At 54.7% G+C, this 49465-nt stretch carries 42 protein-coding genes (1 of these 42 running past the window's edge); 13 read left to right on the top strand and 29 right to left on the bottom strand.

Features of this window, described 5'->3' with window-relative positions; all coding sequences use genetic code 11:
- The 3 genes from ABLV75_RS15155 to pdhR all read right to left on the bottom strand — a co-directional run.
- On the bottom strand, window positions 1–448 hold a 448-nt coding region (locus tag ABLV75_RS15155), incomplete at its 3' end, for a biotin/lipoyl-containing protein (protein ID WP_348855011.1).
- Between the two features lie 14 nt (window positions 449–462).
- Window positions 463–3126, bottom strand: coding sequence for a pyruvate dehydrogenase (acetyl-transferring), homodimeric type (gene aceE, locus ABLV75_RS15150; RefSeq protein WP_004108078.1), 2664 nt, complete (start codon window positions 3124–3126; stop codon window positions 463–465).
- A 241-nt stretch (window positions 3127–3367) separates the two neighbouring features.
- Window positions 3368–4147 (bottom strand): pyruvate dehydrogenase complex transcriptional repressor PdhR, encoded by a 780-nt coding sequence (pdhR, locus tag ABLV75_RS15145; RefSeq protein ID WP_004098632.1) that lies wholly within the window; start codon window positions 4145–4147, stop codon window positions 3368–3370.
- A 653-nt stretch (window positions 4148–4800) separates the two neighbouring features.
- Between pdhR and aroP the strand changes: the two genes are divergently transcribed.
- From aroP to ABLV75_RS15130, 3 genes are all read left to right on the top strand, one after another.
- Window positions 4801–6171 (top strand): aromatic amino acid transporter AroP, encoded by a 1371-nt coding sequence (gene aroP, locus ABLV75_RS15140; RefSeq protein WP_160886621.1) that lies wholly within the window; start codon window positions 4801–4803, stop codon window positions 6169–6171.
- 176 nt (window positions 6172–6347) lie between these two features.
- Window positions 6348–7754 (top strand): MFS transporter, encoded by a 1407-nt coding sequence (locus ABLV75_RS15135; RefSeq protein ID WP_004108084.1) that lies wholly within the window; start codon window positions 6348–6350, stop codon window positions 7752–7754.
- On the top strand, window positions 7754–8704 hold the full coding sequence (locus ABLV75_RS15130; RefSeq protein WP_016807529.1) for a family 43 glycosylhydrolase: 951 nt from the start codon (window positions 7754–7756) through the stop codon (window positions 8702–8704). The genes ABLV75_RS15135 and ABLV75_RS15130 overlap by 1 nt, the downstream gene beginning before the upstream one ends.
- A gap of 31 nt (window positions 8705–8735) precedes the next feature.
- On the opposite strand, the gene ampE is transcribed toward ABLV75_RS15130, so the two are convergent.
- Both ampE and ampD read right to left on the bottom strand, forming a co-directional pair.
- Complete coding sequence (gene ampE, locus ABLV75_RS15125) at window positions 8736–9590, bottom strand: beta-lactamase regulator AmpE (protein ID WP_004108089.1); 855 nt, start codon at window positions 9588–9590, stop codon at window positions 8736–8738.
- Between the two features lie 9 nt (window positions 9591–9599).
- Entirely contained in the window at window positions 9600–10151 is a 552-nt protein-coding gene (gene ampD, locus ABLV75_RS15120) for a 1,6-anhydro-N-acetylmuramyl-L-alanine amidase AmpD (protein WP_004108091.1), read from the bottom strand.
- Between the two features lie 202 nt (window positions 10152–10353).
- Between ampD and nadC the strand changes: the two genes are divergently transcribed.
- The 4 genes from nadC (at window position 10354) to hofC (ending at window position 14453) form a co-directional block, all read left to right on the top strand.
- Complete coding sequence (nadC, locus tag ABLV75_RS15115) at window positions 10354–11247, top strand: carboxylating nicotinate-nucleotide diphosphorylase (RefSeq protein WP_004108093.1); 894 nt, start codon at window positions 10354–10356, stop codon at window positions 11245–11247.
- Window positions 11248–11430: 183 nt separating this feature from the next.
- Window positions 11431–11862, top strand: coding sequence for a prepilin peptidase-dependent pilin (gene ppdD, locus ABLV75_RS15110; protein WP_004108095.1), 432 nt, complete (start codon window positions 11431–11433; stop codon window positions 11860–11862).
- Between the two features lie 10 nt (window positions 11863–11872).
- Entirely contained in the window at window positions 11873–13258 is a 1386-nt protein-coding gene (gspE, locus tag ABLV75_RS15105; protein WP_348855010.1) for a type II secretion system protein GspE, read from the top strand.
- A complete protein-coding gene (gene hofC, locus ABLV75_RS15100; RefSeq protein ID WP_004108099.1) occupies window positions 13248–14453 on the top strand; it encodes a protein transport protein HofC in 1206 nt (401 codons plus the stop codon). The genes gspE and hofC overlap by 11 nt, the downstream gene beginning before the upstream one ends.
- A 29-nt stretch (window positions 14454–14482) precedes the next feature.
- Here hofC and ABLV75_RS15095 read toward each other — a convergent pair whose 3' ends face one another.
- Window positions 14483–15526, bottom strand: coding sequence for a GMP reductase (locus ABLV75_RS15095; RefSeq protein WP_004108101.1), 1044 nt, complete (start codon window positions 15524–15526; stop codon window positions 14483–14485).
- Between the two features lie 346 nt (window positions 15527–15872).
- On the opposite strand from ABLV75_RS15095, the gene coaE reads away from it, so the two are divergent.
- Genes coaE through yacG form a run of 3 tightly spaced genes read left to right on the top strand, consistent with a single transcriptional unit; the run spans window position 15873 to window position 17440 of the window.
- Window positions 15873–16493, top strand: coding sequence for a dephospho-CoA kinase (gene coaE, locus ABLV75_RS15090; RefSeq protein ID WP_004108103.1), 621 nt, complete (start codon window positions 15873–15875; stop codon window positions 16491–16493).
- Complete coding sequence (zapD, locus tag ABLV75_RS15085) at window positions 16493–17236, top strand: cell division protein ZapD (protein WP_004108104.1); 744 nt, start codon at window positions 16493–16495, stop codon at window positions 17234–17236. Before coaE ends, zapD begins: the two co-directional genes overlap by 1 nt.
- A gap of 9 nt (window positions 17237–17245) precedes the next feature.
- Window positions 17246–17440 carry a DNA gyrase inhibitor YacG gene (gene yacG, locus ABLV75_RS15080; protein ID WP_004108106.1) on the top strand — a complete coding sequence of 65 codons (195 nt, stop codon included), beginning with the start codon at window positions 17246–17248 and terminating at the stop codon, window positions 17438–17440.
- A gap of 53 nt (window positions 17441–17493) precedes the next feature.
- On the opposite strand, the gene mutT is transcribed toward yacG, so the two are convergent.
- The 23 genes from mutT to leuO all read right to left on the bottom strand — a co-directional run bounded on the left by mutT (window position 17494) and on the right by leuO (window position 44711).
- Window positions 17494–17886, bottom strand: coding sequence for an 8-oxo-dGTP diphosphatase MutT (gene mutT, locus ABLV75_RS15075; protein WP_004108107.1), 393 nt, complete (start codon window positions 17884–17886; stop codon window positions 17494–17496).
- A gap of 60 nt (window positions 17887–17946) precedes the next feature.
- The gene (gene secA, locus ABLV75_RS15070; protein ID WP_004108109.1) at window positions 17947–20652 is read right to left on the bottom strand and encodes a preprotein translocase subunit SecA; all 2706 of its coding nucleotides are present in this window, start codon (window positions 20650–20652) and stop codon (window positions 17947–17949) included.
- A 61-nt stretch (window positions 20653–20713) separates the two neighbouring features.
- A complete protein-coding gene (secM, locus tag ABLV75_RS15065; RefSeq protein WP_004108110.1) occupies window positions 20714–21223 on the bottom strand; it encodes a secA translation cis-regulator SecM in 510 nt (169 codons plus the stop codon).
- Window positions 21224–21469: 246 nt separating this feature from the next.
- Window positions 21470–22387 carry a UDP-3-O-acyl-N-acetylglucosamine deacetylase gene (lpxC, locus tag ABLV75_RS15060; RefSeq protein WP_004098599.1) on the bottom strand — a complete coding sequence of 306 codons (918 nt, stop codon included), beginning with the start codon at window positions 22385–22387 and terminating at the stop codon, window positions 21470–21472.
- Window positions 22388–22487: 100 nt separating this feature from the next.
- Window positions 22488–23639, bottom strand: a complete 1152-nt coding sequence (gene ftsZ / locus ABLV75_RS15055) for a cell division protein FtsZ (protein WP_004108111.1) — start codon at window positions 23637–23639, stop codon at window positions 22488–22490.
- Window positions 23640–23701: 62 nt separating this feature from the next.
- Complete coding sequence (ftsA, locus tag ABLV75_RS15050) at window positions 23702–24958, bottom strand: cell division protein FtsA (RefSeq protein ID WP_004098594.1); 1257 nt, start codon at window positions 24956–24958, stop codon at window positions 23702–23704.
- On the bottom strand, window positions 24955–25788 hold the full coding sequence (gene ftsQ / locus ABLV75_RS15045; RefSeq protein WP_004108112.1) for a cell division protein FtsQ: 834 nt from the start codon (window positions 25786–25788) through the stop codon (window positions 24955–24957). The genes ftsA and ftsQ overlap by 4 nt, the downstream gene beginning before the upstream one ends.
- 1 nt (window position 25789) lies before the next feature.
- Entirely contained in the window at window positions 25790–26710 is a 921-nt protein-coding gene (locus tag ABLV75_RS15040) for a D-alanine--D-alanine ligase (protein WP_004108113.1), read from the bottom strand.
- A complete protein-coding gene (gene murC, locus ABLV75_RS15035; protein ID WP_004108115.1) occupies window positions 26703–28178 on the bottom strand; it encodes a UDP-N-acetylmuramate--L-alanine ligase in 1476 nt (491 codons plus the stop codon). The genes ABLV75_RS15040 and murC overlap by 8 nt, the downstream gene beginning before the upstream one ends.
- Before the next feature lie 47 nt (window positions 28179–28225).
- A complete protein-coding gene (gene murG / locus ABLV75_RS15030) occupies window positions 28226–29296 on the bottom strand; it encodes an undecaprenyldiphospho-muramoylpentapeptide beta-N-acetylglucosaminyltransferase (RefSeq protein WP_016807523.1) in 1071 nt (356 codons plus the stop codon).
- The gene (gene ftsW, locus ABLV75_RS15025) at window positions 29293–30552 is read right to left on the bottom strand and encodes a cell division protein FtsW (RefSeq protein ID WP_004098587.1); all 1260 of its coding nucleotides are present in this window, start codon (window positions 30550–30552) and stop codon (window positions 29293–29295) included. Before ftsW ends, murG begins: the two co-directional genes overlap by 4 nt.
- On the bottom strand, window positions 30552–31868 hold the full coding sequence (gene murD / locus ABLV75_RS15020; protein WP_004108118.1) for a UDP-N-acetylmuramoyl-L-alanine--D-glutamate ligase: 1317 nt from the start codon (window positions 31866–31868) through the stop codon (window positions 30552–30554). Before murD ends, ftsW begins: the two co-directional genes overlap by 1 nt.
- A gap of 2 nt (window positions 31869–31870) precedes the next feature.
- Entirely contained in the window at window positions 31871–32953 is a 1083-nt protein-coding gene (gene mraY / locus ABLV75_RS15015; protein ID WP_004098585.1) for a phospho-N-acetylmuramoyl-pentapeptide-transferase, read from the bottom strand.
- Entirely contained in the window at window positions 32947–34305 is a 1359-nt protein-coding gene (murF, locus tag ABLV75_RS15010; protein WP_004108119.1) for a UDP-N-acetylmuramoyl-tripeptide--D-alanyl-D-alanine ligase, read from the bottom strand. The genes mraY and murF overlap by 7 nt, the downstream gene beginning before the upstream one ends.
- Complete coding sequence (gene murE / locus ABLV75_RS15005) at window positions 34302–35789, bottom strand: UDP-N-acetylmuramoyl-L-alanyl-D-glutamate--2,6-diaminopimelate ligase (protein WP_004108120.1); 1488 nt, start codon at window positions 35787–35789, stop codon at window positions 34302–34304. Before murE ends, murF begins: the two co-directional genes overlap by 4 nt.
- Window positions 35776–37542, bottom strand: a complete 1767-nt coding sequence (locus tag ABLV75_RS15000) for a peptidoglycan glycosyltransferase FtsI (RefSeq protein ID WP_004098582.1) — start codon at window positions 37540–37542, stop codon at window positions 35776–35778. Before ABLV75_RS15000 ends, murE begins: the two co-directional genes overlap by 14 nt.
- A gap of 15 nt (window positions 37543–37557) precedes the next feature.
- A complete protein-coding gene (ftsL, locus tag ABLV75_RS14995) occupies window positions 37558–37923 on the bottom strand; it encodes a cell division protein FtsL (RefSeq protein WP_002888550.1) in 366 nt (121 codons plus the stop codon).
- The gene (gene rsmH, locus ABLV75_RS14990; protein WP_004108121.1) at window positions 37920–38861 is read right to left on the bottom strand and encodes a 16S rRNA (cytosine(1402)-N(4))-methyltransferase RsmH; all 942 of its coding nucleotides are present in this window, start codon (window positions 38859–38861) and stop codon (window positions 37920–37922) included. The genes ftsL and rsmH overlap by 4 nt, the downstream gene beginning before the upstream one ends.
- A 1-nt stretch (window position 38862) precedes the next feature.
- A complete protein-coding gene (gene mraZ / locus ABLV75_RS14985) occupies window positions 38863–39321 on the bottom strand; it encodes a division/cell wall cluster transcriptional repressor MraZ (RefSeq protein ID WP_004108122.1) in 459 nt (152 codons plus the stop codon).
- Between the two features lie 627 nt (window positions 39322–39948).
- On the bottom strand, window positions 39949–40953 hold the full coding sequence (gene cra, locus ABLV75_RS14980) for a catabolite repressor/activator (protein WP_004098577.1): 1005 nt from the start codon (window positions 40951–40953) through the stop codon (window positions 39949–39951).
- A 179-nt stretch (window positions 40954–41132) separates the two neighbouring features.
- Window positions 41133–41624, bottom strand: a complete 492-nt coding sequence (gene ilvN, locus ABLV75_RS14975) for an acetolactate synthase small subunit (RefSeq protein WP_004098573.1) — start codon at window positions 41622–41624, stop codon at window positions 41133–41135.
- A gap of 2 nt (window positions 41625–41626) precedes the next feature.
- Complete coding sequence (gene ilvI / locus ABLV75_RS14970) at window positions 41627–43351, bottom strand: acetolactate synthase 3 large subunit (protein WP_004108124.1); 1725 nt, start codon at window positions 43349–43351, stop codon at window positions 41627–41629.
- Between the two features lie 391 nt (window positions 43352–43742).
- On the bottom strand, window positions 43743–44711 hold the full coding sequence (gene leuO / locus ABLV75_RS14965) for a transcriptional regulator LeuO (protein WP_097365569.1): 969 nt from the start codon (window positions 44709–44711) through the stop codon (window positions 43743–43745).
- Between the two features lie 786 nt (window positions 44712–45497).
- Here leuO and leuA point away from each other — a divergent pair.
- The 3 genes in view from leuA to leuC are tightly spaced (at most 2 nt apart) and all read left to right on the top strand, a layout consistent with a single transcriptional unit that may run on beyond the window.
- Window positions 45498–47069 carry a 2-isopropylmalate synthase gene (leuA, locus tag ABLV75_RS14960; protein ID WP_004108142.1) on the top strand — a complete coding sequence of 524 codons (1572 nt, stop codon included), beginning with the start codon at window positions 45498–45500 and terminating at the stop codon, window positions 47067–47069.
- Complete coding sequence (gene leuB / locus ABLV75_RS14955; protein ID WP_004108145.1) at window positions 47069–48160, top strand: 3-isopropylmalate dehydrogenase; 1092 nt, start codon at window positions 47069–47071, stop codon at window positions 48158–48160. The genes leuA and leuB overlap by 1 nt, the downstream gene beginning before the upstream one ends.
- A gap of 2 nt (window positions 48161–48162) precedes the next feature.
- On the top strand, window positions 48163–49465 hold the 5' portion of the coding sequence (gene leuC / locus ABLV75_RS14950) for a 3-isopropylmalate dehydratase large subunit (protein WP_004108147.1). Its footprint extends 98 nt past the window's final position; the window shows 1303 of its 1401 coding nt (coding positions 1–1303); its start codon is at window positions 48163–48165; the stop codon falls past the right edge of the window.

The raw sequence follows: 49465 nt of genomic DNA, 5'->3' as shown, positions 1-49465 counted from the left end.
GAACTTCCATAGAGGCTTTATCGCCTTCTACGGTGATCAGCGACTGTTCAGCGGCGATGGTGTCGCCCACTTTAACCATGATTTCAGTGACTTCAACTTCATCACCGCCGATATCCGGTACGTGAACTTCTTTTGCGCTCGCGGCTGCAGGCGCAGCGGCGGCCGGAGCGGCTTCTTTCTTCTCTTCCTGCGCAGGTGCAGCGGCTGCTGCACCATCGGCGGAATCGAAAATCATGATCAGTTTACCGGTCTCGGTTTTGTCGCCGACGGAGACTTTAATCTCTTTAACAACGCCAGCCTGCGGAGACGGGACTTCCATAGAGGCTTTGTCGCCTTCTACGGTGATCAGCGACTGTTCAGCTTCAACTTTGTCGCCAACTTTGACCAGAATCTCGGTGATTTCAACTTCATCAGCCCCGATGTCCGGTACTTTGATTTCGATAGCCATTATTCTTTTACCTCTTACGCCAGACGCGGGTTAACTTTATCTGCATCGATGTTGAATTTAGTGATGGCTTCCGCAACCACTTTCTTATCGATTTCGCCACGTTTAGCCAGTTCGCCCAGCGCTGCTACCACCACGTAGGAAGCATCAACTTCGAAGTGGTGACGCAGGTTTTCACGGCTGTCAGAGCGACCGAAGCCGTCGGTACCTAGTACGCGGTAATCATCAGCCGGTACGTAAGTACGAACCTGCTCAGCGAACAGTTTCATATAGTCAGTAGACGCAACTGCCGGAGCGTCGTTCATCACCTGAGCAATGTACGGAACGCGCGGAGTTTCCAGCGGGTGCAGCATGTTCCAGCGTTCACAGTCCTGGCCATCGCGCGCCAGTTCGGTGAAGGAGGTAACGCTGTACACGTCAGAGCCTACGCCGTAGTCGTTGGCCAGGATCTGCGCTGCTTCACGCACGTGACGCAGGATAGAACCGGAGCCCAGCAGCTGAACTTTACCTTTGCTACCTGCAACGGTTTCGAGTTTATAGATACCTTTACGGATACCTTCCTCGGCACCTTCCGGCATCGCCGGCATATGGTAGTTTTCGTTCAGCGTGGTGATGTAGTAGTAAACGTTCTCTTGCGCTTCACCGTACATACGTTCCAGACCATCCTGCATGATGACCGCAACTTCGTACGCGTAAGACGGATCGTAAGAGATACAGTTCGGGATAGTCAGAGACTGAATGTGGCTGTGGCCATCTTCGTGCTGCAGACCTTCGCCGTTCAGCGTGGTACGACCGGAAGTCCCGCCGATCAGGAAGCCGCGAGCCTGCTGGTCGCCAGCCTGCCAGCACAGATCGCCGATACGCTGGAACCCGAACATGGAGTAGTAGATGTAGAACGGGATCATCGGCAGGTTGTTGGTGCTGTAAGAAGTCGCAGCAGCCAGCCAGGAGGCGCCGGCACCCAGTTCGTTGATACCTTCCTGCAGAATCTGGCCTTTTTCGTCTTCTTTGTAGTAAGCAACCTGCTCACGGTCCTGCGGAGTGTACTGCTGGCCGTTCGGGCTGTAGATACCAATCTGACGGAACAGACCTTCCATACCAAAGGTACGCGCTTCATCGGCGATGATCGGCACGAGGCGGTCTTTGATGGATTTGTTCTTCAGCATCACGTTCAGGGCACGTACGAACGCGATAGTGGTCGAGATCTCTTTGTTCTGCTCTTCCAGCAGCGGACGGAAATCTTCCAGGGTCGGCAGCTCCAGCTTCTCAGTGAAGTGGGTCTGACGGCTCGGCAGATAGCCGTGCAGTTTCTGACGCTGGGCGTGCAGATAAGTGTGCTCTTCGGAACCTTCCGGGAAGGTTACATACGGCAGTTTTTCGATATCAGCATCGGCAACCGGCACATTGAAACGATCGCGGACGTAGCGTACGCCGTCCATGTTCATTTTCTTAACCTGGTGAGCGATGTTTTTACCTTCGGCGGTGTCACCCATGCCGTAACCTTTGATGGTATGGGCAAGGATTACGGTAGCTTTGCCTTTGGTTTCCTGCGCTTTTTTCAGTGCAGCATAGACTTTCTTCGGATCGTGACCGCCGCGGTTCAGGGCCCAGATCTGCTCGTCAGTCCAGTCGGCAACCAGCGCTGCGGTCTCCGGATATTTACCGAAGAAGTGCTCACGCACGTAAGCGCCGTCTTTGGATTTGAAGGTCTGGTAATCGCCGTCAACGGTTTCTTCCATCAGCTGGATCAGTTTACCGCTGGTATCTTTACGCAGCAGCTCATCCCAGCGACCGCCCCAGATAACCTTGATAACGTTCCAGCCAGCACCGCCAAAGATGCCTTCCAGTTCGTTAATGATCTTGCCATTACCGGTAACCGGACCGTCGAGGCGCTGCAGGTTACAGTTGATTACGAAGACCAGGTTGTCCAGCTTCTCACGGGTTGCGATGGTGATCGCGCCTTTAGATTCCGGCTCGTCCATCTCACCGTCGCCGAGGAAAGCGTAAACGGTCTGTTTAGAGGTGTCTTTCAGGCCGCGGTGTTCCAGATATTTCAGGAATTTAGCCTGATAAATCGCACCGATTGGGCCCAGACCCATAGAGACGGTCGGGAACTGCCAGAATTCAGGCATCAGTTTCGGGTGCGGATAAGAGGACAGACCTTTACCGTGAACTTCCTGACGGAAGTTGTTCATCTGCTCTTCAGTCAGACGACCTTCCAGGAAAGCACGCGCATAGACGCCCGGAGAGATGTGGCCCTGGAAGTAAACCAGGTCGCCGCCGTCCTGCTCGTTGCGTGCGCGGAAGAAGTGGTTAAAGCACACTTCGTAGAAGGTTGCGGAAGACTGGAAAGAAGCCATGTGGCCGCCCAGTTCGAGATCTTTTTTCGATGCGCGCAGAACGGTCATGATGGCGTTCCAGCGGATCGCAGAACGGATACGACGTTCCAGATCCAGATTACCCGGGTATTCCGGCTCATCTTCAACGGCAATAGTGTTCACGTAGCCGCCGGTCGATGCGCCAGCAGCCACTTTCACCCCGCCTTTGCGGGCTTCAGAAAGGAGTTGGTCAATAAGATACTGAGCGCGCTCAACACCTTCTTCACGGATGACCGATTCGATCGCCTGTAGCCAGTCGCGAGTTTCGATCGGATCCACGTCATTTGGTAAACGTTCTGACATGGGGGGTATTCCTTATCTATCTAATCGTTGATTAATCTGGAACCTGTCCCATTGCGCTCTTTGTTCTTCATGCTTCTGGCTGTCTCTTTGTTGGCTTCGCTACCTCACTCCAGTCGCATAGTTCACTATGCTCCCGGGGATTCGCGCGCTTGCCGCCGCGATACACCCAAAATTATTTTGAACAACTAAAAGTGCAATAAGACAGGTTCTGCGTTTAGTTGCCGCGCTCTAAAAATGGCGCTTAAGAACCGGAGTTCTCATCCTTTCGTTGCTGTAAACGACGCAGTGAGCGTTCACGACGGCTCTGCTCACGGCTACGATCCAGCAAAATTTCCTCTATGAACGCCAGGTGACGATGCGAGGCTTCACGCGCCTGCTCCGGCTCCCCGGCGATTATCGCCTCAAAAATTCGAGTGCGATGATTGCTGACCTGCGGGAGCATTTCCCGGCGGGCGTACAACAATTCAAAATTCTGGCGAACGTTCTGAGCCAGCATTGGCTCCATACAGCGTAGTAGATGGAGCAGCACAACATTGTGCGCCGCTTCGGTGACGGCTATTTGATACTGGACGACGGCATCGGATTCAGCATCAAGATCGCCCGACTGCTGAGCCCGCTCGATAGCCTGATGCAGCTCGCGAATGCGTTCGCGATCTTCATCATTGCTGCGCAGCGCTGCGTAATATGCGGCAATGCCTTCAAGCGCGTGACGGGTTTCCAGCAGATCAAATTGGGATTCAGGGTGGTCGGACAGTAGCTCTACCAGCGGATCGCTGAAGCTCTGCCACAGGCGGCTTTGTACAAACGTTCCGCCCCCCTGGCGACGAAGCAACAACCCCTTAGCTTCGAGGCGTTGAATAGCCTCACGTAGCGAGGGTCGGGAAACGTCAAACTGTTTTGCCAGTTCACGTTCAGGCGGGAGCTTTTCACCGGGGCGCAACGTCCCCTCAAGGATTAAAAACTCCAGCTGCTGCTCTATCACATCGGATAGTTTTGGTTGGCGGATCTTGCTGTAGGCCATATTCCCTGTCTCTGCCATTAGCCCGGAGTCAATTGGTCTTACCAATTCATAGTTCGTATCGCTAAAGTAACAAAGTATTCACCTTCTGTCCATACAGGTTTTGATTGAAATCATTAAACCCGGCACGTTTTAACAACCTTACAGAAATAACATTTCATAAATGTAACTTTGCACAAATGTTGTGTTTACTCACAAGGAGGTAGCATTAACTAAATGGAAACGAAAAATTACGCTATCTGAACCGATTCAACGCCTTTTTTAATGAATATAAATTCACTTAACATGAATAACAGAGAAGAAAGGAGTAGATGCGGAGTATGCTGGCATAATTTACAAATGGTTTCTTTTTGCTCGCTTCGTCATCATCCCTTCATAAAGCAGGTGCATTCAGCGGCGCTTATCACTATTCTCCATGTTACGAAAGGCCTTTTCATGAATTACCCTCTCTGCCTTGCGTAAACAAATAAGTACACATACGGAATTTGATAATTACACACATACAATAATATGTGCGCTACATCACTCGGGGCAAAACGGGGCGCAGGCTCAGTGAAACTTCGCTGACTATGCTATCAGGCAGGGATGGACAGCGAAGAAGTCACCTGATGGATGACGCATACAAACATAATAACCATAACCACACACGAGGTTTCATGATGGAAGGTCAACAGCATGGCGATCGGCTAAAGCGCGGCCTTAAAAACCGCCACATTCAGCTTATTGCGCTGGGAGGCGCTATCGGTACCGGTTTGTTTCTGGGTAGTGCATCCGTCATCCAAAATGCAGGTCCCGGTATTATTCTGGGCTACGCAATTGCCGGTTTCATTGCCTTCCTGATCATGCGTCAGCTGGGCGAGATGGTGGTAGAAGAGCCGGTAGCCGGTTCATTTAGTCATTTCGCCTATAAATACTGGGGCGGCTTTGCGGGCTTTGCTTCCGGATGGAACTACTGGGTTCTCTACGTTCTGGTGGCCATGGCCGAGCTGACCGCGGTCGGGAAATACGTTCAGTTCTGGTGGCCGGAAATTCCCACCTGGGTTTCTGCGGCTATTTTCTTTATCGCCATCAATGCTATCAACCTGACTAACGTCAAGGTGTTTGGCGAAATGGAGTTCTGGTTCGCGATCATTAAAGTTGTCGCCGTTGTGGCGATGATCCTGTTCGGCGGCTGGCTGTTGTTCAGCGGCAACGGCGGTCCGCAGGCTACCGTACGCAACCTGTGGGAGCAAGGCGGGTTCCTGCCGCACGGCTTCACCGGGCTGGTGATGATGATGGCGATTATTATGTTCTCCTTCGGCGGCCTTGAGCTGGTGGGTATTACCGCCGCAGAAGCAGATAACCCGGAGCAAAGTATCCCGAAAGCGACCAACCAGGTTATCTACCGCATTCTGATTTTCTATGTAGGATCGCTGGCCGTTCTGCTCTCTCTGCTGCCGTGGAGCCGCGTGACCGCCGATACCAGCCCGTTCGTCCTTATCTTCCACGAACTGGGCGATACCTTCGTCGCTAATGCCCTGAATATTGTGGTATTAACCGCAGCGCTTTCCGTTTACAACAGCTGCGTATACTGCAACAGCCGTATGCTGTTCGGTCTGGCCCAGCAGGGGAACGCGCCAAAAGCGCTGATGAGCGTCGATAAACGCGGCGTGCCGGTTAATACGATCCTCGTTTCCGCGCTGGTCACCGCGCTGTGCGTACTGATTAACTACTTCGCGCCGGAATCCGCGTTTGGTCTGCTGATGGCGCTGGTGGTTTCTGCGCTGGTGATCAACTGGGCGATGATTAGCCTGGCGCACATTAAATTCCGCCGCGCTAAGCAGCAGCAGGGCGTGGTCACCCGCTTCCCGGCGCTGTTTTATCCGTTAGGCAACTGGATCTGCCTGCTATTTATGGTCGGGGTACTGGTTATTATGCTGATGACTCCGGGCATGGCGATTTCCGTCTATCTGATCCCGGTGTGGATTGCCGTTCTCGGCGTCGGTTATCTGTTCAAGCAGAAAACCGCCAGCGCCGTTAAAGCATAATCATACATCACCTGAATCTGTGCCCGCCCGCCGCTGGCGGGCACAGCGCATTGTTATCTGCTTCACACTTTCCTCGTCATAACCCATTTATCCATATCGTCGACCCTATCCTGCAACGCAATCATCTCTTACCCGACTAATAATCCTCTCCATACCGCAACGGGGAGATCGTCGCTATGAATGGCAATAAGCTTTCAGTTAAAGAGAAAATAGGCTACGGAATGGGCGATGCCGGATGTAATATTATCTTCGGCGCCATCATGTTGTTTGTTAACTATTTTTATACGGATATTTTTGGTCTCGCACCGGCGCTGGTCGGGGTGCTTCTGCTTTCCGTACGCGTTATTGATGCCGTGACCGACCCGATTATGGGGGCAATGGCAGACCGTACCCGCAGCAAATATGGCCGTTTTCGCCCTTGGCTCCTGTGGATCGCTTTCCCGTACGCGCTGTTCAGCGTCCTGATGTTTACCACCCCGGAATGGACGTACAATAGCAAGGTTATCTATGCTTTCGTCACCTACTTCCTGCTCTCTCTGACCTACACCGCGATCAACATCCCCTACTGCTCATTGGGTAGCGTGATTACGAACGACCCGCAGGAACGCGTGGCCTGTCAGTCATATCGTTTCGTATTGGTCGGCATCGCTACCCTGTTGCTCTCCCTGACGCTGCTGCCGATGGCGGACTGGTTCGGCGGCGAGGATAAAGCCAAAGGCTACCAGATGGCGATGACCGTGCTGGCGATTATCGGTATGTGCATGTTCCTGTTCTGCTTCGCCACCGTCCGTGAACGCGTAAAACCCGCAGTCCAGACCAACGACGAGCTGAAAAAAGATCTAAAAGACGTCTGGAAAAACGACCAGTGGGTTCGCATCCTGCTGTTAACGCTGTGCAACGTCTGTCCGGGCTTTATCCGTATGGCTGCGACCATGTACTACGTCACCTGGGTTATGCAGCAAAGCACCCACTTCGCCACGCTGTTTATCAGCCTCGGGGTTGTCGGAATGATGATCGGCAGTATGCTGGCTAAAGTCCTGACCGACCGCTGGTGCAAACTGCAGGTGTTTTTCTGGACCAATATCGTCCTGGCGATTTTCTCCTGCGCGTTCTATTTCTTCGACCCGCACGCCACCATGATGATTATGGTGCTCTATTTCCTGCTGAACATTCTGCACCAGATCCCGTCGCCGCTGCACTGGTCGCTGATGGCCGACGTTGATGACTACGGCGAATGGAAGACCGGTAAGCGCATCACCGGCATCAGCTTCTCCGGCAATCTGTTCTTCCTGAAAGTCGGCCTGGCCATCGCCGGCGCGATGGTTGGCTTCCTGCTCTCCTGGTACGGTTACGATGCCGGCGCGAAGCAGCAAAGCGCTTCCGCGATTAACGGTATCGTATTGCTGTTCAGCGTTATCCCCGGCGTCGGCTATCTGATTACCGCCGGCGTGGTGCGTATGCTGAAGGTAAACCGCGAATTTATGCGGCAAATTCAGTCCGACCTCGAAAAACGTCGGATTAACTACAGCGAGCTCAACGACTATCAGGAACTGAAAACCGGCGAACATGTAAGGAAAGCATAATGAAAAACTGGCCGAACCCATTTATTGAACAACGCGCGGACCCTTATATTCTGCGCCATCAGGATAGCTACTACTTTATCGCCTCGGTACCGGAGTATGACCGTCTGGAAATCCGACGCTCAGCCACCCTTGAAGGCTTGCGCGACGCGCAGCCGGTGGTCGTCTGGCGTAAGCCGGACAGCGGCCCAATGAGCCAGCTCATATGGGCCCCGGAGCTGCATAAAATTAACGGCAAATGGTATATCTACTTTGCCGCCAGCCACACGCACGATCTGGATGCGCTGGGTATGTTCCAGCACCGCATGTTCGCGCTGGAATGCGCGGACAGCGACCCGTTAACCGGTAAATGGCAGGAAAAAGGCCAGATTAAAACGCCGCTTGATACCTTTGCGCTGGATGCCACGACTTTCCGCCATCAGGGTAAGCAGTGGTATCTATGGGCGCAAAAAGATCCTGAAATTAAAGGCAATACCAACCTCTATCTGGCTGAACTGGAAAATCCGTGGACGCTAAAAGGTCAGCCGGTCATGCTGAGTCAACCCGAGTTCGACTGGGAGTGCCGAGGTTTTCTGGTGAACGAAGGCCCGGCGGTACTGTTCCATGGCGACAAGCTGTTCGTCAGCTATTCCGCCAGCGCCACCGACGAAAACTACTGCATGGGCCTACTGTGGATAGACGTCAGCGCCGACCCTCTCCGCCCGGAAAACTGGCATAAAGCGCCGCAGCCGGTATTTCGTACCAGCTATGAGAATCGTCAGTATGGGCCAGGCCACAATAGCTTTACGCAAACGCCGGAGGGAGAAGATGTGCTGGTGTACCATGCGCGCAACTACACCGAAATCGAAGGCGACCCGCTGTATGATCCGAATCGCCATACGCGCCTGAAGCTGATTCGCTGGCAAGAAAACGGGATGCCTGATTTTGGCATCCCGGCAGCAGAGACGAATTAAAAGCGGAACCTGCCCGCCAGCGGGCAGGTGCTTAAATCAACGTACCGTAAATCGTCAGCAGCGCCATAATCACGACCACCACCAGCGATGTTTTTTTCGCCATTGAGACTGCCGCCTTCGGCGTTGCCACTTTATCCACATGCGGCTCGCGCGCAAGTGAATACTGCGCCAGGCGCGTCAGCACCTGATACTGCGAAGAGTGGCGGTCGCCCAGCGAAGCAAACCACGCAGGCAAAGCCTTTTCCCCGTGTCCAATCAGCGCGTAGACCACGCCGACCAGACGTACCGGAACCCAGTCGACTACGTGCAAAATGCCGTCAATCCCCGACTGTAAGCGATGACGCGGCGTCTGATAACGCGCCAGCCAGGTCTGCCAGGCCCGCAGCGTACAATAGGCCACCAGAGTTAGCGGCCCCCACGGTCCGCCGACAACGAACCAGAACAGCGGAGCGAGATAGTAGCGGTAGTTAATCCACAGCAGCGCGTTTTGCAGCTCGCTCAGATATTCACGCTGGTCGCAGCCGGGCGGCACGCCGTGGATCAGGGTGAGCTCGCTGGCCATCGCATCGCAGGCGCGGCTATCGTCGCGCGCCGCGGCTTTCAGATAGGCGTGATAGTGCAAACGCACTTTACCTGCGCCAATACACAGCAAACCAAGCAGGATCCAGAACACCAGCAAAGGAACGTTAAACAGCTGCCCTTGCAGCAGGCGCTGAATAACATACACGACCGCCGCCGCCGCTGCCGTCATCAGTACGGTGGTCAGCAGGGAATAATGCTTAACCCGGCGAAACAGCACTTCCAGCCGGTGATCGAGCTGCCAGTGCTCGCCAAGCTTAAACAAACGCTCGGCTATAAGTACTAACAGCGTAGTGAACAACGTCATGGCATCTCCTTATTCTGACGACGGGGTTAACAGACTGCGAAATTTAGCCCAGTCAAAGGCCGGACCGGGATCCGTTTTACGCACGGGCGCAATATCGCAATGGCCGGTGATATGGTCAGCTATCGCCGGATAAAGCAAGATAAGCTGACGGGTAACCGCAACCAGTTGCTGATACTGCGCGTCGGTATAGGCCAGCGTATCGGTCCCTTCCAGCTCAATGCCGATGGAAAAGTCGTTGCAACGTTCTCGGCCGCGGTAGCTGGAAACGCCCGCGTGCCAGGCACGCTTATCAAAAGGGACATACTGCACGATTTCACCATCGCGGCGAATCAGACAGTGTGCCGAAACGCGAAGATGAGCTATTTCAGCAAAAAAAGGGTGCGCATTCGGATCGAGCGTCCCGCTGAACAGGGCATCAATCCATGGCCCGCCAAACTCACCTGGCGGCAGGCTAATATTATGCACCACCAGCAACGAAGGGGTTTCATTATCCGGGCGGCTATCGTAGTGCGGCGAAGGAACCCGACGCGCTTCTACCAGCCATCCCCCGTTCAACTGCATGTTGATCTCCTTATTACTAGCTTATGCATTCGCGGCACCGTGGCCATCGCATCCCCGGCATCATTTGCGCTCTTCTTCAGTTGGCTAACGCCAAAAACTCCACGCTGAAAACCACCGGCGAAATGAAGCGGATGTGGTACGGAAACGTCGTTCAGGTTAGCATGTTTCCCACTTCTGAATCTTATCTATCTGGAGCTTTCTCATGACGCCTCGTCGCTACAATCCCGACCGCCGCCGTGACGCGCTGCTGGAGCGTATTAATCTTGATATTACCGATGCCGTGGCCCAATCCCTGCGGGAAGATTTAGGCGGCGAAGTGGATGCCAATAATGACATTAGCGCCCAATTGTTGCCGCAGGACGCACGCTCGCACGCGGTAGTGATCACCCGTGAAGACGGCGTATTTTGTGGTAAACGCTGGGTGGAAGAGGTCTTTATTCAGCTTGCGGGCGATGATGTTAACTTCACCTGGCATGTTGCCGATGGCGATGCGGTAAAAGCCAATCAGCCGCTGTTCGAGCTGGAAGGCCCTTCGCGTATTTTGCTTACCGGCGAACGTACCGCGCTTAATTTCGTGCAGACACTCTCCGGGGTGGCAAGCGAAGTTCGTCGCTATGTCGACCTGCTGGCCGGCACTAAAACTCAGTTGCTCGATACGCGCAAAACGCTGCCTGGACTGCGCACGGCGCTAAAATATGCCGTTCTTTGCGGCGGCGGCGCCAACCATCGTCTGGGTCTCTCCGATGCCTTTCTGATTAAAGAGAACCATATTATCGCCTCCGGCTCGGTACGGCAGGCGGTAGAAAAAGCGTTCTGGCTGCACCCGGATGTTCCGGTAGAAGTCGAAGTTGAAAACCTTGAAGAGCTGGATGAGGCGCTGAAAGCCGGTGCCGACATTATTATGCTCGATAACTTCACTACCGATATGATGCGCGAGGCGGTCAAACTCACCAATGGCCAGGCAGCGCTGGAAGTCTCCGGCAACGTCACATTCGACACCATTCGTGAATTCGCTGAAACCGGCGTCGATTACATTTCCGTAGGCGCATTGACCAAGCACGTCCGCGCTCTTGATCTCTCTATGCGTTTCCGCTAATTCCCTCGCCCCGGTTTGCACTTCATGCCGGGGCGCACTTTTGCGAACCGACTCGCACGCCAGTAATCTCTCGCTGCAACCCGCAAAAAAAGCCTGGAAGCCTGCTTCCTTAGGCGCGATCCGCTGCTCGTATCGCAGAATAAAGCCCGGCAAAGTGCTCCCGAGGATAACAAGGAGCAACTTATGGACAAACAACGTGGTTTTACTTTAATCGAACTGATGGTGGTCATCGGAATCATCGCGATACTCAGCGCAATCGGCATTCCGGCTTATCAGAACTACCTACGAAAAGCAGCGCTTACCGATATGCTGCAAACCTTCGTCCCTTTCCGCACCGCCATTGAGCTTTGCGCGCTTGAGCACGGCGGCATAACCACCTGCGATGGCGGCAGCAACGGTATCCCTTCGCCCGCGACTACTCGCTATGTCTCGGCCATGACCGTGGCGGCAGGCGTTGTCACGCTCACCGGACAGGAGAGTCTCAATGGCTTAAGCGTCACGATGACGCCGAACTGGGATAACGCTAACGGCATTACCGGCTGGCAGCGCGTGTGCAATATTACCGGTGATAGCGCACTCAAGCAGGCCTGTGAAGACGTGTTCCGTTTTAACTGAGGCCGCAGCAATGAAAACTGAACAATTAATACCTCTCTGCCAGCGCTATCACGCCTTGCTGCTTGACAGCAATGAACACACTATCGCTATCGCCGTGGTTGATTCCCCTGCCCCGGAGCTGCTGGAGGCGCTACGTTTTGCGACTCAGAAAAGGATTGATATCGAATGCTGGAGCCAGGATCGGATGGACAAGCGGCTGCAGGCACCGGGAATAGCAACGCTTGCCCCGCCTGTCGAAGCGTCAGCCAGCATCGTTGAACAGGTCAATAATCTTCTGGAACAAGCTCTGCGCCAGCGCGCATCGGATATTCATATCGAACCAGGCGAACAGCAACTGAGAATTCGCCTGCGGGTAGATGGCGTACTACATTCTCTGACGCCGCTGGCCCCGGAACTTGCCGCACCTATTACCGCCCGGCTTAAGGTGCTCGACAATCTGGATATTGCCGAACATCGAACGCCGCAGGACGGCCAGTTCACCCTTACGCTCTCAGATCGTCCGATCTCGTTTCGGATCGCTACGCTTCCCTGCCGTGGAGGAGAAAAAATCGTTCTTCGCCTGTTACACCAGGTCGAGCAGACGCTGGACCTCGAAGCGCTGGGGCTCTCTTCACAACAGCTTGCCGCCTTTCGTTCGGCGCTTAACCAACCTCAGGGACTGATACTGGTCACCGGTCCGACGGGAAGCGGAAAAACCGTCACTCTTTATAGCGCGCTGCAGGCGCGAAATCGTGATGAGGTCAACATCTGTAGCGTGGAAGATCCGCTGGAGATCCCCATCGTGGGAATGAATCAAACGCAGATTAACCCACGCGCGGGACTCACCTTTCACAGCGTGCTGCGCGCCCTGCTACGTCAGGATCCCGATATCGTTATGGTGGGAGAGATACGCGATGCTGAAACCGCGGAAATTGCGATAAAAGCAGCGCAAACCGGGCATCTGGTACTCTCAACGTTGCACACCAATTCAACGTGTGAAACGCTGGTTCGCCTGCAGCAGATGGGCGTTGCGCGCTGGATGGTCTCATCCGCGCTCTCGCTGGTTGTCGCTCAACGCCTGGTACGGAAACTGTGCCCGCACTGCCGCCGTGAAACCGGCAGTTCGACCAACGTCCCGCATAGCCTGTGGCCGCGATCGCTTCCTCAGTGGCAGGCTCCGGGCTGCCAGCACTGCTATCACGGCTACTACGGTCGCCTGGCACTCTTCGAACTGCTGCCGGTTAATACCGCACTGCGGCAGGGGATTACCCAGGGCCTTAGCGCTGAGGAAATCGAAACGCTGGCGCGGGAATCCGGCATGATGACGCTGTTTGAAAGCGGCTGTCTGGCTGTAGAGCGTGGGATGACAAGTCTGGAAGAAGTGGTACGCGTTTTAGGGATCCCGCATGGCGACTAAACGACTCTGGCGCTGGCACGGTATCGATGGTCAGGGGATGCCCTGCCAGGGAACGCTCTGGCAGGATAATCGCCCTGAGGCATTGCAAAGCCTGGAGCGAGAACGAATCATCCCGCTTACGCTGCGCCGCTGTAGTGTGCAAAAGTCCCTCTGGCATCCACGCTACAGCGGTGAGGTTATTCGCCAACTGGCCGCCCTTCTCCAGGCCGGTCTTCCCCTTGCTGAGGGGCTTGGACTGCTGGCGCAGCAGCAGCCTAACGCGCAGTGGCAGGCATTGCTGCAAACCCTGGCTGAGGATCTGGCGCAAGGCATTTCGCTTTCAGGCTCCCTTGAAAAATGGCCCGAAGCTTTTCCTCCGCTTTATCTGGCAATGATCCGCACCGGAGAACTTACCGGTAAACTGGAGCTATGCTGCGCGCAGTTAGCTCATCAGCAGCGAGAACAGCGACTGCTTAGCGAAAAAGTCAAAAAGGCCCTGCGCTATCCGCTGATTATTTTGTCCCTGGCGCTACTGGTGGTGATGGGAATGCTGTGCTTTGTTTTGCCAGAGTTTGCTGCCATTTATCAAACCTTCAATACCCCGCTACCGCTGCTGACCCGCGCGGTCATGGGCATTGGCGAAGGGTTAACTCACTATTGGCCATTGCTCGCTGCGCTGCTCGTTTTACCTGCGATACTCAACCGGCTGATTTGCCAGAGGCCCAACTGGCTGCTGTATCGTCAGAAACTTCTCCATAAGCTGCCGGTGTTTGGCAAACTGCTGTGCGGTCAGCGGCTTAGCCAGATATTTACCGTACTCGCATTGACGCAAAGCGCCGGTATCAGCTTTCTGCAGGGCCTGCAAAGCGTGGAAGAAACCCTGAGCTGTCCGCTATGGCGACAAAGGCTGCAGCAGGTTTCCCGGCAAATCACTCACGGCGCGCCCATCTGGCAGGCGCTCACTGACAGCGGAGGATTCACGCCGCTCTGTTTGCAACTGATACGTACCGGTGAAGCTTCGGGTTCGCTGGATACCATGCTGGAAAATCTGGCTCGCCATCACAGTGAGCAGACGCAACAGCAGGCGGATAACCTGGCCACCTTACTGGAACCGATGATGCTGGTCGTTACCGGAACGATTGTCGGCGTACTGGTAGTCGCGATGTATTTACCCATTTTTCATCTGGGCGACGCCATTAGCGGGATGGGGGGATAGCGCTGGCGCAGACGCGCCAGCGAGTTGCGTTACAGGCTGTTGAACACGCGGTTCTCTTGTTCCTGTACGCGAATAAAAGTCGTGCGTTTAGTCAATTCTTTCAGGCGTGAAGCACCAACGTAGGTGCATGCGGAACGCAGGCCGCCAAGGATATCGCGCGCGGTATTTTCAACCGGGCCGCGCAGAGGCAGCTTAACGGTTTTGCCTTCAGCCGCACGATACTGCGCTACGCCGCCAACGTGACGGGTCATCGCCGACTCGGAGCTCATACCGTAGAACAGCATAAATTTTTCGCCGTTCTCTTCAACTACGGTACCGCCGCTTTCTTCGTGACCGGCCAGCATACCGCCAAGCATCACGAAATCCGCGCCGCCGCCGAATGCTTTAGCCACATCGCCCGGCATAGTACAACCGCCGTCGCTGATAATCTGCCCGCCCAGGCCGTGCGCCGCGTCGGCGCATTCAATTACGGCGGAAAGCTGCGGGTATCCGACGCCAGTTTTTACGCGAGTCGTACATACGGACCCCGGACCAATGCCAACCTTCACAATATCGGCGCCAGAAAGAACCAGCTCTTCACACATTTCACCGGTCACAACGTTACCCGCAATAATAGTTTTCTGCGGCCAGGCTTCGCGAGCTTTGGCCACAAACTGCACGAAGTGCTCGGAGTAACCATTCGCCACATCAATGCACACAAAGCTAAGCTGCGGGTTCTGCAGCAGTATCTGCTTCGTTTTTTCGAAATCCGCATCGGAAGTGCCGGTTGAGACCATGACATGCTGCAGGACATCCGCAGAAACGCCCTGAACAAACGCCTGCCACTGTTCAACGCTGTAATGCTTATGAACTGCGGTCAGAACGCCAAAAGAAGCCAGCGCTTTGGCCATAGCAAACGTGCCCACCGTATCCATGTTGGCGGCAATGATCGGCACACCAGACCAGGTCTGGCCAGAATGTTTGAAAGTGAATTCACGTTCCAGCTGTACATCAGAACGGCTTTTGAGGGTAGAGCGTTTCGGGCGGATAAGAACGTCTTTAAAACCAAGCTTCAGATCTTCTTCAATACGCATGTGCGAATTCCTGGGGTTAATTGCATTATTGTGAGAGCACAACTCCAGTGACGTTATCATACGCACGAATCATGGCCGCGCAAGACTGCGATTTTCACTTTTTTTACGCTACAATCGTATAAATTTACCTGGTGAATAGACAAAAGCGAACCCGCGATATTTAATCGCCAGCGTATCATTTTTAACCACTTGATTTACATGTGTAAAAAGAATCAGAATGCGTGGTGACAGCAGATTATCGGTTCGATATTACGTCGATAAAACAGCTGCGGCGTCGCTGTCATGTCGTAAATAACGGCGCTGTTTGTTGAAAATATGCATGTAGTCAGTTTCAGGATCGAGGTGTATGACGTACACGGTGGCGTTAACAGGCGGCATTGGCAGTGGTAAAAGTACCGTAGCCGATGCGTTCGCACAGCTCGGCGTTAACGTTATTGATGCTGACATTATCGCGCGCCAGGTGGTGGAGCCCGGTACACCGGGGCTAAGCGCTATTGCTCAACGCTTTGGTGCGCAGATGCTCAACGAAGATGGTACCCTGAACCGTCGTGCTCTGCGCGAGCATATTTTTGCTCATGACGAAGATAAGCGCTGGCTAAACGCGCTGCTGCACCCGCAAATTCAGCAGGAAACGCGTCGGCAGATACAGTTTGCCACCTCGCCTTATATTCTCTGGGTTGTACCTCTACTGGTCGAAAATGGTTTGTCCGCCAAAGCCGACCGCGTACTGGTTGTCGATGTGCCAAAAGAGACGCAAATTGAGCGTACGATGCTTCGCGATCGGGTCAGTCGGCAACATGCGGAACATATTCTTGCCGCTCAGGCGACGCGCGAGCAGCGCCTTGCCGTAGCGGATGATGTTATTGAAAATATGGGTTCACCTGATGTCATAGCATCAGCTGTCGCCCGCCTGCATGCAAAGTATCAACGTCTGGCATCGCAGGCCGCCTCACAGGAAAAACCGTAATGCATACCCCTGTTCTTTTTGAACATCCGCTTAATGAAAAGATGCGCACCTGGCTACGCATTGAGTTTTTACTTCAGCAGTTATCCGTTCATCCGGCGATTACCACTCATGCGGATGCGCTGCATTTCTTCCGCAATATCGGCGATCTTTTAGATGTTTTAGAACGCGGTGAAGTCCGTACCGATCTGATGAAAGAGCTGGATCGCCAACAGAGGAAACTGCAATCCTGGGCAGAAGTACCTGGGGTCGATCAGGATCGCATCAATGAATTACGCCAGCAGCTAAAACAATCCGGCAGCACATTAATGTCCGCCCCGCGGATCGGCCAGTATCTGCGAGAAGACCGTCTGATCGCCCTGGTGCGCCAGCGCTTAAGCATCCCAGGTGGCTGCTGTAGCTTTGACCTCCCGACGCTGCATATCTGGCTGCATATGCCGCAGGCATACCGCGATGAGCAGGTCGGTAAGTGGCTGACCAGCCTTGAACCTTTAACGCAATCCTTGCTGCTTGTTCTCGATCTCATCCGCAACTCGGCACCTTTCCGTAAGCAGACCAGCCTGAACGGTTTTTATCAGGACAACGGCGAGGACGCCGACCTGCTGCGTCTGCGCCTGGATCTTGCCAGCCAGCTCTACCCGCAAATTTCAGGTCATAAGAGCCGTTTTGCCATCCGCTTTATGCCGCTGGACAGCGAGCACGGTATTGTGCCGGAACGTTTTGATTTTGAACTGGCCTGCTGTTAAGGAGCGAAAATGTCAGAAGAGATAACCGTTAATTGCCCAACCTGCGGCAAAATTGTGATCTGGAATGAGCAGAGTCCACATCGTCCGTTCTGCTCCAAACGCTGTCAGCTCATTGATTTAGGCGAATGGGCAGCGGAAGAGAAACGCATCCCGAGCAGCAGCGATCTGTCAGATAGCGATGGCTGGAGTGAGGATAAAGAGTAAAACCGGGCTAGCCCAAAGATACCTTGCCGGATCGCGGTCTCGCCCGGTCCGGCTTACCTCCCGCCCGCTAGTTTTGCTATCACGGGTTCATTTGCCGGAGGAAAATCTTCGGCGACGAGCGCGCTTTGCGCTATCCAGCGCCCTGGCTGCCCCTCTTTCCCCCACGGCTCGCCATCCCAGCTTTCCACCAGCCAGAACCACAGCGTTATATGACGGTCGGGAAACTGATACTCCAGCTTATCGAACAGGCTGGAAGCTCTCACTGTAATACCCACTTCTTCCTGTAGTTCACGCACTAAGGCCTGCTCTGACGACTCGCCCTCTTCAATTTTCCCACCAGGAAATTCAAGCTTATTCGCCATATGCGCGTCGGCAGCTCGCTGGGTGATGAAAATTTCGCCTCGCGCATTGCGGATAATACCGACGGAAATCTGTAGTGTTTTCATTGTGCTTCTTCCATAAAAAAGGCGCAGATATCTGCGCCCTTGTATTCAACGTTGTTGAGCTTAGCTCAGACGACCGTGGCACTGCTTATATTTTTTACCAGAGCCGCACGGACAAGGATCGTTACGGCCCACTTTACGCTCGCCGGTTTGTTCAGCCAGCGCGGCCGCAGCTGCGCTCTCATCGTCCTGATGGCTCAGCTGTTGCATCTGCGCCAGACGCTCAGCGTCTTCACGACGCTGCTGCTCCATCGCTTCCACCTCTTCCGGCATCCGCACCTGAACTTTGCTCAGCGTGCTGATCACTTCGTATTTTAGTGATTCCAGCATTGCAGCAAACATAGAGAAGGATTCACGCTTATATTCCTGCTTCGGATCTTTCTGCGCATAGCCGCGCAGATGGATACCCTGGCGCAGGTAGTCCATCGCCGCCAGGTGCTCTTTCCACAGTGAGTCCAGCGTTTGCAGCATGACGCCTTTTTCGAAGTGACGCATCATCTCAGCGCCAACCACTTCTTCCTTACGCTGATAGGTTTCAATGGCGCTCTGCAGAATGCGCTCGCGCAGCGTTTCTTCATGCAGCTCCGGTTCTTTATCCAGCCACTCTTTGAGCGGCAGATCGAGGTCGAAGTCATTTTTCAGACGCTCCTGCAGTCCTTCCACATCCCACATTTCTTCCAGCGACTGCGGAGGAATATGGGCATCGATAGTGGCTTTAAATACGTCTTCACGAATGCTGTTGATCGTTTCGCTCACGTCGGTCACGTCGAGCAGTTCATTACGCTGGGTGTAAATAGCGCGACGCTGGTCGTTGGCCACGTCATCATATTCCAGCAGCTGCTTACGGATATCGAAGTTGCGGCTCTCGACTTTGCGCTGGGCATTGGCAATCGCCTTGGTCACCCAAGGATGCTCGATAGCCTCACCCGGCTTCATACCCAGTTTACGCATCATGCCGGACACGCGGTCAGACGCGAAGATGCGCATCAGGGCATCTTCCATCGACAGATAGAAACGGGAAGAACCCGCATCCCCCTGACGACCTGAACGGCCGCGCAGCTGGTTATCGATACGGCGAGATTCATGGCGCTCGGTCCCGATGATATGCAGACCGCCGGCGGCCAACACCGCATCGTGGCGAACCTGCCAGTCGGCTTTGATCTGAGCAATCTGTTCCGGCGTCGGGTCTTCCAGCTGGGCGACTTCCGCCTGCCAGCTACCGCCGAGCATGATATCAGTACCACGGCCCGCCATGTTGGTCGCAATGGTCACTGCTGATGGGTAGCCCGCCTGAGCAACGATGTCCGCTTCGCTGGCGTGGAATTTCGCATTCAGCACGTTGTGCTTGATGCCCGCTTTCGTCAATTCTTTGGAGACCACTTCTGATTTTTCGATTGAAATGGTACCCACCAGCACCGGCTGACCCGCAGCGGTACGCTCTTTAATATCTTCGATAATGGCCTGAATTTTTTCCGCTTCGGTCATATAAACCAGGTCCGCCATGTCTTTACGAATCATCGGGCGGTTGGTCGGAACCACAACGGTATCCAGCTTGTAGATCGAGCTAAATTCAAACGCTTCGGTATCGGCGGTACCGGTCATTCCTGCCAGCTTCTCGTACAGGCGGAAATAGTTCTGGAAGGTAATTGAAGCCAGCGTCTGGTTCTCGTTTTGAATCTCAACGCCTTCTTTCGCTTCCACCGCCTGGTGCAGGCCATCAGACCAGCGACGTCCCTGCATCGTACGGCCGGTATGCTCGTCGACGATGATAACTTCGCCATCTTTAACGATATAGTCAACATCACGGGTAAACAGCACGTGCGCGCGCAGCGCCGCGGTCACGTGGTGCATCAGCATGATATTGGTCGGAGAGTACAGCGACTCGCCTTCATCCATAATGCCTTCATTGACCAGCAGCTCTTCAATCAGCACCAGACCGCGTTCGGTCAGGTTAACCTGGCGCGCTTTCTCATCAACGGAGAAATGCCCTTCGCCGGTAAAGGTCTCGGAGTCTTCTTTTTCCTGGCGGATCAGATGCGGGATGATTTTGTTCACTTTCTTATACATTTCCGAACTGTCTTCAGCCGGGCCAGAAATGATAAGCGGGGTACGTGCTTCATCGATGAGGATGGAGTCGACTTCATCCACCAGCGCATAGTGCAGTTTGCGCTGTACGCGTTCTTCAGGGCTGAACGCCATGTTGTCGCGCAGATAGTCAAAGCCATATTCGTTGTTGGTGCCGTAAGTAATATCGGCGGCGTAGGCTTCGCGCTTGGCTGGCGCAGGCAGGCCAGACATGTTAATCCCAACGCTCATACCGAGGAACTCAAACAGCGGACGGTTGTTCTCCGCATCACGCTGCGCCAGATAGTCGTTGACGGTGACCACGTGAACACCTTTGCCGGTCAGCGCATTAAGATATGCTGGTAAGGTGGCGGTCAGGGTTTTACCTTCACCAGTGCGCATTTCCGCAATGCAGCGCTCGTTGAGGACCATGCCGCCCAGCAGCTGAACGTCAAAGTGACGCATGCCGAAGACGCGCTTACTGGCCTCACGTACAACGGCAAAGGCTTCCGGGATCAGGCTCTCAAGGCTTTCACCTTTTTCCAGACGCGCGCGGAACTCAGCGGTTTTCGCTTTCAGTTCGTCATCGGAAAGTTTTTCCATGGCCGGTTCCATGGCGTTGATAACGTTGACGGCTTTGCGCATACGACGCAGCGTACGGTCGTTACGGCTACCGAATACTTTAGTTAATAATTTGATTAGCATAATAAAATCTCAAACGCCCCGCAGTGCGGAGTCACAAAAAATGGAATGGTCCGTATTTGTTTCAGCTGAGACGTTGAGGCCCGGCGCGTATGCCCGTAACCTGGCTTATCCAGGTACAGACGCGAAACGCACATTGGGAGAAGGTGGGATTGTATGCCACCAGGTGAACGATGACCGGAGGTTTACTCTCCTGCGTCAACAGCGCGCTAAGCGTATCGAGGAGCGCGAGATGCTGCGCCTGCAGCGGTGAAGACTCCTCAGCTACCGGCAGCGCCTGCGGCGCCATCGCAAAAGAGAGATGGCGGATGACCGTACGAATGGCATGCTGATGCCAGTAATCAACGGTAAAATTTGGCCGACGACTGGAAGACTCCAGCAGCGCGAGCTGAGAAAAATTGACTTTAGCAGGGTTGTGGTTGCTGGAAGTTGTTTTTGCCGGCGACGCGGTCTCATGCTCATGGCCGTTGCTAAGCGCAGGCAGGCCAAGGCTAGCCGCGACCATCCCCAACAGGAGATGCGGCCAGAAATACCTTCTGCCAAACTGTCGCCAGCGCGTCAGCAATCCACTCACTTAACTTACCTTTTGTTGGTAACAACCCTGAGAAATATTTTGCGTCCAAATACTAACATTAATACGCCATCACGGCAGCAGGAATGAGGGCTCGGGCGGGGTAAAAACGTCTAAAAAAGGAACGAACGCGCAGTAAAGACGGGTAAAACTGGAAGCTGGGTGCAGCGGAAACGCAAAAAGAAAACGACTGGTTCCCTGGCCGGAGAGAGTACCAGGTTACCAGTCGAATTTACTACAGGATCCGGCTTATGCCAGAACCAGTGTCGGCGCGCGGAACGCCAGCGGCATCTCTGCGTCGTCCTCGAAGGTCACATACTCCCAGGCTTCCTGTTTTGCCAGAACAGCCTGCAGCAGTTTGTTATTCAACGCATGACCGGACTTGTACGCCGTAAATGCACCGATAATATTGTGACCGCACATAAACAGGTCGCCAATCGCATCCAGCATTTTATGACGGACAAATTCGTCTTCAAAGCGCAAACCGTCTTCGTTCAGTACGCGATAATCGTCAACAACGATGGCACAATCGAAGCTGCCGCCCAGGCACAGGCCGCGGGACTGCAGATATTCGATATCGCGCATGAAACCAAAGGTACGCGCACGGCTAATCTGGCGCATAAACGCATCGGCCGAGAAGTTCATTGCGTAGCGCTGGCTGCTGGAGTCAATCGCCGGATGGTTAAAATCAATGGTGAAGTCCAGTGAAAAACCATTATACGGTTTGAATTCAGCCCATTTATCGCCATCTTCGACGCGAACGGTCTCTTTGATACGCACAAATTTCTTAGCGCAGTTCAGTTCATCGATGCCGGCATCCAGCAACAGATAAACGAACGGAGCCGCACTACCGTCCATAATCGGGACTTCCGGGGCATCGACTTCAATAATAATGTTGTCGATACCTAAGCCAGCCAGGGCAGCATTAAGGTGCTCAACCGTCGATATCCGCACGTCATGCTCGTTGACCAGGCAAGTACAGAGCATGGTATCACGCACAGATTTGGCATCAGCCGGAAAATCAACCGGTGGATTCAAGTCGGTGCGACGATAGATGACCCCGGTATTTGCCGGCGCAGGGCGTAACGTCAGGGTGACTTTCTTGCCGGTATGCAAACCGACGCCAGTCGCCTGAACGATACGTTTAAGAGTCCTTTGTTTGATCATCGTATAATCTCGCCAAGTTACCTATCCAACCGAAGTGTACTATACATTCGGCAGGCCAGTTTAGCACAAAGAGCGCAGATGCCCAACTTCCAGCCAATTCTTAATCGGCTTGCTTACGCAGGAAGGCTGGAATATCCAGATAATCCGGCTCTTTTGCGGTTTGCGGCGTATTGTCGTTTACCACTTTCGAAACCGGTTTCTGCTCTTGATTCAGTGGGGACATGCCGTGCTGCTGGTAACGATCCATCACCGGCTGCTGAACCTGCTTGTTGGTGACCAGGGTAATTTCCGGACGTTTGTCCATACCGATACCAGTGGCAACCACGGTTACGCGCAGTTCGTCGTTCATATCCGGGTCCAGAGAGGTACCGATAACCACGGTCGCGTTATCCGAAGCAAATGCACGGATCGTGTTACCCACGGTTTCGAACTCATCGAGACGCAGATCGAAGCCCGCGGTGATGTTAACCAGGACGCCGCGGGCACCGGACAGATCGATATCTTCCAGCAGCGGGGAAGAGATAGCCATTTCAGCCGCTTCTTCCGCACGGTCTTCACCGCTCGCTACGCCGGAGCCCATCATCGCATAGCCCATTTCAGACATCACGGTACGTACGTCCGCAAAGTCGACGTTCATCAGGCCTGGGCGCGTAATCAGTTCAGCGATACCCTGCACCGCGCCTTTCAGCACGTCGTTAGCCGCGCCGAAAGCGTCGAGCAGCGAAATACCGCGACCCAGAACTTTCAGCAGCTTATCGTTCGGGATGGTGATCAGAGAATCCACGTGCTTGGACAGCTCGGTGATACCCTGCTCGGCGAATGCCATACGCTTCTTGCCTTCAAAATTGAACGGCTTAGTCACGACGGCAACGGTCAGGATGCCTAAATCTTTGGCGACTTCAGCAACCACGGGCGCAGCACCGGTTCCGGTCCCGCCGCCCATACCTGCTGCGATAAACACCATGTCGGCGCCATCAAGAGCGGCACGCAGCGCTTCACGGTCTTCATCCGCTGCGTTACGGCCCACTTCCGGGTTTGCGCCTGCGCCCAGCCCCTTGGTAATACCGCTGCCGATCTGGATAGTCTGGCCAACAGCCGTTTTGCGCAGTGCCTGCGCGTCGGTGTTCACCGCGAAAAATTCAACACCCTCAATGCGCTCGCGCACCATGTGCTCAACGGCGTTACCGCCGCCGCCACCGACGCCGATGACTTTAATCACCGCGTCGTTGGTCAGTTCCATAGGTTCAAACATAATTTCTCTCTCCGTTGTGCCTGTCGCCTGAGAACGCTAATTTTCTGCGTTCTCTTAAAAAATTAAAACTCTTTTCGCAACCAACTGTTGAGTCGTTTGATCCACGACCCGACCGTTACGCGTTTTTCCACTTCTGCTTCACCACTGAGATGAGATTCCTTCCCGTAGTGCAGCAGCCCAACCGCCGTCGAGTAATACGGTTCCTGGGCATAATCCGTTAATCCGGTAATGTTCAGCGGCGCGCCAATTCGCACCTGCGTGTGAAACACGCGCTGCGCACAGGCGGCAAGCCCTTCAATTTGCGCCGCACCGCCGGTTAATACAATCCCTGCCGCCAGATGATGCTTGACGCCCTGCTGACGAAGCTGTTCCTGCAGTTGCAGAATCTCTTCATTCACGAGGTTGAGCAATTCGGTATAACGCGGCTCAATAACCTCTGCCAGAGTCTGACGCTGCAGACTGCGGGGTGGACGCCCACCCACGCTCGGCACTTCGACGTTTTCATCTTTACCAACGATGGAGCCCAGCGCGCAGCCGTGGCGCACTTTAATGGCTTCGGCATCGCTCGGCGGCGTACCGAAAGCGTAAGCAATATCGCTGGTCACAACGTTCCCCGCATAAGGGATCACTTTGGTATGACGCAGCGCGCCGCCGGTATACACCGCGATATCCATTGTACCACCGCCGATATCCACCACGCAGACACCCAGTTCACGTTCATCTTCCGTTAAAACGGAATAGCTGGCGGCTAAACCGGCGAAAATGAGCTGGTCGACTTTCAGACCGCAGCGCTCCACCGCTTTGACAATATTTTTCGCCATATCGTTATGGCAGGTAATCAAATGCACTTTTGCCTGCATACGTACGCCAGACAGGCCGACGGGGTTTTTTATCCCCTCCTGGTAGTCAATAGCGTACTCTTGCGGAATAACGTGCAGAACGCGGTGTTCATCGCGCACGCGAACCGATTTGGCGGTATGCACCACGTTCTCGACGTCATCCTGAGTGACTTCTTCTTCAGAAATCGGCACCATACCAATTTCATTTTGACAGCTGATATGCTTGCCTGAAAGCGCCAGATAGACTGACGAGATCTGGCAATCCGCCATCAGTTCGGCCTGGTCAATGGCGCGCTGTACGCATTTCACCACGGATTCCAGGTCGTTCACTCCGCCTTTATCCATACCACGCGATGGGCAACTGCCCACGCCAATGATATTAATCATACCGTCGGGCAGAACTTCCCCTACTAAAGCGGCAACCTTAGCGGTGCCAATCTCCAGTCCAACTACCAGTTTTCTGTCCGTCGCCTTGATCATTGTTGTTCTGCCTGTGCCTGATTCTGTTGTTGATTAGTTTCCTCTGCGGGAACCGGTACCCAACCGACTGCCGCTCCCGAGTCATAACGCAAATCAACGTAGCTTATCCGTTTGCCGTCGGTCTGCGCCTGCTGCTGAAGAACCGGGTAGAGTTCCATAAAGCGCTGAAGCCGTTTCATGGTGTCGCCTCGGCCAAGATTGAGCTTAATATCGTTATTAAGCGTCAATTGCCAGGAGCGACGCGCGGTCATTGCCGCCACTTTCAACGTGAATTTATCCTTTGCCAGCACCTGCCCCATGTCACGGTACCCCTGAAGAACTTCGTTCTCACTACCTTCCGGGCCGTATAACATCGGTAAATTCTGTTTACTGGTGCGATCTGACGGCACGCTGAAAGAATTGCCTTCGACGTCTACCATATGCTGATCATTCCAGCGCGCAATCGGCACATATTCAACCAGATGAATCTTCAATTCGTCCGGCCATTGCTTTCTGACGCTCGCCTGCTTAATCCACGGCAGGCGTTCAATCTGGCTTTGAATAATATTGACGTCCTGAGTCATAAAGGTGCCCGGCGACCCCAATGCCAGTATCGCCTGACGGATATCATCGTTGCGCGTGTAGTGACGCTCTCCGGTGACGACCATCTTCGACAGCGGTAATCGCTGTGCATCTTCCATCCAGCCCAGAACCATCCAGCCGCTGACCAGCACGGTACAGAGCACCGCCAGCAGGAAGAAAATACCTGCCAGACGAGAGCCATTACTTCGACGCGAAGAAGATTCTTCTTCCTCTTCGTGGTTCCGCGTATTCAGCGCAGCCTGCGACATATCACCCCGCCAGGTCCAGAATTCGTACAACAAGCTGCGAGAAGCTCATCCCTGCCTGACGCGCCGCCATCGGCACCAGGCTGTGGCTGGTCATGCCAGGAGAGGTGTTAGCTTCCAGCAGATAAAACTGGCCATCGCTGTCCAGCATCACGTCAATTCTTCCCCATCCCTTGCAGCCAAGGCTATCCCAGGCTTTTTGCACCAGAGCCTGGATTTCTGACTCACGCGCTGGATCTTCGAAGCCTGGGCAGAAATATTGCGTCTCATCAGAGAGATACTTTGCTTCATAATCATAGAAGGTTCCAGCCGCCTGGATACGTATTGACGGCAAAATTTCTTCTCCGACCATAGCGACGGTAAATTCCGGGCCACTGAGCCATTTTTCAATCAGAACTTCATCATCATGCTGAAAAGCCAGCGCCAATGCATTTTGTAATGCGCAACTTTCGCTGACTTTTGACATACCGACGCTGGAGCCTTCCCGGCTCGGCTTAACAATCAGCGGCAGTCCGAGAGCCAGGAGTTGCTGTTCAACGTCAGCAGAAAGCCCTGCCTCGAACTGTTTACGGGTTAGCGCAACCCACGGCGCAACCGGCAGTCCGGCGCCCTGCCACAGTAATTTGCTGCGCAGCTTATCCATTGAGATCGCTGAAGCCATCACCCCGCTACCGGTGTAGGGAAGTTGAATCAACTCCAGCAGCCCCTGCAACGTACCATCTTCACCGCCGCGACCATGCAAGGCAATAAACGCTTTCTTAAAGCCCATGTTTTTCAATTGGGTAATATCAACGTCGCGCGGGTCGACCGGGTGCGCATCAACGCCGGCTTCACGCAGGCCGGCGAGCACCGCAGAACCTGAATTGAGAGAGACTTCACGTTCAGCGGAGGTTCCGCCAAAGAGGACCGCGATTTTATCAGCCATGGCGCTCCTCCTGCGTTTTTTGCGGTTGCAATTTGATTTCCGCCAGGTGACGGGCGATTTTACCGATATTTCCCGCCCCCTGCACCAGCACCAGATCGTTGCCGGTCAATACTGATGCCAGCATCTCTGCCGCTTGCGCCGGATCGGAAACCAGAATCGGGTCCACTTTCCCGCGGCCGCGAATCGTACGGCACAGCGAGCGGCTATCAGCGCCAGGAATGGCGGCTTCGCCAGCAGAATAAACGTCCAGCATCAGCAGAGCGTCAACCTGGGTCAGTACGTTGGCAAAATCGTCATACAGATCGCGCGTACGGGTAAAACGGTGCGGCTGAAACAACATCACCAGATTTTTATCCGGCCAGCCCGCTCGCGCCGCTTTGATAGTGGCATCCACTTCCGTAGGATGGTGGCCATAATCATCGATCAGCATCGCGGTTCCCGTTTTACCGTTAACCTCAGCTAACGGATATTCGCCGAGGAAATCAAAACGACGCCCGGTACCCTGGAAACTTTCCAGCGCGCGCAGGATCGCTTCATCATCAATGCCCTCTTCCGTCGCAACGGCCACCGCTGCCGCTGCGTTAAGCGCGTTGTGGCGACCCGGTGCGTTCAGCGTCACCTGAATGACGTCTTTATCCTGACGGACCAGGCGGAAATGCCCCTGAGCGCCGACCTGACGATACTCTTCCACGCGAACGTCAGCATCATCGCTAAAACCGTAGGTGGTGAGCTGGCGACCAACGCGCGGCAGCAGCTCGCGAATCACCGGATCGTCCACGCACATCACCGCGCGTCCATAGAACGGCAGGTTATGCAGGAAGTTGATAAACGTCTGCTTCAGGTTTTCGAAGTCGCCGTGGTAGGTATCCATATGATCGGCTTCGATATTGGTCACGATAGCAACCATCGGCTGTAAATGCAGGAACGAGGCGTCGCTTTCATCCGCTTCGGCAATCAGGTAACGGCTGTGTCCAAGGCGCGCATGCACGCCAGCGGCTTTCACCAGACCACCGTTCACGAAGGTCGGATCAAGTCCAGCCTCTGCATAAATACTTGAGACCATCGCCGTAGTTGTGGTTTTGCCGTGCGTGCCGGCAATGGCAATGCCGTGGCGAAAACGCATCAGTTCCGCCAGCATTTCAGCGCGACGAATAACCGGAATACGCGCTTCGTGAGCGGCGACGATTTCCGGGTTATCCGCAGAAATCGCGCTGGAAACCACGACAACGCTCGCATCGCGCACGTTTTCAGGGCGATGATTGAAATAAATCGTGGCGCCAAGCTGAGTCAACTGTTGGGTCACCGGATTCGGCGCCAGGTCGGAGCCGCTAATCTGATAACCTTCATTGGCCAGAACTTCGGCAATACCGCCCATGCCGGCACCGCCAATGCCAACAAAGTGAATGTGCCGGACGCGACGCATCTCGGGCACTATGGAACGCAGTTTTGCCAGATCTTGTGTATTCATTCTTTACGCCATCAACTTCTTTATTCGGACGGTGATCATCACCGCGATTAGCGCGCCAGTGCTGCGGCGCTCACTTCTTCCGCTACCCGTTCGGTAGCATCCGGAATCGAGGCTCTACGCGCTCGCTCCGCCATATCCAGCAGCGTTTCGCGATCCCAGCCCGCCAGGGTTTGCGCGACGGCATCCACGGTAAACTGCGGCTGCTCGAGGATCTTCGCTGCTCCTGCCTTCTCTAACGGCAGGGCATTCCAGTACTGCTGACGATCTTTGTGCTGGAAAGGCACAAACAGCGCCGGTAAACCCGCGGCGGCAATTTCGCTCACCGTCAGCGCCCCGGAACGACACACGACAACATCAGCCCAGGCGTAAGCCGCCGCCATGTCGTCAATAAATTCGGTCACTTTGTGCTGCGGCTGCCCGGCATCGGAATAGGCCCGCTGTACGGTTCCCTGCCCACCTTTACCGCTCTGGTGCCAGATGGTGACAGTAGAGCCCAGCTTCGCCGCCACCTGCGGCATCGTCTGATTGAGCACGCGAGCGCCCTGCGAACCGCCGACGACCAATACGCGAATTGGCCCCTGACGCCCGACTAAGCGCTGTTCCGGCAGCGGGAGCGCCAGCACATCGGTGCGAACCGGGTTGCCCACAACATCGGCATGCGGGAAAGCGCCGGGGAATGCCTGCATCACTTTTTTGGCAATTTTCGCCAGCCACTTATTCGTCAGACCGGCAATTCCGTTCTGTTCATGCAGGACCACCGGGATCCCCAGCGACCATGCCGCCAGTCCGCCGGGGCCGGACACATAGCCGCCCATTCCCAGCACCACGTCCGGTTGAAAACGCTGCATAATCGCCCGCGCCTGGCGCCAGGCGTTGAATATCCTAACCGGCGCCAGCAGCTGCGCCTTCAGGCCTTTGCCGCGCAGGCCGGAAATCTGAATGAAGTCAATTTCAATGCCGTTCTTCGGCACTAAATCCGCTTCCATACGATCCGCGGTACCCAGCCAGCGAACCTGCCAGCCCTGGTCCATTAAATGGTGCGCAACCGCCAGCCCCGGGAACACGTGTCCTCCGGTACCGCCCGCCATCACCATTAACCGCTTTTCCTGACCGCTCATCGAACACCCCGTGTAAACGCCTGGGCTTTTTCCAGACGCGTTTCATAATCAATTCGTAACAGCAACATGATGGCCGTCGACATAATCAGCAGGCTCGAGCCACCGTAGCTGATCAGCGGCAGCGTCAGGCCTTTAGTTGGCAGCATTCCCGCTGCCGCGCCGACGTTAACCAGCGCCTGAAAGCTGAACCAGATCCCAATGGCGCAGGCCAGAAAACCGGAGAAACGGTGGTCAATCTCCAGCGCTTTGCGGCCAATGGACATGGCGCGAAAAGCGACGAAGAATACCATTAAAAGTGCGAGTACCACACCGATATAACCGAGTTCTTCACCGATAATGGCGAAGATGAAATCGGTGTGCGCCTCGGGCAAATATTCGAGCTTCTGGACTGAGTTACCCAGGCCCTGCCCCCACATTTCACCGCGGCCAAAGGCCATCAGCGACTGGGTGAGCTGGTAGCCGCTGCCGAATGGATCTTCCCACGGGTTCCAGAAAGAGGTCACGCGGCGAATACGGTACGGTTCAGCCAGAATCAGCAGTACGACTGCCGAAAGCCCCATCCCGATAATCGCGATAAACTGCCACAGCTTGGCCCCCGCAAGGAACAGCATGGCCAGAGTCGTGACAAACAGCACCACAACGGTACCGAGGTCAGGCTGCGCCAGCAGTAAAATCGCCAGCACGAAAATCACGCCCATCGGCTTTAAGAAGCCTCGCAGGTTGTTACGCACTTCGTCGCCTTTACGCACAAGGTAGTTGGCGATATAGCAGAACAGCGACAGCTTGGTGAACTCCGCAGGCTGGATACGCAGCGGCCCCAGCGCAATCCAGCGCGAGGCCCCGTTAACCGAGCTGCCGACCACCAGAACAATCAGCAGCATGACGATAGAAGCAATCAGCATTGCAGTACTGTGGCGCTGCCAGAACTCCATTGGCAGGCGCAGCGTCACCATCGCCAGCCCTAGCGCCAGCAGAATGTATAAGCCATCGCGCTTGGCAAACAGAAACGGATCGTTCGCCAGACGCTGGCCTACCGGCATCGACGCCGAGGTCACCATGATGAAGCCGATTGCGGCCAGGCCAAAAGTCAGCCACAGCAGCATCCGGTCATACATCACCAGGCTATCGGTATCTTTTTGCCGCGAGCCCATCACCCAGCCTTTCAGCGCGGCGAACAGCCATGCGAAAATAAACATTCCCGGCAGACGCGGCAGTCTTAGCCGTGGCATTTTCAGGCGCGGGAGTGATAAACGCATCAACCTAACTCCTTCGCGAGGCGAGCAAAGATGTCGCCGCGTTGTTCAAAGTTTTTAAACTGATCGAGGCTGGCGCACGCGGGAGACAGCAGCACCATATCGCCCGGGACAACCTGCGGCGCAATCTGGCGCATCGCCTGCTCCATCGTTTCCGTTTGCACAGCGACATCCGGGCGCAGCGCCGCCAGCTGCGCGCCGTCGCGTCCGAAGCAGTACAGGCGAATGTTGTCGCCGGTCAGGTAACGGCTTAACGGCGTGAAATCAGCGGATTTCCCGTCTCCGCCCAGCAGCAGATAGAGCGTTCCATCAAGATGCAGCCCATTGAGCGCCGCTTCGGTACTGCCGACGTTGGTGGCTTTAGAATCGTTGATCCAGCGCACGCCGTTGTGCTCCAGCACCAGTTGGAAACGATGCGCCAGCCCGGTGAATGTGGTTAGCGCTTTCAGGCTGCTGGCGCGCGGCAAACCCGCGGCGTCAGCCAGGGCCAGGGCCGCAAGAGCGTTACTGTAGTTGTGCTGGCCGCTAATCTTCATCTCTTTGACGTTAAGCACTTTTTCGCCTTTGACGCGCAGCCAGGTTTCGCCCTGCTGGCGGTTCAGGTGATAGTCGCCAACGTCAACGCCGAAGCTGATGCAGCGCTCGTCCGCGCCGCGTACCGGCATGGTTAACGCATCGTCGGCATTGACGATACAGGCCCGCGCATTCTCGTAAATTCGCAGTTTGGCGGCGCGGTACTGCTGAAGCCCCAGCGGATAGCGGTCCATATGATCTTCGGTGACGTTCAGGATCGTCGCCGCAACCGCCCGCAGGCTGGAGGTAGTTTCCAGCTGGAAGCTTGAAAGCTCCAGAACATAGAGTTCGCGTTCAGGATCCAGCAGCATCAGCGCCGGCAGGCCAATATTGCCCCCAACGCCAACGTTCATACCCGCTGCTTTCGCCATTTCTCCCACGAGGGAAGTCACGGTGCTTTTACCGTTAGAGCCGGTGATCGCAACGACAGGCGCCTGCGCCTCGCGGCAAAACAGTTCGATATCACCGACAATTTCCACCCCAGCATCTGCCGCGGCGCTCAGGGAAGGATGCGCCAGAGCGATACCCGGACTGGCGACAATCAGGTCTGCCGTCAACAGCCAGTCTTCATTAAGACCGCCAACATAGCGCTCAACAGCTTCCGGCAGTTTATCCAGCCCCGCCGGCGCAACGCGGGTATCCATCACCCGCGGCGTCACGCCGCGAGCCATGAAAAAGTCCACGCATGACAGGCCGGTCATACCCAGCCCAATAATGACGACTTTTTTACCCTGATAATCTGCCATGATTAACGTACCTTCAGCGTCGCCAGGCCAATCAGCACCAGCATCAGCGAAATAATCCAGAAACGCACGATAACGCGCGGTTCCGGCCAGCCTTTCAGTTCATAGTGATGGTGAATAGGCGCCATGCGGAAAATGCGCTGACCGCGCAGCTTGAAGGAACCGACCTGCAGAATCACCGAGAGCGTTTCCACCACAAATACGCCACCCATAATCACCAGCAGGAATTCCTGGCGCAGCAGCACGGCGATAATACCCAGCGCGCCGCCGAGTGCCAGCGAACCCACATCGCCCATAAAGACCTGTGCCGGATAGGTGTTAAACCACAGGAAGCCCAGACCCGCGCCAACAATCGCCGTACAGACGATCACCAGTTCACCGGCGTGACGCAAATAAGGGATATGCAGGTAGTTGGCGAAGTTCATGTTACCGGTCGCCCAGGCCACCAGCGCGAAGCCGGCGGCAACGAATACGGTTGGCATAATCGCCAGCCCATCGAGGCCGTCGGTCAGGTTGACCGCATTACCGGTCCCAACGATAACAAAATAGGCCAGCAGGACGTAGAACAGGCCCAGCTGCGGCATCACGTCTTTAAAGAACGGCACTACCAGCTGAGTCGCCGGCGTATCTTTACCCGCCATATACAGCGCAAAGGCAACGCCCAGCGCAATCACCGACATCCAGAAGTACTTCCAGCGAGCAATCAGGCCTTTAGTATCTTTACGCACCACTTTGCGATAGTCATCGACAAAGCCGATGATGCCGTAGCCGACGAGAACCGTCAGTACGCACCAGACGTAGGGGTTGGATGGGTAAGCCCACAGCAGAACGGAGACAACAATGGCGGTCAGGATCATGATCCCGCCCATGGTTGGCGTACCGCGCTTACTAAAGTGAGATTCCGGGCCATCGTTACGTACAACCTGGCCAAAGGAGAGTTTTTGCAGACGGGCGATCATGCGCGGGCCCATCCACAGGGAGATGAACAGCGCGGTCAGCAGGCTGACAATGGCGCGAAACGTCAGGTAGGAAAAGACGTTAAAGCCTGAATAATATTTGACCAAATGTTCGGCCAGCCATACTAACATGTTCCGTTCTCCTGTAATGCGCGTACTACCACTTCCATGGCGGCACTACGTGAACCTTTCACTAAAATGGTCATAATTTTATGTTCTGCGGTAAGCTCGCGCAGGCGAGTCACCAGCGCGGCCTTCTCGCTAAAATGTTCGCCAACTCCGCTGGCGCCGCTGATTTCTGCGCTCAGCGTACCGACGCTCAGTACGCGATCGAGCCCGGCCGCTTTTGCCGCTTCGCCCACTTGACGATGGCACGCCTGGCTTTCCGCGCCGAGTTCAGCCATATCGCCGACGACCAGTACCCGATAGCCCGGCATCTCAGACAGCACCTGTACCGCGGCGGTTAGCGAGCCAACGTTGGCGTTATAGGAATCATCCAGCAGGAGCTGGCTGTCAGTCAGTTGGATCGGGAATAAACGCCCTGGTACTGCTTGCAGATCTTTCAGACCCGCTTTGATCGCCTCATGCGTCGCACCAACCGCCATTGACAGCGCCGCTGCGGCCAGCGCATTAGCGATGTTATGGCGCCCCGGGAGCGGTAGCAGGACATCAACGCTGCCCGATGGGGTTTGCAGGGTAAATTCAGTCCCATGCGACGTCACGTGTACGTTGGTTGCGGTGAAATCGCTGTTGGCGGCATTCGGCGAAAAACGCCAGGTTTTACGCTCGCCAATTACGCTTTGCCAGTTCAGCCAGTCATTATTGTCGGCGTTCATAATCGCGATGCCGTTGAGCGGCAGGCCGGTGTAAATTTCGCCTTTAGCTTTCGCCACGCCTTCCAGAGAGCCAAAACCTTCCAGGTGGGCAGCGGCCAGGTTATTCACTAACGCGGCTTCGGGGCGGGTCAGACTAACGGTCCAGGCAATTTCGCCCTGATGATTAGCGCCTAACTCGATGACCGCGTAGTCATGTTCCTGGGTGAGGCGCAGCAGCGTTATCGGCACGCCGATATCGTTGTTCAGGTTACCTGCGGTATACAGCGTATTCCCGCACTGGCTCAGAATCGCCGCGGTCATCTCTTTGACCGAGGTTTTTCCGGAAGATCCGGTCAGCGCGACTACGCGCGCCGGAACCTGCTGACGCACCCATGCGGCCAGTTCGCCGAACGCGAGGCGCGTATCCTTCACCACTACCTGCGGTAAATCGCAGGCCAGCTGACGACTGACCAGCAGCGCGCCCGCGCCGGCAGCTTTCGCCTGTTCGGCAAAATCGTGAGCATCAAAACGCTCGCCTTTTAGCGCCACGAACAGGCAGCCCGCCGTGACTTTACGGGTATCGGAGGTGACGTCATCAATCGCCACATCGCGGCCGTGCAGCTCGCCGCGCGTGATGTCGGCGAGCTGGCTGAGAGTCAAGCGAATCATGCTACCGTCCCCAGCAAACGCGCCACGGTGACGCGGTCAGAATAATCGAGCCGGCGATTGCCGACGATTTGATAGTCCTCGTGGCCTTTGCCCGCCACCAGAACGACGTCGTTTTCTTTCGCCTGCATCACTGCATTCGTCACCGCTTCCGCACGCCCCTCCACCGCTCTGGCATGGCCCGCGTCCAGCATGCCGGCCAGAATATCGTTAATAATCGCCCGCGGCTCTTCAGTGCGCGGGTTGTCATCGGTGACAACCACAATATCGGCAAACTCTTCGGCGATAGCGCCCATTAGCGGACGCTTGCCTTTGTCGCGATCCCCGCCGCAGCCGAATACGCACCACAGCTTACCGCTGCAGTGCAGACGCGCCGCCTGCAGCGCCTTTTCCAGCGCATCGGGCGTGTGGGCATAATCAACGACCACGGTCGGTTTACCCGGCGCGGCGAACACTTCCATACGCCCGCATACCGGCTGCAGGCGCGCGGTGGTTTTCAGCAGATCGGCAAGCGGATAACCCAGCGCCAGCAGGGTGGCTAACGCCAGCAGCAGATTGCTGACATTAAAGGCGCCCATCAAGCGGCTTTCTATCTCGCCGTTACCCCAGCTGGAAGCAAACTGAACGGTTGCGCCGCTGTCGTGATAGTTCACGGCAGTGGCTTTGAGCCAGCGGCCACGGCAGTTCGGGTTAATGTGATCTTCCATTGATACGGCAACCGCATCCGGCAGTTTCGCCAGCCAGCGGCGACCGACTTCATCGTCCGCATTAACAATCGCCTGACCGCAATGGTGAGTTGAGTAGAGCAGCCATTTTGCCGCTTCGTAATGCTCCATATCACCGTGGTAATCAAGGTGATCGCGGCTCAGGTTGGTGAAGACCGACGCGGCAAACTGCAGCGCGGCGACGCGGTGCTGCACCAGGCCGTGAGAGGAAACTTCCATCGCGGCGAACGTTGCCCCCTGCCCTGCCAGGCCAGAAAGGATGTGCTGAACGTCAACAGCCGAACCGGTGGTGTTTTCCGTTGGGATAACTTTCCCCAGCAGGCCATTGCCTACGGTTCCCATTACCGCACTGGTTTCGCCAAGCAGCTGCGCCCATTGCGCCAGCAGTTGCGTCGTGGTGGTCTTACCGTTAGTTCCGGTGACGCCCACCAGGCGCAGTTGTTCTGAAGGCTGATGGTAAAAACGCCCGGCCAGCGCGGATAAGCGCTCGTTGAGTTGGCTGAGATAGATAACCGGCACCCCGTGCATTTCACGGATCTCGCCGTCATGGGCCTCATCTTTGGCCTCAGCAATAATGGCAGCAACACCTTGCGCTATCGCCTGCGGGATATAACGACGCCCGTCCGCCTGATGACCTAAAACCGCGACAAAAAGATCGCCAGAAGCAGCCACCCGGCTGTCCAGCGTCATTTCTCGCAGAATTCGCTCCGGCGCATTTGGCACCCACGGAGCGAGAAGGTCGCGCAAATTACGATCTGCCACCTGTTCCCTCGCCTTGATTAATCACTAATTCACTTTTTTCAGCCGTTGCCAGCGCATCCGGTTCAATGTTCATGGTACGCAGCACGCCGCCCATGATGGCACCGAAGACCGGCGCGGAAACGGCGCCGCCGTAGTATTTGCCCGCCTGCGGATCGTTGATCACCACCACCAGCGCAAAGCGCGGATGGCTGGCGGGCGCAACGCCTGCGGTGTAAGCAATATATTTGTTGATGTAGCGGCCATCCGGCCCTACTTTTTTCGCCGTACCGGTTTTAATGGCGATGCGATAGCCTTTGATCGCCGCCTTCACGCCGCCGCCGCCGGGCAACGCCACGCTTTCCATCATGTGAACAACGGTACGAACGAGTGATTCCGGGAAGACGCGCTCGCCCGGAACCGGTGGATCAACTTTGGTAATCGACAGCGGGCGATAGATGCCGTAGCTGCCGATCGTTGCGTAGACTCGCGCTAACTGTAACGGGGTTACCATTAGCCCATAGCCGAAAGAAAAGGTGGCCCTCTCTATGTCAGACCACCGTTGTTTTTGAGGGTATAAGCCACTGCGTTCTCCGACCAACCCCAAATTGGTCGCTTTTCCAAGCCCAAAACGTGAGTAAGTATCTACTAACGCTGAGGACGGCATCGCTAACGCCAGCTTAGAAACACCGACGTTACTCGACTTCTGTAGCACCCCGGTCAGGGTCAATTCGCTGTAGCGCGCCACGTCTTTGATTTCGTGGCCGTTAATTCGGTAAGGTATGGTATTCAGCACGGTATTTTCGTTAACAATGCCGCGCTGAAGGGCCGTCATCACCACCATCGGCTTCACCGTTGAACCCGGCTCAAACACGTCGGTAATGGCGCGGTTACGCATGGTATCTTTAGACGTGCCGGCGAAATTATTCGGGTTGTACGAAGGACTGTTAGCCATTGCCAGCACTTCGCCGGTGTTGACGTCGACCAGAACCGCTGTGCCTGACTCCGCCTTGTTGAACGCCACTGCATTGTTCAGTTCGCGATAAACCAGCGCCTGGAGGCGTTCATCGATGCTCAGCGCCAGGTTATGCGCGGCCTGGCTATCGGTGGACGAAATATCTTCTATTACCCGGCCATAGCGGTCTTTACGTACGATACGCTCGCCGGGCTGGCCGGTGAGCCACTTATCGAAGCTCTTCTCAACGCCCTCAATCCCTTGGCTATCAACGTTAGTGAAGCCAATGAGGTGAGCGGTTACTTCGCCCGACGGATAGTAGCGGCGGGACTCTTCCCGCAGGTGAATCCCCGGCAGCTTCAATTTACGGATGTAGTCGGCCATATCGGGGTTCACCTGACGCGCCAGGTAGATGAAACGCATCCGTGGGTTGGTATTGATGCGCGATGCCAGCTGATCCAGCGGCATATTCAGCGCATCGGCCAGCGCCTTCCAGCGGTTGTCCAGGGTGACGCCGCCCGCTTCATGCAGCTCTTTCGGGTCAGCCCAGATCGCTTTTACCGGTACGCTCACCGCCAGCGGACGGCCGGAACGATCGGTTATCATTCCGCGCGCGGTAGAAACCTCCTGCACACGCAGAGAACGCATATCGCCCTGGCGTACCAGCATGTCCGGGCTAATCACCTGTAGCCAGGCCACGCGGCCCAGCAGGAAGCCCAGCGCCAGCAGAATACAGCCGCACAGCAACGCAAAACGCCAACTGATAAAGTTGGCCTGTTCTTCCTGACGTTTTGCTTTTGGCGTTTTCGGCGCTGCTTTCATGCGTCGCAATAATCCTTATTTCTGTACAACGATATTTTCTTGTGATGGATCGACGTGCTGCATCTGCAGCTTCTCGGTCGCGATCCGCTCAACCCGACTGTGATCGCCGAGAGCATTTTCTTCGAGGATCAGGTTGCGCCATTCAATATCCAGCGCGTCGCGTTCCAGAACCAGTTGTTCGCGCTGCGCCGTTAAGAGGCGAGTATGGTGCGCCGTTGTCACCACCGTAATCGCCGTAATAATGATGCAAATGAACAGGCAGAGTGGCAGCTTCCCGAACCGCAGAAGGTCGTCTCCGATCACGCCAGGCAAAGCATGGCGCTCGTTGCTTCCTATCGACCCTTTAACCTTGCTTAGGGCTTCTGTCACTCTGCCGATCATGCGTTCGTCCTCTCTGCAATACGCAGAACTGAACTACGGGCACGAGGATTTTCAGCTACCTCTTTTTCACCCGGCATCAACTTGCCTAATGCTCTTAGCTCACGGCCGCCCAGTTTTTTAAGCTGCTCTTCGGTCATCGGTAACCCAGCCGGAACCTGCGGACCGCGGCTTTGCTCGCGCATAAAACGCTTCACAATACGGTCTTCCAGCGAGTGGAAACTAATAATTGAGAGCCGCCCGCCCGGGGCAAGCACGCTGAGCGAGCTTTTTAGCGCCTGCTCTATCTCCTCCAGTTCACTGTTTACCCAAATGCGCACCGCCTGGAAGGTACGGGTCGCGGGATGTTTGAATTTGTCTTTCACCGGCGTTGCCGCCGCAACGACCTCCGCCAGCTCTTTGGTGCGCGTCATCGGTTCGATGCGGTTACGTTCGACGATGGCGCGGGCAATACGTTTACCAAAACGCTCTTCACCAAAAGTTTTGATGACCCAGGCGATATCGGCTTCGTCGGCGGTTTGTAGCCATTCAGCGGCAGATTGGCCGCGCGTCGGATCCATACGCATATCCAGCGGGCCATCACGCATAAAAGAAAAGCCGCGTTCAGCGTCATCCAGCTGCGGCGAGGAGACGCCAAGATCGAGCAAAATACCGTCGATCTTGCCGGTCAGGTTGCGCTCGCCTACATAGTCGGCCAGCTGAGAAAATGGACCATGAACGATGGAAAAGCGGGGATCATCGATAGTTTTCGCGACGGCGATAGCCTGTGGGTCACGATCTATCGCCAGCAGGCGTCCCTCCGCTCCCAGTTGGGAGAGGATCAGACGCGAGTGACCGCCGCGGCCGAAGGTACCATCAATGTAGATACCGTCAGGACGAATATTCAGGCCGTTAACGGCTTCATCCAGAAGTACCGTAGTGTGTTTATAATTTTCCATCATTTTACAAAGACAAATCCTGCAGGCGCTCCGACAGTTCCCCGGAAGCGGACTGCTCAGCGTCGATATCTTCCTTGACCCGTTGATACCAGGTCGTTTCATCCCACAGCTCAAACTTATTGAACTGCCCGACCAGCATCACTTCTTTTGTCAGCCCGGCATGTTGCCGCAGCACCGGGGCTATTAATAGCCTCCCGGCGCTATCCATCTGACATTCGCTGGCATGTCCCAAAAGCAAACGCTGTACGCGCCGCTCGGTGGGGTTCATGCTCGATAAACGCGATAATTTTTGCTCGATGATTTCCCACTCAGGCAAAGGGTAAAGCAGCAGGCATGGGTGATGGATGTCAATGGTGCACACCAATTGACCGGAAGCGTCCTCGATCAGCCCGTCGCGGTAGCGCGTCGGCACGGCCAAACGGCCTTTACTGTCGAGATTGACTAACGTTGCCCCACGGAACATGCCAGCCTCACCCCTTTTCGCCACTTTACCCCACAAATTCCCACAAGAAGGAGTTTACGGAGCGGAGGAAAAGCTTGTCAAGCCAGCACGAATGCCAACAGAGCTCAAAAACCCATTATTTACAGCCGATATTCGCCCTGAGGAAAAATCAACCAACAAACGAGGCAAATTAACGTTATGAATATCGGTAAGAAAACAACCAACAAACTTGTAACAGTTAAAAGCAGCAAAATATCTTCTGAGGGAAAATATAAAGTGTCAGTTTGCGACGCGAGCGGCATTTTAGGCCATTCTGATGACCGTTAACAGCACCAGTTTTCATTGGGGAGGCTCTCTTACTGCGGGGTACAGCGCTTTTGGCGAGCATAAGCGTGAGGAAATGAGTGTTAATTCAGCAACTCATCCACCGAATGTAACAAAATAATACAAATAAATACGCTAATCCTTTTATCGGTTAATTAAACCGCTAAATAAATGGCGCTAAGAATAGAATTAAAAGAGATGTCAGGAAGATTAAGGATTTGTCTGAAAGATCCTTAACCCTGCAATTTTTACGTCATTTATCCAGATTATCGCCAGACGCGTCTCCGTCTGGCGAATTTTCTACGAATAATCCTGGTATTGCGCTCAGCGACGGTTCAGGCTGCCGCGACGATAAAGGTTGCGCCGTATGCGGCTTAAACCCGGTTTGGGCTTCCGCGGTTCATCAAGGCTGGCGAGCACGATCTCCAGCACGCGTTCCGCGACATCGCGGTGGCGCTGAGCCACGGCCAAAACGGGGCACTGGAGGAAATCCAGCAGCTCGTTATCGCCAAAAGTGGCAATGGCCAGTTCAGAAGGCAGCTTCCCTTCCCGGCGCAGCGTAACGTCCATCACCCCCTGCAGTAACGGAAATGAAGTTGTAAATAGCGCCTGAGGCATCGGATGAGTTTCCAGCCACTTTTCGAAAAGCTGGGCCGCGGCTTCTCGCTCATAGCTATTTGCATAGAGGAAATGTACCTCTCGGGGATCGTCCTTCCACGCCGTACGGAATCCCTGCTCGCGCAGGAAGCTCACGGAAAGCTCCGGCAAAGCGCCGAGATACAGCACCGTTTCAGCGGGAAACTTACGCAGCTCCGCACCAAGCATTTCGGCATCATCCTGATCGGCACCAACTACGCTGGTGAAGTGTTCTCGATCGAGAGCGCGGTCGAGGGCGACAATCGGGAAAGGATCGTTAGCCCAGCGCTGATAGAACGGATGTTCAGGCGGTAATGAGGTGGAAACGATAATCGCGTCGACCTGTCGCTGCAGCAGATGCTCAATACAGCGCATTTCGTTATCCGGCTGATCCTCGGAGCAAGCGATCAATAGCTGATAGCCGCGCTGGCGCGCCTGACGCTCCAGGTAATTAGCGATGCGCGTATAGCTGGTGTTTTCCAGGTCCGGGATAACCAAACCGATAGAACGCGTACGTCCTGCACGCAAGCCTGCAGCAACCGCGTTGGGGTGATAGTTGTGCTCACGAACGACCGCCATCACCTTTTCAACAGTTTTATCGCTAACGCGATACTGCTTCGCTTTACCATTAATCACATAGCTAGCGGTCGTTCGCGAGACGCCGGCCAGCCGGGCGATTTCATCCAGTTTCACAATTGCCCCTTGGGTAATAAGTACAGAACATAACCATTCTTCAGGTACGAGCTCGTTTTTATAACATCTAAGCGCAGAAAAGTAAGCGCAGCAACCGCTTTAGTCCACAGTTCCCACCGAATTCGCAAAAAAATAGCCCGGCACGCTGTGTCGGGCTATTTTTACGTCAGTTTCAGGGCTCAACGCATGATTTTGTCACCGCGAGATAAACCAACCACGCCCGAGCGGGCGACTTCAACAATTCGCGCCACGTCGCGCAGAGAAGCCAAAAACGCATCCAGCTTGTCGCTGGTTCCCGCCAGTTGAACAGTATAGATAGACGGCGTGACATCGATAATTTGCCCGCGGAAGATTTCCGTATTGCGCTTCACCTCATCGCGTCCATAGCCGCTCGCCTGCACTTTCACCAGCATAATTTCACGCTCTACGTGCGCGCCTTGCCCAAGCTCGTTAACGCGCAGAACGTCGACCAGCTTATGCAGCTGCTTTTCGATCTGCTCAATGGCTTTCTCATCACCAACGGTTTGAATCGTCATGCGGGAGAGCGTCGGATCGTCCGTCGGCGCTACCGTCAGACTTTCAATATTATAACCACGCTGGGAAAAGAGGCCGATCACGCGGGATAAAGCACCCGATTCGTTCTCCAGTAATACTGATAATATCCGGCGCATAATCAGGTCCTCTCCGTTTTGCTCAGCCACATCTCGTCCATACCGCCGCCGCGGATCTGCATAGGGTATACATGCTCACTGCCATCAACCGTCACATCGACAAAAACCAGTCGATTGTTACGCACCTGCGCCAGCGCCTCAGCGAGTTTCGCTTCCAGTTCCTGCGGGTCGCTAATACGAATGCCCACATGGCCATAGGCTTCCGCTACGCGGGCAAAATCAGGCAGTGACTCCATATAGGATTGCGAATGGCGGCCCGAATAGAGCATATCCTGCCACTGCTTCACCATCCCGAGGTAGCGGTTATTCAGGTTCAGCACCAGCACCGGCAGCTCGTACTGCAGCGCGGTGGAGAGCTCCTGGATATTCATCTGGATACTGCCATCGCCGGTGACGCAAATGACCGTCTCTTCCGGCAGCGCCATCTTCACGCCAAGCGCAGCAGGAAGGCCGAACCCCATGGTTCCCAGACCACCCGAGTTGATCCAGCGCCGCGGTTTATCGAAAGGATAATAGAGAGCGGCGAACATCTGATGCTGACCGACGTCGGACGTTACGTACGCATCGCCGTTAGTCAGCCGCCAGATCGTTTCAATAACCGCCTGCGGTTTAATCTTGCCGCTTTGCGTGTCGTATTGCAGGCAGTGACGCGCGCGCCACTGTTCAATTTGCTGCCACCAGTCGCGAATTTCATCGAGTGGCTGCTGTGTCTCCTCGTGTTCGAGCAGCTCCAGCATCTGTTCCAGCACCAGGCGAGCGTCACCCACAATAGGCACGTCGGCAGGAACGGTTTTGGATATCGAAGTCGGATCGATATCAATATGCAGCACCGTAGCGTTCGGACAGTAGCGGGCCAGGTTATTCGTCGTACGATCGTCAAAGCGCACGCCAACGGCGAAAATCACGTCGGAATTGTGCATGGTCATATTGGCTTCATAGGTCCCATGCATGCCCAGCATCCCTAATGCCTGCTGGTGCGACGCAGGGAAAGCGCCCAGCCCCATCAGCGATGAAGCTACCGGTAACTTCAGTTTCTCAACCAGCGCGTATAGCTGCGGTTCACATTGCGCATTGATCGCCCCGCCCCCTACATAAACGACCGGTTTTTTTGCCGCTATCAGCGTCTGCAGCGCTCGCTTAATCTGCCCTTTATGACCGGACGTCGTCGGATTATAAGAACGCATGCTAACCGTATCCGGCCAGCTGTAGGGCAGTTTTTTAGCCGGGTTGAGAATATCTTTCGGTAAATCCACGACGACCGGACCAGGGCGCCCGCTGGCGGCCAGCCAAAACGCTTTTTTCAGTACGCCGGGAATATCTTCGGTTTGCTTAACCAGAAAGCTGTGCTTTACCACCGGTCGGGAGATGCCAACCATGTCGCACTCCTGGAAAGCATCGTAACCGATTAAGGAGGTCGCGACCTGGCCGGAAAGAATCACCAGCGGGATGGAATCCATATAAGCCGTCGCAATGCCGGTGATGGCGTTGGTCGCCCCCGGGCCCGAGGTCACCAGTACCACTCCGACTTCGCCCGTTGCGCGAGCAAGACCATCCGCCATATGAACGGCCGCTTGCTCATGACGGACCAGAACGTGATCGATTCCGCCAAGGGTGTGTAACGCATCATAGATATCGAGGACCGCGCCCCCGGGATAACCGAACACCTGCTTGACGCCCTGATCGACCAGCGACTGGACGACCATTTCGGCTCCTGACAACATCTCCATGGTTTGCCTCCCGGCTTATTGTTTTTAACGACAGCGGAATCCGATTTCCGCGCGCTCGCACAAGACGAAGCGCAATAGCTTCGCATTGAGATGAATAGACTGCATGCCGTTACCATAACTGCTCGCTTACGGGCAGGCAATTGGCGAGCGTCGGCGCTTGACCGGCATTAAAAGAATAAAAGAAAGATTCGCAGGTAAAACACGGTGAAAAACTTCGGCGATAAGAAAATATGATAGTCAATGCTCGGGGAAAATAACCAACAGCAGCAAATCATCCATTTTTTATCTGACCGCGTTGGTTACCGAACAATGCAAACAGAATAAAATTCTGCATTTAGTGATTTTTGTCACACAAAGCAGGAGCCGAAGCCCCCGTTTGTATTGCGACAGTTTAGCGCTGGCAGATACTCACCAGCAATTCTTCCATCCACTGATGGCCTTTATCGCGGCCTGCCGCTTCATGCCAGGAGAGATAGCAGGTACGGCTATTGACCTTCAACGGTAGAGGTAATATTTGCAAATCCAGCTTATCGGCGAACTCGCTGGCCAGCCAGCGCGGCGCGATAGCGACCATATTGGTTTGGGAAACAACGTTTAATACGCTAACCATTGCGTTGCCTTGATAGGCAATACGAGACTGTTTATCCGCAGTGTCATACCATGGCTGACTAAATGATGCGTAACGATCAAGAGCAACAACGGCGTGCTCCTCCTGATAAATATCATTTTCCATCAGCGGACCGGAAATACGCGGATGCTTGCGACTTGCCACCAGTACCATTTCATCTTTAAATAAAGGTACGCAGGCAAACTCAGGACGACGAAACTCTTCATAACCAATAACGAATTCAATTTCCTGATAGCGTAATTGATGTTCTGTGTTTTGATTCAATGCCGATTTAAAGACCAAATGAATGTTGGGCGCAATCTCGCCAACTTTGTTGAAAATAACCGAAGTTAAAGCGTTATCCAGCGGGCTGCACACGCATAAATTAAAGACCCGCTCGCTGCTGAGCGGCTCAAAGCCCGAGCCCGGTAATTCGTTTTGCACCAGCTGCAGAGCCTGCCGTACGGAACCAAATAGCTGGAAAGCCCGCGCCGTAGGCTGGATGCCGCGCCCATAACGAACAAACAGCTCATCATTAAACATCACTTTCAGGCGCGAGACCGCATTGCTGACCGCCGGCTGGGACATTCCCAAAGAGTGCGCCGCACGGGTGATATTTTGCTCCTGCATTACCGCATCAAATACGGTTAACAGATTGAGGTCGACCATCCGCAGCTGGGGTTTTGTGTTTTCTACCTCAGAGGTCGACTTATATTCAGTACCTTCATTTAACATATTTAACTCCACTGTCACGCTAAATTCCCTTTGCCAAAGTGCAGTAATTAATTCTCAGAATATCATTTATCATGCATATGACATTTACAAAAGGGCAAAGATGAATTTTAGGAATATATCAAGGTTATGAGTGGCGACGAAAAGTCTGCATTTGAAAGTACCCGCGACCACTTAAACCATATTGTTTACTTGATAAAATCAAGTGTACCCATAAATATCAAAAATAAACAATAACAGCAGTGGTTAACTTTAACTTAAGCATTATTAAAATATCAGCTTAAGCCATCCTTAAAATTCACATTTTATTATCATTGATAATGAACCATCATATTCACAAACACATTCACAAAACAAATAAGTTTATAATTTTCATCAGGATATCATCCTGCGCGACAGCGATATCCATGAAGATTCAATTGAAAATAAAAATTATCAAATGGTGAAAATAACTCAACATGAAGTGATGTCCAAAAAAGGATCATCGGCCAAAAAGCGCGATCGTCAGCACAATTAGCTAATGCGCCTGTTAGGTAAAAAGACGTTTTCTACGCCCGGGGGTTGACATCAAAACCCATATCCAGTAACTCTAAAAGCATAACGATTTCATCTGGAGCATGACGCAATGATTCGCAGCATTCGCTTTCTCAGCCTACTACTACTAAACGCATCCATTTTGCGCGGTAGGCTGTTGGGCGACGTTCATCGTTAAGTCATCTTCCAGCAAGACTATAAAACCCGCGCCAATGCGCGGGTTTTTTTATGCTCGCTAGCAAGGCGCCAGGACACAGACCAAGGATCTAAACCATGAGCCAGCAAGTCATTATTTTCGATACAACCTTACGCGACGGTGAACAAGCGTTACAAGCCAGCCTGAGTGTGAAAGAGAAACTGCAGATTGCTATGGCCCTGGAGCGGATGGGCGTTGACGTGATGGAAGTCGGTTTTCCGGTTTCATCCCCGGGCGATTTTGAATCCGTGCAAACCATCGCACGCACCATCAAAAACAGCCGCGTTTGTGCGCTGGCCCGCTGCGTTGAGAAAGATATCGACGTTGCGGCGGAATCGCTGAAGGTCGCGGAAGCCTTCCGTATTCATACCTTTATCGCCACCTCACCGATGCACATCGCGACCAAGCTGCGCAGTAATCTGGATGAAGTGATTGAACGCGCCATCTATATGGTTAAGCGCGCCCGCAACTACACTGACGACGTTGAGTTTTCCTGTGAAGATGCTGGCCGTACGCCGATTGCCGATCTGGCCCGCGTCGTCGAAGCCGCGATAAATGCCGGCGCAACGACCATCAATATCCCTGATACCGTCGGCTACACCATGCCGTTCGAATTCGCCAATATCATAACCGGCCTGTACGAACACGTTCCCAATATCGATAAAGCCATTATCTCCGTCCATACCCATGACGATTTGGGTATCGCGGTGGGTAACGCCCTCGCCGCGGTCCATGCCGGCGCTCGCCAGGTTGAAGGCGCAATGAACGGCATCGGCGAGCGCGCGGGTAACTGCTCGCTGGAAGAAGTGATTATGGCGATTAAAGTGCGCAAAGACATTATGAATGTGCACACCCGCATTAATCACCAGGAAATCTGGCGTACCAGCCAGACCGTCAGCCAGATCTGTAATATGCCGATTCCTGCCAACAAAGCGATCGTCGGTACCGGTGCCTTCGCCCACTCTTCCGGTATTCACCAGGATGGCGTGCTGAAGAATCGCGAAAACTACGAAATCATGACGCCAGAATCTATCGGTCTGAACCAGGTACAGCTGAACCTGACTTCCCGCTCCGGCCGCGCGGCGGTGAAACACCGTATGGAAGAGATGGGCTATAAGGACAGCGACTACAACATGGATCACCTGTATGAAGCGTTCCTGAAGCTGGCGGATAAAAAGGGCCAGGTATTTGACTATGACCTGGAAGCGTTAGCCTTTATTAACAAACAGCAGGAAGAACCGGAGCATTTCCGTCTGGATTACTTCAGCGTGCAGTCCGGTTCCAGCGACATCGCAACCGCCTCCGTGAAGCTGGTCTGCGGCGAAGAAACCAAAGCTGAGGCCGCCAACGGCAACGGGCCGGTTGACGCCATCTACCAGGCGATTAACCGCATCACCGGCTATGAGGTTGAGCTGGTCAAATATGACCTGAACGCCAAGGGTCAGGGCAAGGATGCGCTGGGCCAGGTGGACATCGTGGCAAACTACAACGGCCGCCGCTTCCACGGCGTTGGCCTGGCGACGGACATCGTGGAATCCTCCGCGAAAGCGATGGTTCACGTCCTGAACAATATCTGGCGCGCCGCTGAAGTCGAAAAAGAATTGCAACGCAAAGCTCAGAATAAAGAGAACAATAAGGAAACCGTGTAATGTCGAAGAATTACCATATTGCTGTTTTACCAGGTGATGGTATTGGCCCGGAAGTCATGAACCAGGCAATGAAAGTACTGGAAGCCGTTCGCAACCGTTTTGATATGCGCATTACCACCAGCCAGCATGACGTTGGCGGTATCGCCATCGATCGTCAGGGCACTCCGCTGCCTCAGTCTACCGTTGAAGGCTGCGAGCAGGCTGACGCAATTCTGTTCGGCTCCGTTGGCGGACCGAAATGGGAGCATCTGCCGCCCGCTGAGCAGCCGGAGCGCGGTGCGCTGCTGCCCCTGCGGAAACACTTTAAATTATTCAGCAACCTGCGTCCGGCTAAGCTGTATCAGGGGCTGGAAGAGTTTTGCCCGCTGCGCGCCGATATCGCCGCCAACGGCTTCGACATTTTATGCGTGCGTGAACTGACCGGCGGCATTTACTTTGGCCAGCCGAAGGGTCGCGAAGGTAGCGGTCAGCATGAAAAAGCATTTGATACCGAGGTATACCACCGCTTCGAGATTGAGCGTATCGCGCACATTGCCTTCGAATCCGCCCGTAAACGTCGTCACAAAGTGACTTCTATTGATAAGGCTAACGTCCTGCAGTCCTCTATTTTATGGCGTGAAATCGTTAGTGAAATCAGTAAGCAGTATCCTGACGTTGAGCTGTCGCATATGTACATCGACAACGCCACCATGCAGCTGATTAAAGATCCGTCTCAGTTCGACGTTCTGCTGTGTTCCAACCTTTTCGGCGACATCCTGTCTGACGAATGCGCCATGATTACCGGTTCGATGGGCATGCTGCCGTCAGCCAGCCTCAACGAGCAAGGCTTTGGTTTATATGAACCAGCAGGTGGCTCCGCGCCGGATATCGCCGGCAAAAACATCGCTAACCCTATCGCGCAGATCCTCTCGCTGGCGCTGCTGCTGCGCTACAGCCTGGATGCCGACAACGCGGCCACTGCGATTGAGAACGCGATCAACCGCGCATTAGAAGAAGGCGTACGTACCGGCGATTTAGCGCGCGGTGCGGCGGCGGTCAGTACCGATGAAATGGGCGATATCATTGCCCGCTATGTCGCTGAAGGGGTGTAATCATGGCGAAGACGTTATACGAAAAATTGTTTGATGCTCACGTCGTTTATGAAGCGCAAAACGAAACCCCGCTGCTGTACATTGACCGTCATCTGGTTCACGAGGTGACCTCGCCGCAGGCGTTTGACGGCCTGCGCGCCCATAAACGTCCGGTACGCCAGCCGGGTAAAACCTTCGCCACGATGGATCACAACGTATCGACGCAAACTAAAGACATTAATGCCTCCGGCGAAATGGCGCGTATCCAGATGCAGGAGTTGATTAAAAACTGCAAAGAGTTCGGCGTTGAACTGTATGACCTGAATCACCCTTACCAGGGCATCGTGCACGTGATGGGGCCGGAACAGGGTGTGACCCTGCCGGGCATGACCATCGTCTGCGGCGACTCCCATACGGCAACCCATGGCGCATTCGGCGCGCTGGCATTCGGTATCGGCACCTCCGAAGTCGAGCACGTTCTGGCAACGCAGACGCTGAAGCAGGGCCGCGCCAAAACCATGAAGATTGAGGTCAAGGGTAAAGCAGCCCCAGGCATCACCGCCAAAGATATCGTTCTGGCGATTATCGGTAAAACCGGCAGCGCCGGCGGCACCGGTCATGTTGTCGAATTTTGCGGCGAAGCCATCCGTGATTTAAGCATGGAAGGCCGTATGACTCTGTGCAATATGGCGATCGAAATGGGCGCGAAAGCGGGCCTGGTGGCGCCAGACCAAACCACCTTCGATTACGTGAAAGGCCGTCTGCACGCGCCGAAGGGCCAGGATTTTGACGAAGCCGTCGCCTGGTGGAAGACCCTGACTACCGATGATGGCGCGACGTTTGACAGCGTTGTCACGCTGCAGGCGGAAGATATTGCTCCGCAGGTCACCTGGGGCACCAACCCAGGGCAAGTGATATCCGTCACCGACATCATCCCGGATCCGGCATCGTTCAACGACCCGGTAGAGCGCGCAAGCGCGGAAAAAGCGCTGGCCTATATGGGGCTGAAATCTGGCGTACCGTTAACCGAAGTAGCGATTGATAAAGTCTTTATCGGTTCCTGCACCAACTCGCGCATCGAAGACTTACGCGCGGCCGCCGAGATCGCTAAAGGCCGTAAAGTGGCGCCGGGCGTTCAGGCGCTGGTCGTTCCTGGTTCCGGCCCGGTGAAAGCGCAGGCCGAAGCGGAAGGTCTGGATAAAATCTTTATTGAAGCCGGTTTTGAGTGGCGTTTACCCGGCTGCTCTATGTGCCTGGCGATGAACAACGACCGCCTGAATCCGGGCGAGCGCTGCGCTTCCACCAGCAACCGTAACTTTGAAGGCC

Origin of the sequence: Klebsiella sp. CN_Kp066 (assembly GCF_040065135.1) — a bacterium.
In the GTDB taxonomy this organism is placed as follows: Bacteria; Pseudomonadota; Gammaproteobacteria; order Enterobacterales; family Enterobacteriaceae; genus Klebsiella; species Klebsiella oxytoca.
This window is presented reverse-complemented; position numbering and strand designations above follow the sequence as displayed.

Bases quoted from the DNA above. Each gene is read 5' to 3' on its own strand.
- leuA (WP_004108142.1), top strand. From the start codon at position 45,498: ATGAGCCAGCAAGTCATTATTTTCGATACAACCTTACGCGACGGTGAA.
- ampE (WP_004108089.1), bottom strand. From the start codon at position 9,590: ATGACGTTGTTCACTACGCTGTTAGTACTTATAGCCGAGCGTTTGTTT.
- mraZ (WP_004108122.1), bottom strand. From the start codon at position 39,321: ATGTTCCGTGGGGCAACGTTAGTCAATCTCGACAGTAAAGGCCGTTTG.
- ftsL (WP_002888550.1), bottom strand. From the start codon at position 37,923: ATGATCGGCAGAGTGACAGAAGCCCTAAGCAAGGTTAAAGGGTCGATA.
- murD (WP_004108118.1), bottom strand. From the start codon at position 31,868: ATGGCAGATTATCAGGGTAAAAAAGTCGTCATTATTGGGCTGGGTATG.
- secA (WP_004108109.1), bottom strand. From the start codon at position 20,652: ATGCTAATCAAATTATTAACTAAAGTATTCGGTAGCCGTAACGACCGT.
- lpxC (WP_004098599.1), bottom strand. From the start codon at position 22,387: ATGATCAAACAAAGGACTCTTAAACGTATCGTTCAGGCGACTGGCGTC.
- nadC (WP_004108093.1), top strand. From the start codon at position 10,354: ATGACGCCTCGTCGCTACAATCCCGACCGCCGCCGTGACGCGCTGCTG.
- coaE (WP_004108103.1), top strand. From the start codon at position 15,873: ATGACGTACACGGTGGCGTTAACAGGCGGCATTGGCAGTGGTAAAAGT.
- ampD (WP_004108091.1), bottom strand. From the start codon at position 10,151: ATGCAGTTGAACGGGGGATGGCTGGTAGAAGCGCGTCGGGTTCCTTCG.
- ABLV75_RS15000 (WP_004098582.1), bottom strand. From the start codon at position 37,542: ATGAAAGCAGCGCCGAAAACGCCAAAAGCAAAACGTCAGGAAGAACAG.
- ftsQ (WP_004108112.1), bottom strand. From the start codon at position 25,788: ATGTCGCAGGCTGCGCTGAATACGCGGAACCACGAAGAGGAAGAAGAA.
- hofC (WP_004108099.1), top strand. From the start codon at position 13,248: ATGGCGACTAAACGACTCTGGCGCTGGCACGGTATCGATGGTCAGGGG.
- zapD (WP_004108104.1), top strand. From the start codon at position 16,493: ATGCATACCCCTGTTCTTTTTGAACATCCGCTTAATGAAAAGATGCGC.
- aroP (WP_160886621.1), top strand. From the start codon at position 4,801: ATGATGGAAGGTCAACAGCATGGCGATCGGCTAAAGCGCGGCCTTAAA.
- aceE (WP_004108078.1), bottom strand. From the start codon at position 3,126: ATGTCAGAACGTTTACCAAATGACGTGGATCCGATCGAAACTCGCGAC.
- ftsA (WP_004098594.1), bottom strand. From the start codon at position 24,958: ATGATCAAGGCGACGGACAGAAAACTGGTAGTTGGACTGGAGATTGGC.
- ppdD (WP_004108095.1), top strand. From the start codon at position 11,431: ATGGACAAACAACGTGGTTTTACTTTAATCGAACTGATGGTGGTCATC.
- mraY (WP_004098585.1), bottom strand. From the start codon at position 32,953: ATGTTAGTATGGCTGGCCGAACATTTGGTCAAATATTATTCAGGCTTT.
- ABLV75_RS15135 (WP_004108084.1), top strand. From the start codon at position 6,348: ATGAATGGCAATAAGCTTTCAGTTAAAGAGAAAATAGGCTACGGAATG.
- ABLV75_RS15040 (WP_004108113.1), bottom strand. From the start codon at position 26,710: ATGGCTGATAAAATCGCGGTCCTCTTTGGCGGAACCTCCGCTGAACGT.
- murC (WP_004108115.1), bottom strand. From the start codon at position 28,178: ATGAATACACAAGATCTGGCAAAACTGCGTTCCATAGTGCCCGAGATG.
- mutT (WP_004108107.1), bottom strand. From the start codon at position 17,886: ATGAAAACACTACAGATTTCCGTCGGTATTATCCGCAATGCGCGAGGC.
- gspE (WP_348855010.1), top strand. From the start codon at position 11,873: ATGAAAACTGAACAATTAATACCTCTCTGCCAGCGCTATCACGCCTTG.
- ABLV75_RS15095 (WP_004108101.1), bottom strand. From the start codon at position 15,526: ATGCGTATTGAAGAAGATCTGAAGCTTGGTTTTAAAGACGTTCTTATC.
- ilvN (WP_004098573.1), bottom strand. From the start codon at position 41,624: ATGCGCCGGATATTATCAGTATTACTGGAGAACGAATCGGGTGCTTTA.
- pdhR (WP_004098632.1), bottom strand. From the start codon at position 4,147: ATGGCCTACAGCAAGATCCGCCAACCAAAACTATCCGATGTGATAGAG.
- murG (WP_016807523.1), bottom strand. From the start codon at position 29,296: ATGAGCGGTCAGGAAAAGCGGTTAATGGTGATGGCGGGCGGTACCGGA.
- leuB (WP_004108145.1), top strand. From the start codon at position 47,069: ATGTCGAAGAATTACCATATTGCTGTTTTACCAGGTGATGGTATTGGC.
- murF (WP_004108119.1), bottom strand. From the start codon at position 34,305: ATGATTCGCTTGACTCTCAGCCAGCTCGCCGACATCACGCGCGGCGAG.
- rsmH (WP_004108121.1), bottom strand. From the start codon at position 38,861: ATGATGGAAAATTATAAACACACTACGGTACTTCTGGATGAAGCCGTT.
- yacG (WP_004108106.1), top strand. From the start codon at position 17,246: ATGTCAGAAGAGATAACCGTTAATTGCCCAACCTGCGGCAAAATTGTG.
- ABLV75_RS15130 (WP_016807529.1), top strand. From the start codon at position 7,754: ATGAAAAACTGGCCGAACCCATTTATTGAACAACGCGCGGACCCTTAT.
- ilvI (WP_004108124.1), bottom strand. From the start codon at position 43,351: ATGGAGATGTTGTCAGGAGCCGAAATGGTCGTCCAGTCGCTGGTCGAT.
- ftsZ (WP_004108111.1), bottom strand. From the start codon at position 23,639: ATGTTTGAACCTATGGAACTGACCAACGACGCGGTGATTAAAGTCATC.
- ftsW (WP_004098587.1), bottom strand. From the start codon at position 30,552: ATGCGTTTATCACTCCCGCGCCTGAAAATGCCACGGCTAAGACTGCCG.